Genomic DNA, 55,047 nt, shown 5'->3' on the forward strand with positions numbered 1-55,047 from the left:
CCACCTCTCTTGAAAGAGAGAGGCGGGAAGGAACGTCATGGGCAGGCGCTCCTCCCCGCGAGAGAGTCGATTAGCCCAGCAAGCTCATCGCAGCATTCGGCGCTTGTTTCGCCTGTGCCAATATTGATGTTGACGCTTGTTGTAAGATCTGAGCTTTCGTCATTGAGGTCGTTTCTGAAGCGAAGTCGGTATCTTTGATACGGCTCTTCGAAGCATTCACGTTCTCATTGATGTTATCTAAGTTACTGATTGCGTGACCAAATCGGTTCTGGAAGGCACCCAGCTCTGCTCGGTGGCTGTCTACGTATTTCAGTGCCGCATCCACTATCGCGACCGATTCTTGTGCACCCGCGACTGTTGTCACGTCTATGGTGTCGACTGTTACGCTGTTTGCCGTTCCCATCGCCAGCTCCCCTGCCAGGGCACCACCGAAGGTTACGTCGCCAATCACTTTGTTGTTCCCTGCGAAGACTTGCAGTGTCCCGCCTTCACCTACCGACGCTTTCACTAAGTCGGTTTGACCGTTGATGTACGTCGCCAGCTCTTCAATATCATCGCCGCCTTTGGCATTAATGTTCAGCACTTGAGCGTCGCCAAAACTGTCGGTCAATGAAATGGTCAAATCCGTTGCGGCGTCTGGCACCGTCCAATCTTTATCTTTACCATTCGCGGCTTGGTAGCTGTTGCCCCCCATTAGGGAGTTGTCACTTCGCATGTCTTTTAAAGTAAGCATGACCGCTTCACCGTTATCGGCACCTATCTGGAATGCGGCTGTGCCGTACGTTCCGTTAAGTAGGCGGTTACCACCGAACGAGGTGGTTTCTGCGATACGGTTCAACTCATCGTTCAATGCGGTGACTTCTTCTTGGATCGCCACACGCTCAGATTTTGAGTTCGAGCCGTTGGCTGATTGAAGGGATAAGTCACGCATACGTTGAAGGATGTTCGTGGTTTCATTCATCGCACCTTCGGCGGTTTGAGCAATGGAAATACCGTCGTTGGCATTTCGCACGGCTACGTCTAAGCCTCGGCTTTGCACATTCAAACGGTTTGAGATCTGTAGACCTGCTGCGTCGTCTTTTGCACTGTTGATTTTGAAACCTGAAGACAAGCGCTCCATGGATAGGTTTAGGTCACTTGCTGCGTTGTTTAAGTGACGCTGCGCTGTCATTGCTGATACGTTGGTGTTTACAGTCATGCCCATGATGTATTCTCCAAATTAGTTGATTGTTTGTAATTAAAGAGTCTTGCGTATTTGCTAAGTCTCTTTCCTCTCTCTGTACTTTATGTAACGGCTCAAAGTTAAAATTCTTTAGTTAAAAAACAGACAAAACTTAAAAATATTAACGCTAAAAGCACAAATCAAATTCTAATCACAAAAACAAACAACAAAGTAAGAAAAACACTCAAGATTATCGGCAGAAAGCCGAAAAACACTGCCTTATTCATCATGAGTTCTTAATTTGATAGTAAATGGTGGAAATCTGTCTTCATTTACAGATTCGCTTTGCTGTTTCGACTAAGAAGTCAGAACAGCAAAACGGTCTATGTATTTGTTTCGATTAATGTCCACTGTGATCGTTACACCCATTATTTTCTCCCTGCCTCTCATAAGAAAGAGAGGCGGGAAGGAACGTCATGGGCAGGCGCTCCTCCCCGCGAGAGAGTCGATTAGCCCAGCAAGCTCATCGCAGCATTCGGCGCTTGTTTCGCCTGTGCCAATATCGATGTTGACGCTTGTTGTAAGATCTGAGCTTTCGTCATTGAGGTCGTTTCTGAAGCGAAGTCGGTATCTTTGATACGGCTCTTCGAAGCATTCACGTTCTCATTGATGTTATCTAAGTTGCTGATTGCGTGACCAAATCGGTTCTGGAAGGCACCCAGCTCTGCTCGGTGGCTATCTACGTATTTCAGCGCCGCATCCACTATCGCGACCGATTCTTGTGCACCCGCGACTGTTGTCACGTCTATGGTGTCGACTGTTACGCTGTTTGCCGTTCCCATCGCCAGCTCCCCTGCCAGGGCACCACCGAAGGTTACGTCGCCAACCACTTTGTTGTTCCCTGCAAAGACTTGCAGTGTCCCGCCTTCACCCACCGACGCTTTCACTAAGTCGGTTTGACCGTTGATGTACGTCGCCAGCTCTTCAATATCATCGCCGCCTTTGGCATTGATGTTCAGCACCTGAGCGTCGCCAAAACTGTCGGTCAATGAAATGGTCAGATCCGTTGCGGCGTCTGGCACCGTCCAATCTTTATCTTTACCATTCGCGGCTTGGTAGCTGTTACCTCCCATTAGGGAGTTGTCGCTTCGCATGTCTTTTAGGGTAAGCATGACCGCTTCACCGTTATCGGCACCTATCTGGAACGAGGCTGTGCCGTACGTTCCGTTAAGTAGGCGGTTACCACCAAAGGATGTGGTTTCTGCGATACGGTTCAACTCATCGTTCAATGCGGTGACTTCTTCTTGGATCGCCACACGCTCAGATTTTGAGTTCGAGCCGTTAGCAGATTGAAGGGATAAGTCACGCATACGTTGAAGGATGTTCGTGGTTTCATTCATCGCACCTTCGGCGGTTTGAGCAATGGAAATACCGTCGTTGGCATTTCGCACGGCTACGTCTAAGCCTCGGCTTTGTACATTCAAACGGTTTGAGATCTGTAGACCTGCTGCGTCGTCTTTTGCACTGTTGATTTTGAAACCTGAAGACAGACGCTCCATGGATAGGTTTAGGTCACTTGCTGCGTTGTTTAAGTGACGCTGCGCTGTCATTGCTGATACGTTGGTGTTTACAGTCATGCCCATGATGTATTCTCCAAATTAAGTTGTGTATTTATGGGTTCCCTCTCTAATGGAGCCCATTCCTCTCTCTGTACTTTATTTAACGGCAACAAATTCGATTACTTTAGTAATTTTAATCACTTTATTTAAATTAATTACCCAAACTATAAAAATAACCAATTATTAAAAGTAAAAAACCCATAATATATCGATAAAAACATATATTTTTAATTTTTAGCTCAACAAAAACAAAAAGGAGCCTGAACAGCTCCTTTAAAGTCATATTTTTGGATTTAAATTTGATTAGCCAAGCAAACTCATCGCAGCATTCGGCGCTTGTTTCGCCTGTGCCAATATCGATGTTGACGCTTGTTGTAAGATCTGAGCTTTCGTCATTGAGGTCGTTTCTGACGAGAAGTCGGTATCTTTGATACGGCTCTTCGAAGCATTCACGTTCTCATTGATGTTATCTAAGTTGCTGATTGCGTGACCAAATCGGTTCTGGAAGGCACCCAGCTCTGCTCGGTGGCTGTCTACGTATTTCAGTGCCGCATCCACTATCGCGACCGATTCTTGTGCACCCGCGACTGTTGTCACGTCTATGGTGTCGACTGTTACGCTGTTTGCCGTTCCCATCGCCAGCTCCCCTGCCAGGGCACCACCGAAGGTCACATCGCCAACCACTTTGTTGTTTCCTGCGAAGACTTGCAGTGTCCCGCCTTCACCGACCGACGCTTTCACTAAGTCGGTTTGACCGTTGATGTACGTCGCCAGCTCTTCAATATCATCGCCGCCTTTGGCATTGATGTTCAGCACCTGAGCGTCGCCAAAACTGTCGGTCAATGAAATGGTCAGATCCGTCGCGGCGTCTGGCACCGTCCAATCTTTATCTTTACCATTCGCGGCTTGGTAGCTGTTACCCCCCATTAGGGAGTTGTCGCTTCGCATGTCTTTTAGGGTAAGCATGACCGCTTCACCGTTATCGGCACCTATTTGGAATGCGGCTGTGCCGTACGTTCCGTTAAGTAGGCGGTTACCACCGAACGAGGTGGTTTCTGCGATACGGTTCAACTCATCGTTCAATGCGGTGACTTCTTCTTGGATCGCCACACGCTCAGATTTTGAGTTCGAGCCGTTAGCTGATTGAAGGGATAAGTCACGCATACGTTGAAGGATGTTCGTGGTTTCATTCATCGCACCTTCGGCGGTTTGAGCAATGGAAATACCATCGTTGGCATTTCGCACGGCTACGTCTAAGCCTCGGCTTTGTACATTCAAACGGTTTGAGATCTGTAGACCTGCTGCGTCGTCTTTTGCACTGTTGATTTTGAAACCTGAAGACAAGCGCTCCATGGATAGGTTTAGGTCACCTGTTGCGTTGTTTAAGTGACGCTGCGCTGTCATTGCTGATACGTTGGTGTTTACAGTCATGCCCATGATGTATTCTCCAATTGATTTTCCGATATTACGGTCTCCGCCGTCGCGGAAAACCAAGCGTATTTCTCTCTCGTGCTTTTTATAACGGCTCAGTTGAAAAGATCTTTAGCAAAAATTCATCTGTTAATTGATGAATTTTCAAACTGAAATAAAATCAATACATTGAGAACTAGAAATCACATTGAACGGTGTAAAAATCGAGGACAATAGAGTCGCTATTTGTACTAATCAAATGAAGTAGACAAAAAATCATATCGAAATCGGCTCAGATTCCATTCGTAAGCGCTCTCAAGGTTCGCTTCTTTAAAGACAAATACATCGAATAGACTGTGCATCAGCCAATTATTGAGGTTGAGGTAATAAAAAAGATCAGAGCACGCTCTGATCTTTCGGGTTTGTTAGCCAAGTATCTAATTAACCTAATAGGCTCATCGCAGCGTTAGGTGCTTGCTTAGCTTGTGCAAGAATAGAAGTGGAAGCCTGTTGTAAGATCTGTGACTTCGTCATCATAGTGGTTTCAGATGCGAAATCCGTATCTTTAATTCGGCTCTTCGACGCGTTCACATTCTCATTGATGTTATCTAAGTTGCTGATTGCGTGATCAAAGCGGTTCTGGAATGCCCCTAACTCTGCACGGTGGCTATCCACATACTTAAGCGCAGCATCAATGATGGCAACAGATTCTTGTGAACCAGAAACGGTGGTCACATCAATACTATCAACAGTAACATCTTGCTTCGGTCCCATTGTAAGTTCACCGGCAAGCCCACCACCAAATGTTAGGTCGCTGGATACTTTGTTATTGCCAGCAAAAATTTGCAGATTACCTTCTTCGCCAACCGATGCTTTCACTAAATCCGTTTGACCATTAATGTACGTTGCCAATTCTTCAATGTCATCGCCATCTTTAGCGTTAATGGTCAACGCCTGTGCTTGACCAAAGCTGTCCGTCAAGTTAATCGTTAAATCTGATGCGGCAGCGGATACTGTCCAGTCTTTGTCTTTGCCGTTAGCCGCTTGATAGCTCTGACCGCCCATCAGCGAGTTATCGCTGCGCATGTCTTTTAGTGTCAACATGACAGCTTCACCGTTATCAGCACCGATTTGGAACGATTTAGTGCCGTAAGTACCATTTAGTAATTTGTTACCACCAAAAGATGTTGTCTCTGCTATTCGGTTCAGTTCGTCATTTAATGCCGTTACTTCTTCCTGAATGGCAACGCGTTCAGATTTAGAGTTGGAGCCGTTCGCTGATTGCAAAGACAAATCACGCATACGTTGCAGGATGTTGGTGGTTTCATTCATCGCACCTTCGGCAGTTTGAGCAATAGAAATACCATCATTAGCGTTTCGAACTGCGACATCCAAACCACGGCTTTGAACGTTCAAACGGTTGGAGATTTGCAAACCAGCAGCGTCATCTTTCGCACTGTTGATTTTGAAGCCTGATGATAGGCGCTCCATAGATGTCGTGAGATCGCTTGCCGCGTTATTAAGATGGCGTTGTGCTGTCATCGCCGATACGTTGGTGTTTACTGTCATGCCCATGATTACTGCTCCAAATGATTTTCCGATACTACGCTTTCCGAGCTTCAGCTTCGGAAAACCAAGTTGATTGATACCTAAGTGACCTAATTAATCAGAATCAAAAGTCACTTGGGTATTTTCAAGATGAAACAGTTAACGACACGAAGTTTTTTTCCTTGAGGCGTTTTTTAAGAAAAAATGGATTTTTTAGCTTAAGTGGTTACAAATAAACCAAACGCGATATATTTTGTCATTTCCTTCTAAAGTTAGTATTCCCCTTGCCGATACAAATTTCTTTTTTCCCTTACATCCCTTATATAGAAAGGCTTGAGAAGGAGGTTATTATTTTTACTAAGTGAAGATTCAATAAAAACCAACCTCTCAAATTCAAGACAACTTTGCAGTATGCTTACTAAGTTGCCTTATTGACCCTGTAAAAAACGACGTTCTAGATTACTAACCCAAGTAACATCAATTTAACTAGGTATATGCGCTATTTGTACCAATACGGAGCGTGTCTTTTCTCGTAAAACTCCTCTGCATCATGCCCAATCCAAAGCTCTGCACCTGTTCTTTCTAAAATTTTATCCACCTTTTCAAAGGCAAGTTTGCTTTGGCTTACCTGATTAAAAATAGGGATGGCGCGTAACCTGCGGTTTTCACGGGTATGGTACAGGTCACCAGACAAAATGATGGGACCGTATTCAGGCAGATCAACATACAAAACTTGATGACCTGGCGAATGCCCGTATGCTGAGATAAGAACGACAGACCCGTCACCAAACACTTGATGATCACCCTCTATCACTTTTGCATTGGGTTTTAGGCTAGCGTAATCATCCTGATTGAAGCCGTAGCTTTTAAATTTTTCTTGATCGAAAGCGATGTCATATTCTGGTTTTTGGATTAACCATTGCGCATTTGAAAATTTATAAGCATTACCTGAATGATCCCAATGAAGATGCGACAACGCGAGATGTTCGATGTCATTAGCATCAAGGTTTAACAATTCCAATTGAGATGAAAGAGTTTTCTGCACAGAAAAATGAAATGCGCCATCCATCACTTCAATGCCATCCTTCTGTGCGACAAATTTGTCGTTAATACCCGCATCCCAAAACAACTTGCCTTTCGGGTGAGAGATAACATAGCAACTGTTCACCATTTCTATAGGGTTATCGTTGGATGCTTTCGGGTTAAACATCGTGGGCTTTCGCGCCTCAATTCGACCACAATCAATAATGCTGATAGCAACGTTCACGTTACCCTTCGTCGAAAATTGGGAAAAGTTGATAGGATTTGGCGCGGGATTAGAAGTTTGATTTATCACACTGGCTTGTGCAGGCAAAAATGAAGCACTTAATAGACCGATCAGAATGCAACGTATTGTCATTGTTTGAATCCTCTCATGAATTTCCCGTCATGTTATAGACCCAAAAATGATAATTAAATACGATAAACTGAAAGCAGCATCCCATTTTCGGGATAATAATTCTAATTTCCTTGAATGCACCCATAATGATTAATTTCAATGATTTACAAGTACTTAAAGCTATCGCCGATAAAGGCAGTTTTAGTGCGGCGGCACAAGTACTCAACATGCCCACCAGCACAGTAAGCCGAAGGCTTTCGGAACTGGAAAAAGAATTGGGTGTCGCTTTGGTTCAGCGTACCTCACGTTCCGCGTCCTTAACGGAAGCTGGCAGTATATTGAATCAACAAGCGAGCCCTCATGTACAAGGATTAATTGATAGCGTCTCTTTTTTGCAGGAACAAAGCAGTTCGATAAGTGGAAAGCTCACCGTAGTTTCGCCTATTTTCCTCTCCTATTTTCGCCTTTCATCATGGATTGCCGAATTTCAGGCTTTGCATCCAAAGCTTGATATTGAATATCGTATCAGCAATAAACTTGACGACTTACTCAGCGATCAAATTGACGTCGCAATCCGACCCGGACCACTGAAAGACTCTAGTTTGGTTGCACGTAAACTTTACCAAACCAAAATGAGTATATTTGCGAGCCCTACATGGCTTAAAAAACATAAACTGCCTAAGCATCCATCTCAATTAAATCAAATGGAATCACTCACCATTCCCTATCTAGCTAAAGATTGGCGTGTTTTTAAGGGCAATCATAGTGAGGTTGTCGCAACGCGATATCGTGTTTTCAGTAATGATTTTGGACCGCTGTCTGAAGCGTTAATTCACGGAGATCGACTGGGCGTTTTGCCAGCAACGTTTGGCGAAGAGTTTGTGAAGAAAGGTCAATTGATTAAGTTGTTGCCGGACTATCAAGTGGAAACCCCGGGACCGATTTATGGTGTGTATCCATCTAAGAAATACTTGTCTCAGAAAACACAAGCCTTGCTGCACTTTCTTGAGATGAAGTTTTCTCAATTGTAGCCTAGCGCCTATTTATCGTTTGGTACTGAAATTACCCTAAAAGAGTCAAAGCAATATTTGGTGCTTGCTTGGCTTGAGCAAGAATGGTGGTACTGACTTGTTGCAGCATTTGCTGCTTTATCATCTCGACAGACTCTTTAGCAAAGTCGGTATCTTTGATTCGGCTATTGGAAGACGCGAGGTTTTCATTAATGTTATCTAAATTGCTAATGGCGTGGTCGAATCGATTTTGAAAAGCCCCCAATTGCGCACGGTGGCTATCCACATATTCCAACGCCGTGTCAATCACTGAAACCGCGCGTTGAGCACCACCGACGTTTGTAATATCGAGGTCATCAACCGTTTCTAGAGCAGGTCCAGACATCGCTAATTGAGAAGCTAAGCTGCCACTGAAGGTAATCGGGCTTGCAACGACATCTGCCGAAGCAAAAATTTGTAATTGCCCATCTTCGTTGACAGATGCCGAGACTTGATCGGTTTGCCCGTTAATGTAAGTTGCCAGCTCTTCAATATCATCGCCAACTTTTGCCTGAACATTGATATTAACGAGGTCCCCTGCCTTGTCGGTAAAACTAAGGTTAAACTCGTTTTGCCCTGCACTAACCGTCCAGCTTGAGTCCGCTTTTCCTGCCGCCATGTAACTTGCACCGCCCATAGCAAGGGTATCTGAACGCATATTACTAAGTGACACATTAACAGCTTCACCGGCGCTGGCTCCGATTTGGAAAGCGGAAGTGCCATAGGTTCCATTAAGGAGTTTTTTACCGCCAAACGATGTAGTTTCTGCTATCCGATTAAGCTCATCGTTGAGCGCACTCATTTCTTCTTGAAGAGCGATTCGTTCTGCTCGGCTGTTTGAACCATTTGAAGACTGCAGCGACAAATCACGCATTCGTTGCAGAATATTCGTGGTTTCTTTCATCGCTCCTTCTGCGGTTTGCATGATGGAGATGCCATCGTTAGCATTGCGCACCGCGACATCCAAACCACGCATTTGTGTTTCCAATCGATTGGAAATTTGCAGACCCGCAGCATCGTCTTTTGCGCTGTTAATACGACTCCCTGAAGCAAGCCGCTCCAAAGATTGGTTCAACGCCTGAGTCGCCACCCCGAGATTTCTCTGGGCGACCATCGCTGAAACATTTGTATTAACCGTAACGGCCATAAACCTGCACACTCAAAATAAGGGTATTCAGCCTTATAGCGGCAGCGGAAAAGAAACCTTTAGCAAAAATTTGAATATTTTTTATCCGGAGGGAAATTTCAGTTATCTGGATGATTCACAGATGGGATTGGTATACCCAAGCAAACGTTAGAGGATCGGTGCAACTAACATCGCTTGGGCTAGTTATGATGATACGATCTTATGCTCAATCAGCGTTAATGCCGATCTGCATTTTGACAAGGTAACATCACGACATTTCTAAAGAAGACAGCATGGATTGCGAAGGTGCAAAGAAATACGCTCCTGTCACCGCTGTTGTGAAACGCAAGAGTTGATCTGTTTTGCCATCTGTTTCACCGTACATGCTCTCAAGCATGGCTTTAAAGTTATGAAGCGTATGGCTGTAGGCAATAAACAACAAACCGTGATCGCCAGACACACTGCCATAAGGCAAACTATGGCGAACAATCTTAAGCCCTTTCCCTTCTTCTTTTATATCAACACGTCCAACGTGAGATGCCGCCAGAACGTCATCCAATTCAATTGAATCTGGCTTAGTTCTTCCCACCACCTTTTCTTGCGCTGACACGTTGAGTCGATTCCAAGCAGGCAAGTTATGTACGAAGCGCTGAAGCATCACGTAGCTGCCACCAGAAAACTCCCCTTCAGGGATAATGGCAACCTCATGGCGCTGCTCACCTTCTGGGTTTTCTGTGCCATCAACAAAATCCGTCATATCACGCGAGTCGAGATAGCGATAACCGTAAGTTTCATCGACGAGTTCTACGCATTCAGCTATCGGTGTTAAGAACTTACGCAGAGCAAAAAAGTGCAAGTCGTGACGATCGGAATGGCAATGAATCAGAAAATCGACATCTGTTGACGGTGCAATCACCTTATCTTTGCCCAGTTCGCGAAAGGGTTCTAACTCGCTAGGCATAGGTTGATTCAGCTTCGACCAGAATTGATGCGTGAAAGACACCGTCAGTTTAACATTGGCACCTTGCTGCTGATTGATCTCTTCCACTAAGGCTGGCAGCGTTTGAAGCGAAGACAATACCGTTTGAGGTTCGCTCGTGATTTTAAATAAAGAGTAAAGCGCGAAAGGGCTTCCTTCCGGTACAATCGCAGTTTGCGGATTCGACATATTTATTCTCACATTTAGTTAGCGTTATTGTTCCGTTTCTTGATGAACGGATATACCCAAGTAACCTCAAGATGCTCGGTTCAGCGAGTGTTAACTGGCTTTCAAACAAGGCACCGATACGAAGATCTAGTCATTCTAAATCAAGAATCGGTAACGCAGTATGAAGCCAGTTAAACTCGCCTTTAGGAGCCCATATTCTGTCCCATTTCATCGTCAAAGAACTTGGAAAGGATTCATCATTCCGCTGCGTTCTTTTCCTTGAACTGGAACAGAATATGAGGCTCTGAATCCTGCATCTTGAGGTCACTTGGGTATATGTACATAAAAATATAGTGCCATAAACGTGAGTCAAAAAAGTGCAAGCAATATCAAAGAAGTGTGATCTTTATTTCGTTATTTTCAAACATTCTTTCAATCGACGGCTTTTCCAAACAAACAAAAAAAACCAAATGAGCAAAACAGCCGTTATAGAATGCGACCAGCTAAACACCCCTTTGTCGAGTGTGATTTGATAAATAACCAAACCAAAATGCCCAGCGATCAATAGCAAGGTGAGCCCTCTCCCCCAGCTAATGAAGCGATTTATCCATGTTCTATCTGGGTTTCGAAAGCCAATTAACCACATCAACAAGATTGAAGGAAGACCAATGGCCAACCCAAGGTATAGCGTGTCTTTTACTGGGTAAATGATTTCAAGAAGCTTACTGCCAGACTCTCGGCTGACCCCAGCTACAACAAATACTACCCATGCCTTAGCTAGAAATATCCAACCGAGCCAAAGCCAGATTGGCGCTTTTAGATAACCATGTTTGTCGTAGTCTTCAATTGGATAGCGCACTATCACCTCTGCATTTCATAATGGTAGACTAGGGTTTCACCCTATAGGCCAAACATATCAATCCCCGGTTAGCAATGAAACAGAAAAAAAACACTCCATCTGCAGAAACACAATCTGATGCGCAAAAAATTGCTAAAGCTACGCAAAAGCCTGGTCAAACCAAGGAACAGACCAAGCTAATTGCGCAAGGTATCGAAAAAGGCATTGCGCTGTACAAAAAACAGCAGAAAGAAAGGCAACGTGAAGCCGATAAAGCGAAGAAAAAAGCGCAAAGGAGCAAACAGCAAACAGATTCGGCTGAAGAACATCAACCGGTCGAGCCAACGACAACAGAGAAATCATCCAATCTATTGCCTTGGATTCTTCTTATCGTGAGTTGGATTGGCTTTATTGCGTATGTAATGGGTAACCAATATGTATAAGCTAAGTTGGCGCTGTCTTGCTTTTGCCATCATTCCTTTAATAACGGCGTGCGCCACACCGTCGCAAAAATTGATTTCCGACGCTCAAAGCGTCTCTGTGTATGCTGATTCAGCCATTGTCGCTTCGGGCTGTGTATGGAAAGGTGAAGTCACTGGCAGCGAGGGTCATTGGTACTCATTTTTGTTCTACAACAATGACGCCATGATTCAAGGTGCGGTAAATGACATAAAAAATCAGGCAGCAAGCCTAGGTGCGAACAGGGTTTACCTGAACAGCCCTATTCACTTTAAAACATCTGTTACTTTTCTAGGCAACGCTTACCTTTGCCAGTAACTAATTATTGATTGATTCGCGAATACCAAAAAACCAGCCTACAACGTTGTGGGCTGGCTTACGGATTTTTAGCGATCAAGTGTTACCTGCCTTAAGCTCTGTTCTATCTTAAGATCTGTAGTTCCGAGTAACCTTATTCTGGTTATTTAACCTGAACTCGGGATAAGAGGTTAGCTAACCCATTAAAATAAAAAAACATTTTCTATTGAGGCATTCTAATGAGAAATTTTCACTTAAGACAAGGCGAAGCCACGAACCAATAACAGGTTATTGGGAGAGGATTCAACGCAGTAATAAGTGAAAAGAGCCATTAGAAAGCAAGTTGTTATCCCGAGTTCAGGTTATTTAGGTCTCTAGTCGCCTTATTTGCTCCTAGCCCCTTTCTTTTCCATTAATAACCTTCTTTACCCCTAATAACCTAGGGTCGATGCAATGTCTTTTTGTCGATCTAAAACCCATTGGCTATCAAACGGTCCCCAATCAGATAACTGATAATACCCGTCATTATGGCGACGTCCATCCTGCACAAACATCAGCTCAATGCCCAAGCCTGGTAAGGCTTTCAATACATCTTGAATGGTTCGTCTAGGCCAACCTGTAATTTCAATCAGCTTAGGAACATTGGGTCTTTCTAGACTTTCAACCAACAAAGCCAAATATAGTCGTCTCGCAAATACAGGATTCAATTCCATTGATGCCTCCTACCACTGTATTTTTTTGCTAGAGCTCGTCGCCCTAGAGACCTGCTACTGAGGTCTTGATTATTTCCCCACACCAACTGGGTCTATTCACATTATTGGTTTTCTGGCACGCGGAATGTTGCGCGTGATCAAATTTGATGAGATTGGAGGTGATTAACTTCTCGTTTATCGTACGTGAACCGATTTGATTCTATTGGGAATAGTCGATTTCACTAATAAACACCAATTACTTACTAAAAGCTCAATATGGAACGTCAATTTTACTCCCACACGCGGTTTCCTCTTGCTCCACTTTTTCAACCTGATAGGATTTGGGCTTCAAAAGAAAAAGGACGAGAAAACGCTATGGCAAATACTATGTATGGCATTCCTAACTGCGACACAATTAAGAAAGCAAAAAAGTGGTTAGAAGCTGAAAACATCGCATACGACTTTCACGATTACCGTAAACAAGGTATCGATAAATCCATGGTTGAGACTTTCTGCGAGCAATTGGGGTGGGAGCAAGTTTTAAATAAGCGTGGAACTACATTCCGTCAGCTATCTCAAGAGCAAAAAGATTCGCTCAATGAACAAACTGCGGTTGAATTGCTGGTAGAGCACCCAGCCATGATCAAGCGCCCTATTTTAGTGGTAGAAAATACATACCACATTGGCTTCAAAGCCGATCAGTACCAAACTATTTTTAAGTAAGTAAGGATTCTCAAGGATGACAGACAGCCCTGTATTGGCGCTTGCCAAAGATCTCATTAGCCGCCCATCGGTCACTCCGTTGGATGAAGGCTGCCAAGAACTCATGATCAACCGCTTAAAAGCGCTAGGGTTTGAAATTGAAATCATGGTGTTTGAAGACACCACCAACTTTTGGGCTCGCCGTGGCTCAGAAGCCCCATTGTTTGCATTTGCAGGGCATACCGATGTTGTGCCAGCTGGTCCTCTAGAACAATGGCACACTCCACCTTTTGAGCCAACGGTCATTGATGGGCATTTGCATGGTCGTGGTGCCGCTGATATGAAAGGCTCGCTAGCCTGTATGGTAGTGGCGGTGGAGCGTTTCATTGCTGAAAACCCTGACCACAAAGGCTCTATTGCATTTTTGATTACATCGGATGAAGAAGGTCCATTCATCAATGGTACAACTCGTGTTGTAGATACCCTTGTTGAGAGAAACGAAATCATCGACATGTGTATCGTCGGAGAACCGTCAAGTACGCTGCACGTTGGTGATGTTGTTAAAAATGGTCGTCGTGGTTCAATTACTGGCGATCTTGTTGTTAAAGGCACGCAAGGCCATGTCGCTTACCCTCACTTGGCGAATAACCCAGTGCACCATGCATTGCCTGCGTTAGCAGAATTGACGTCCACAAAATGGGATGAGGGTAATGAATACTTCCCACCGACCAGTTTCCAAATTCCAAATTTGCATTCTGGCACAGGCGCGTCAAACGTTATTCCTGGCGAATTCAATGTTCAGTTCAATTTCCGCTTTAGCACTGAATTAACCGATGAAGAAATCAAACGTCGCGTGCATTCCACGCTAGACTCTTACGGGTTAGATTATGACCTTAACTGGACGTTAAGTGGTCACCCATTCCTAACCGATACAGGTGAGCTTAAAGAAGCCATTGTTCGTGCTGTCGAAAGAGTGAATCACAAGAAACCTGAATTGCTAACAACAGGTGGCACTTCAGACGGTCGCTTCATTGCGACTATGGGCGCGCAAGTTATCGAGCTTGGTCCAGTTAACGCAACTATTCACAAAGTGAACGAATGTGTAAGCGTAGCAGATTTAGAGCTTCTGACTGACATGTACGAAGCAACATTAGAAGAGCTATTGGCAAACAAATGACTCCAGCCCAACTGACCGGACAAACCCAATCCCATCTTATTGAGCACATCGTTGGTGCTCAAAAGATCCAAGCTTCCCCAGAAGCAGGAAAGGCACTAATTGCCCTGCACAAGGAAGCCAAAAACAAAGGGTTTGAACTGGCAGTCGCCAGTGGATTTCGAGACTATGAACGTCAAAAATCCATTTGGAACGCTAAGTATTCCGGTCAAAGGGCTATCTTAGACAGTCAATCCAACCCCATAGATATCTCTACGTTGTCTGATGAAGAGAAGACTGTTGCCATTTTGCGCTGGTCGGCATTGCCAGGTACAAGCCGCCATCATTGGGGAACGGATTTCGATGTCTATGCTAAGAACTGTTTACCGGAAAATACACGGCTGCAACTTGAGCCTTGGGAATACCAAACGGGTCATCAACAAGATTTTTCAGAATGGTTACAAGAAGCGATGCCAGAGTTCGGTTTTTTTCTTCCTTATCGTGAAGATTTGGGCGGCGTCGCAATTGAGCCTTGGCACATAAGCTACCTTAGTGTGGCGAGTAAAAATCTCGCTTCATTAACGACTGAAATAATTCGTGAGGCATTGCACCTTTCCCCTATTGAAGGGCAAACAGCGGTGCTACCTTTACTGGATACCCTGTACAATCGCTTCATAATAAATGTGAGGGACTAAGATGGAATTTCTAACCAACCCTTGGGTCATTATCACCATTGTTTTGGCTGTCGTTATCGGCAACATTGCGGCGCTAAAATACACTGCAAAAATGAAGTTTACACCTTCTGACAAAGAAAAAAGCGACCTAGACAGGCTGAACGAACTGGATAAAGAAAACCAAAAAAGAAAAGACGATGGCAGCCAGCATTAAGCTGGCTTTGTTTTATGATTTCTACCAAGACGAAGTAAGCCAGCTAACAGCAATATGATAAAGACAGGAAGTGAATTACTGCCCGCCACTACACCCTTACTTTCCTCTACATTTTTTCCACCCAATGTATTTTCTGTGACTGCAAATACAAAATGATATCCAGAATCTGGTGAACGCGCCTCTGCCCATTTCATACTGTTGTCTAGTGAGATAGCGATGGCATTAGAAGTCACTTTTCGCCATTCGCTTTTAGGAATGAGAAGGTAAGGTGAGTTTTCTGCCGCTCCTTCTGCATACACTAATAATTTATCAGGCAACGCCTGCCCAAAAATCAGTGTTATTTCTGAAGCACGAATCTCCGCCTCCGAACCATATAGCGTTAATGCGATATTTCCTCTTTCATATTTCAATCCGGGTTGACCTAATGTTGAATCCATAGAAGCGAAGTCATCACTGTCTTTTGGCGTCGTGACTTCTCGTTCCATCGAGCCCGCATGCACTTGCACAATGGTGGAAGCACCATTCACTTTCACGGTCAGCGCCTGTTCATTAACGGTTTTAAGCCCGGAGGCAGTAGTGGAATCGTTAGCGTCTTCATTCGGTTCAAGCGCGTCAATCACAGAGTCGCCATCGCTGTCTCTTGGGCTATCTATATCTGTGCCGATTTCATATCTGTCTTGATACCCATCGTTATCACTGTCAAGGGAATTGGGATCCAGCCCAAGCTTTAATGCCGTGTAGTCATCAATTCCATCCAGATTCGAGTCCTCTCCAAAGGCCACGACATTGCCGTGTAGATCAGGCTCAATAGTCAAAGGAAAGACTCCGGGAATCTGAGTACCGATGATGCCATCCGGCTCTCCGACTTCACGATCTATCGTCTGAATTTTCCACTGCGCCCCATTTTGTTCAACACGAAATGTTGTGGTTGCGTTGGCCATTGGAAACCCCAAACCGGGGTGATAAATCCGCAAGGCGTACGCCAACGTTATCGTATTATCACTATTTCTTGAGAAGTGCACCACATCAGAGGATTTGTCTTTATCGTCGATATCGTGAATGCCGTAATTAAACCCGACAGAGAGCGTTGTACCTTGTAAAGTGGCTGTATCATTGTCAAAATCCCACGTCCACTGTGCTTTGTTCACGCCGTTGCCCAAGATACTTCCTGAAGGTGCGGCTCTCATAATAATTTGGTATTCACCTGTAAACTTGCCCGATGCTGGCAAACTCGCCCAAGAAGCATTGCAAGAAGCAACCCAGACGAAACACGCCCATACCATTTTATTTACCATTGGTATTTCACTCCTATTATGCCGTTAATTCCGGGACCGGGAATAAAGGTTGGCAGCTCAGCTGCTCCGTGACCGCGAATGGCGTAAGCCGTTTGATACGTGGTATTGGTTAGGTTGTTGATGTCCAAAAACACCTCAACACCATTGGACGTTTCATAACCCACTTTGAACCCAAGTAAGAAATAGGGATCTTGAGTGTTTCCACTGTTCAAGTGGTCGGTGTGATTTTCTGTCGGTTGCCAGCTAAAGTTAGGGATAACACGCAGACCATTCGCCATCAAATAATCGACCTGACCTTGGATAAGGTGCACGGGTACGCCCGCGATACGGTTACCTTTATATAGGCCCTCTTTAAAATAGAAATGGCTCCAGTTGTAGAGCAGCCGCGATGACACGACATCGCCTGTTTGCAATGCATCGTGTGTTTGGTGACTGATCGCAGTTTCTACACCATGGTGGATGGTATCGCCGTCGTAGTTGATGGTTTTCCCATTCACGGCAAAATCCCCTACGACCGATATCAATTCATCGCTCACTTGTGAATAGTACCAAGAGGCATTCACAACCCACTCGTCGATTTCAACGTCTGCTCCCACTTCTCCGGTCAGTGCTGTTTGCATGGAAAGATCATTAATGTAGACATGGTTATTGAGGGGATCGGTTGGGTTAGCCGAAACCGTCGCCAGTTGCCAAAAATTGGGGGCTTCTGAGCTTGCACTTACGTTTGCGTATACCCTTTTGTTCTCATTTAAACGGTAGTTGAACCCAACCTTTGGATTAACAACGGTATAGCTGAACTGGCTATCTAGTACGCCCAAGTTGAGCTTGTCTTTGATCGTACGTTGATTATTCACCCATTGAATGGATGCAATCGCACTCAAATCCTGAATCACTTCGTATTGCAGCTGAGCACCAAGAACAACATTGCTTGCAGACAAGTCCATAGACGCGAAGGTAGACATAAGTGTCCCCTTAGAAGGGTGCACAGAAGCGATGTCTCTTGGCATGTCACCGATATTCGCAGAAGTAAAAAACAGAAGCTCTCTAAGCAAGTAATCATCGGAATAAAAGTCCAATTTGGCGCTCGCATCCAGCCCTATATTTTGATTCAGAGTATTTGCTTGAGTCAGTGGGTTTCGAAACTGGTCATCCAGTTTTTCAAAATAAAAACCCGCTTGAAACTCGCTATCATCACCATACCAATGCGTTTTATTGGCCAACCGGATTTGTTCTGTGCGCCGGAAAGGCTCTCGAATTGGAATATTGAGTAACTCATCCATAGGGTCACTGCTTTCACCCATCACTTCGCTCGAACTCTCAACCGCTCTTTGCTTGGTTAACAAGAACGGAATTTGAAAATCATTATTACTGTAAGTGATGTAACTTCTGTTTTGCCACGACGCTGCTGTGTAACCTAAATTCAAAGCCACGCTTTTTCTGCTGGCGCTGCTGTTTGTTCTGTAGCCGTCTCTTTGGCTGGATGCTGCGTTTAACCAAAAATCCCAAGCGTCTTTGCGTTCTGAGAACGTTGCACTGCCCTTGTAAAACCCAAAAGACCCACCTTCTAATTGAACTTCACTTGGGCTGTTCAAACCTGTTTTACTATGAAAGTTGATCGCCCCACCTAGTGTGGTTGCCCCGTAACGCATTCCATTCGCGCCACGATACGCACTGATCAGTCTCGCTTGTTCTGGATCAATAATGCCTATCACAAATGAGCCGTCGGCCTGGTTTAGTGCAAGCCCGTCGTGCAGTAACTGTATGCCTCGGTTAACTGGGTTGTCTTGAATACCCGAACCTCGAATATTGATTCTAGGTTGGTCATTACCGCCAAAAAATTCTTGAACAACGATTCCGGTTTGTTGGCTCAATACTTTTGCTAACGAAGACTGACTGCCTCTTAGCTCCGAAGTATCGATAAGGTTTGTACCGCCTGCGACTTGCTCTAACGAGCTATCAATCACAGACTTGTCCATTTCTGCTTGAATCTGAGATTCAACAGTCATTACTTCGTCAGCCAGTGAAACGAAACTTACCGCGGACATCATTGCCGCGGTAGATAATTGAAATACCTTCATAAATCTAGGCTTTTAGGGTTCGGCGACGAACAAACACACCAGTACTAAGAAGGAGTAAGGACCATAAACCAAAGCTTGCCCCAGAAGTCGCGTTGTTCGAATCTGCGTTTGGCTTGTTATCCGGTTTTACGTCCGGTTTAACTTCTGGTTTTGGCTCGGTAGCCGTATCAGGAATGGTCTCTGATGTACCAAATATCAAGATGATCTCTTGCGGTAATACATGCGATTTATTAACACTTAGCTTTAGATTATTACCACTTTTAATATACTCCAGCTTTTCAAAACCCTGCCCAAACGAAAAATCTGGTTTCATTCCTGCAACATACTGGTAGATAACTAAATCTTCTGGAATCTGATTGAATTCTAAAGCTAAGTTTTCTCTTGAACCTGGCATTGGAAATTCAGACGCTGAACTATGAAATATCCTTAGCTTTCCTAGATCATAATTCAAAGCAACGCCTTGGTTAGTTTCCGTTAAGGGTAAAGAACCATCAAAAGGATAGATGTCCTCCGACTGCTCTAGTTCAAAATCAAATTTTTCTACACGGGGTAAGTTCAACGAGTAAGTTGTATTCGCTCGGATTGATAGTTTTGTATTCCCAGCCAACAGAATTGAATCGAGTACTTGTGCTTCTGTTGCTGTATCCCCTCTTTCAATATGGTTTGGTACACCATCAGCATCTGAATCAAAAGTTATGAATCCCCAGCGAATTTCGGTTGCATCGTCTAAACCATCATTATCAAAATCAACTGTCTTATCATTCAGATTCAATACACTAGAAATGACATCAGAAATACCATCATTGTTTCCATCGGCCCCACTATCTAAATACATGTTTTCTGAGTTGTACTCAATTTGTACAATTGTTGGAAATACATTTTCCAATCTAGTACCTGGAACATTATCTTTATCAACATCAAGCGTATTTATGGCGATACTTCCATCTTCAACGACATTGACCTTAAAAGTTGTAGACGTGTGCCCTATCGGGTATGAAACTTTGTAATCTGGAGTTTCTTTCTCAAAATATTTTTTATGCGCATACTCCACGGTATAGGTATCTGATAGCTCGTCATACTGAAATGGTAATTGTACTTCCGCTAAACTAAACACCTCTCTGCTTGTATTTGATCGCTTGTTTTCCAGCTCATTAATATTGAAAGCTTGAAAGGGGACCACTTCAAATCCCAAGGCTAGTAGGGTCGAGCCGTTAATCGTTACAACTTCGTTATCAAAATCCCAAATCCAAGTGCCTAGCGTTGTTGTATCTCCTAACACTTTGTATTTTTGACCATTCATCTCTGCATTTAATTCTGATTCAGGCCATGGGGTTCGATTTCCATCTGAATCTTTCCCAATACCATGAGCTGCATGGACGTTCATCTTCAAATGATATTCGCCAACATAAGTCCCTGTAAGCTTCTCAGCGAATGCATAAGCTGAGGTCAATGAGCAAGCCAGTGCCCCTGCAAGGCAGGCAATATTTTTGAGTTTCATTTTGTTATTCCATTAAGAAAATGGTGACCTGGAGGTCACCAACCTAGCAAATACGGGTAGTTAGTTCGCTGAACCAGTCCAGTTCAATTCAATATCCCAAGGGAACAGGCCGTAGATTGGCTCGCCAATTACGCCATTGCCATCGCTGTCTAGCGTTTTGAATTCCAAACCAAAGCCTGTGTCTGTAATTTCAAATACCGTTTTTGTTTTCGCTTTAGGGAAGCCATAAAGTGGGTTATAAGCTTGGAAGGTGTAATCTAGCGTGTAAGTACCGTTACCGTTGTCTTTAAAGGAAACTGGCTTATGCACAGCATAACCCACTGGGAAAGGTGCGAACTTACTTCTAATAAAACCGTTATTGATCGAAACCGTTTTCTTATCAAAATCCCACTTCCAATTGTAAGCCTGAGAACTTTTCGCCATTAGAGCGTTACTTGTTGTTCTTACTTCTAAGTTGTATGTACCAGAATAGTTTCCTGAGATATTGGCAGTGCCTGCAAACACGGATGCAGAAACAAGCGATAGGGCTAGTGCGGCAAGTTGAGTTTTCATTACGTTCTCCATACTGTATTGATAATGATTATTATTCGTGTTTAATTCTGATATCGTCAGACTTAATTCCAAATGACATTTGTCAATTTGTGAAAATTTCTATTACCAATGGATGTAGTACATCCCTTTCGCTAGAAAAATGATGGCTAACATATGGAAGAAAACACTGAGATGTGTGTATTTAAAACGCTTTGAAGACATGTTGCCGCAGATGGAATATTTCATCGCTACCAAAAAATGAATCAGCACGCTGATGGCCAATGTAATTTTAATGGTTAGCAGTGTTGAAAATGATGTCGCAAACAATGAAGGTAATGGGCTAAGGTGTTGATATCCCATCATCGCCCCCGTAATAAACAAGGTAGCAACAACAAAAGGCATGATCTTACGCCCACGAAGATGAATACCCTGCTCTACTAGTGACATGGTTTTCGGTGGCAAGTGGGGTCGAATACCCTCTAAGATCAACACTTCGAACGCTACAATACCAATAAAAATAGCCGCACAAAGTAAGTGTAAACCTACTAATACGCCGTAATGCATGACTGAATTCCTAAATATTAAATCTATCAGAATGGATAGTAGTGATAATTGTTATTAATTAGATTAACATTCTCCTAAAATATGCAAATGACATTTGTCAACAGGGACACCGCATGGACAACTTAACCACAAGCTTGATTGAGAACTCATTTATCTTTAGTGGCGTTTCATTGGAAACTAAAGTCGCTTTGTGTAAAGGCATGCAACTGGTGAATATTTCTCAAGGGAAGCACGTCTTCCACGCCGGAGACGAAGCTAAACGATTTTATATCGTGAAGTCGGGCGAGATTGCGTTGTACCGTTTCTCTCCAGAAGGTGATGAAAAAATATTTCAGCAGTTATCTCATGGAGATGCCATTGCGGAAGCCGCCATGTTTATGCAGCCAAGCCTTTACCCTGTAAGTGCAAAGGCAAAAGTGGACTGTCAATTGCTCTCTTTTTCTAGGGAAGTCTTGCTGACCTTTTGTGAAAGTAATTCAGCCTTCTCATTTCAACTGCTTGGAGCTATGGCTTCAAAATTAAACCAAGCGGTGAATCGCGTTGATCAGTTAACGTTGAAGGGTGCCAATCAACGACTCGTTTCGTATCTTTTGGAACTGCATGAACAGCAAGGAACCGATTGGCTAAAACTGCCCGTCGCTCATAGCGTACTCGCAGGGCAGCTAAATATTGCGCCAGAAACGTTATCTCGACTCTTTAAAAAGCTGAAAAATGAAGAATGTATCAGTGGAAAAGGAGGCGTAGTCGTTTTATTGGATATCGATAAGATGTGCCAATCTGTCAACTTACCCAACCCTCTTAAATATCGAGCAGATCTGGAAGGAAAAGAAACATGGTCTGGGTGTTGTAACCTTTCAGGTCATTGGATATAAAAAAACCCACTTCGAAAAATGGGCTTTCTATAGATTTTCGTTTTGCTATTTTATTGATTTCTCAGCGACTTTCGCTAAGATCGGCACCAAATCAGTAAGCAACTGTTCACTAATAGGCTTATCAGAACTATCCGTTACGTTGATAGATGTTCTGTTGTCTAAGTCACCCATCAAGAACGTAAATGAACTGCCACTCAAGTCTAACGGCTTAACACCAATTTCTTGCCAGAATTCATCATCTGGTTTGGCGTACTTCACCTTGATAATACCTTGGGACTGGTTTCGTTCTTCAATATTAAAACCAATTTGCGGCAGAATAGTTGGCATGTGTTGCCACAATGTAGAGTATGGCGCTCGAGCGATAATAACAGGTAATCCGCTGCGGTCTTTACCAAGACTGATAGGAATACGCTTCACTAGCTCCTGTGCCTTTAACGCCGCTTCAGCACGTAAATTCTGATCATAAGTTGACGTAACTAAATTAGTCATCAGAATGTTGTAACGCTCTTTGTCAGTCGCTTTAACAGGCTTAACTTGATTGCCTTCACGCCAATCGATAAGTGAAATTTTGAAGCCGTAGCGACGGTTCGATTCCAACTTTTCTATTGAATAACGGCTGCCAATCTCAGAGTCTTCATCTTCCGATTTCCACGTTACCCATTCCGTTTCGATACGAGTATTTGTGTTTTCTCTCAACCTAATACCTTGGTTTGAGAGCATCTGTAAAGCAGTTCGCCATACTTTCTCTTGTTCCGTTTCTCGAACCAACCACAAGGTTGCTTCACCGTCTTTCACTTCTGAACGTGCACCAGGAATTAAGTCCAAAATTTGTTGCGGCGGACGAATATCGACGTTTTTACCAATTCCACCTGTGTACTCACCCGCTGGAATATCGTAGTTAGGATAAAACTGCGGTGTGGCACCTTGTGGAAGCGACCACTCTTTTAGCGGCGTTGAATCAAGGTACGAAAAATCATCTTTAGCCTGACGGCGAGATGAAGGATCACTTGAACAAGCAGCGAGAACAAAAACAGCCAGTGAACCGATCACTAGCTGACGTGAAAACTTCATTAAAACTCCTAAATACAACCCGAAGCTCTTGGCTTCGGGGTTAACTTTATTGGGTTCGTTGGTTTGACCCTAGCTGATCCCAGCTTCTGCTAGAGACTTTTCAATAACTGGCTGAACCTCTTCAGAAAGCTCTGTCATTGGAAGCCTTAGGCTACCATTTGCGATCAAACCAAGTTTATGCGCAGCCCACTTAACTGGAATAGGGCTAGCTTCAATAAACAGGTTCTTGTGCAATGTCATCAAGCGTGCATTGATGGATTCCGCTTCTTCGAACTCTCCATCTTGAGCTAAGTGCATGATTTTCGCCATATCTGCTGCTGCGATATTGTTCGTTACAGAGATTACGCCATGACCACCTAACTTACAGAATTCGAGCCCTGTAGAGTCATCACCACTTAGTAAGATAAAATCTTCGCCACAAAGTTCACGGTGAATTGCAACTCTTTCTAAATCACCTGTCGCATCTTTCAAAGCAACGATGTTTTCAATTTTGGCTAAACGAGCCACGGTGGCAGGTTGAAGATCAACCGCTGTGCGACCTGGTACGTTGTAAAGAATGATAGGCACATCACTGGCTTCAGAAATGGCTTTGTAGTGCTGGTATAAACCTTCTTGAGTCGGTTTGTTATAGTAAGGCGTAACACTTAGCACACCTACAATACCAGAGCCTTGAAGCAGGCGGCTAAACGTCACTGATTCGTGAGTAGCGTTTGCTCCTGTTCCCGCAACAACAGGAATACGACCATCAGCGTACTCGACTGCTTTGCTCACCACCTTGACATGCTCTTCGATTGTTAGAGTGGCCGACTCACCCGTAGTGCCAACAGCGACGATTCCATCGGTGCCCGCTTCTACGTGGTATTCAACAAGTTGCTTCAGGCTTTCGAAATCCACTTCACCTTCATTATTAAACGGTGTCAAAAGCGCAACCCAGCTTCCAGAAAACATGTCCATCTCCTTAATAAATTCTTATACCAAATGGCGTCACTTCAACGACCCCCAGCAGGTCTACCTCAGCTCAAATGGGCTTCTAGCATGGTACTGTAACACCCTTGAATAAAACAAGGGTTCAGAGCGCCTTAGATGACAATCTCACGTTAATAATTGGAGGTTAAGCATGGATTGGTCGAAAATTTATCGAATTGGGTAAATTTTCAGGTTTGCACACTGAAATTCTCAGTGGGTATCCGAGCGAATAGTTGGAACTGTGCTAACATGCAAATTAACAGTTATTGAAAAATTGCCTCCTCATGTTACAACATTTAGTGATTACCGCTGTTGGTACGGATCGCCCGTGTATCAGTAACCAAATTACCCATTTGGTTACCGAATCGGGATGCAATATTATCGACAGCCGCATTGCACTCTTTGGCAGCGAATTTACGTTGATTATGTTGTTGTCTGGAAATAGCAACAGCTTAGCCCGAGTAGAAACTCGCCTTCCTCTTTTAGGTCAAGAACATGATCTAATTACGATCATGAAACGTACCTCTCCTCATCAGCACCCCGATCATGTCTATCGGATAGAAGTCTTTGTTGAATCTGAAGACAAACTAGGGTTGACTGAGAAATTCACTCAGTTTTTTGCTGACCGACAAATCGGTATGTCTTCACTCAGTGCGCAAACTATCGATAAATCCAAGGTCGAAAAAGAACAGAATCAATTTCATATTGCGTTGACAGCCCACGTCGATGGCGAATGTAACCTGATGCAGTTGGAAGAAGACTTCCAAATACTGTGTTCACAGCTATCGGTTCAAGGCTCACTAAATTTCATAAAAAACAGCCAATAAAAAATAAAGGATCGCTCAATGGAAACTTTGACTGCTGGCGCGCCTGCTCCAGCCTTTTCACTATTAGATCAAGACGGTAACACCGTGACATTATCTGACTTTGAAGGCAAAAAAGTATTGTTCTACTTTTACCCTAAAGCCATGACTCCGGGTTGCACTGTGCAAGCTAAAGGTCTTAGAGATGTCAAAGCCGAACTGGATGCACACAATGTTGTGGTTTTTGGTGTTAGCATCGACCCTGTGAAACGCTTAGGTAAATTCATCGAACGAGATGAACTCAACTTCACCCTACTTTCTGATGAAGATCATGCCGTTGCTGAACAGTTCGGTGTTTGGGGCGAGAAAAAATTCATGGGAAAAGTGTACGACGGTCTGCACCGCATCAGCTTCCTGATTAACGAAGAAGGTGTGATTGAACATGTGTTCAACAAGTTCAAAACTAAGACGCACCATGAAGTTGTATTGGATTATTTCAATAATCAGCGATAAAACACGTTAAAGGTTACATCTAGCGCGCTTAAAATAGGTCAACGTCCTTGAGGTAGATCAGCCTAGTTAGCCTTACTATCACTGGAAATCAAGCCACCTTCACTAAATGTTCCGGTGGCTTGTGTTTTACATGTTAGTAAACCTGTTCTCTTAGCTCCGCCGTTCTCATGCGAGAGGTGTAAAAGTTTTGTTCTGAGTATCCAATGCCATATGACGCATTGACCAAATTGCTACCGTGGCAATCTGTAAACACTTCGGATTGGCTCAAAAAGTAGTTACCAACAAAACCGATTGACAACACTGCACCCATTTCACCCGCACACATGGACACCTGTTCTCTTAATGATTCGTCGTAACTATATAGTCCAATAGATAGGCAGCCAGCCTGAGATGCCAAAGCTTGGATTTCTTTGCCAACATCCAGCTTGGAATCAACTTTAAAAACCAAAATAATTGGACCTGTAGGTGGAATGCTCCGATAGTCCAAAGATTCATCTGCAAGCACTATTACAGGACTCCATACTTCAGCCGTCGGGAAATCAGGATTCACCTGTTTCTCACCCAACCTGAGTACTTTGCCCAGATGCTTAGCATTCGCTTTTTCGATACTGTCAATAACTGATTCGTCATAGACTGCACCTAAAATATCACTTGGGTTGGGGTATTCTTGGATGAGCTCAACCATATCCTGCTTAATCGCGTTAATCACCTCTTCAAAAGAGTAATTTCTCTCTGGCGTTGAAACGCCTTCATTTGGAATAAAAAGTGCTCTTGGAGATGTACACAACTGGGAAGAATAGGAGCAAAATCCAAATGATAGATTCCTAATCATTCCTTGAAAATCAGAGGTTGAATCTAATACGACAGGAGTAACTCCACCACTTTGAATAAAGAGACGCGCATGCTGTGCATTATTCACAAGCCAGTTAGCCATCGTATTACGACCTGTGTAATCGATAATTTTAACTCTGGGGTCTACTGCAAGCTCCCTAGTGATTTTTCCTGACAGATCATCACTTAACATACTGACTAATGATGGATCTAACCCAGCTTCTTCCATGACATATTTTAGTACTTTTACAGTCAAAGCCATCGGCAGCGTGGCCTCAGGATGCGGCTTCACAATAACAGGATTGCCAGCCATGAGAGATGAAAAAACTGCAGCGTAAGAACTCCAAGTTGGACAGATTTTTCCACAAATCACAAGATTGATGCCAACTGGTTGCCTTTCAAACGCTCGATGAAACCCCATTTTAGGTCCATCTCCAATAGAAATATCCCAATCACTCACTCTTGTGTGGTTTGTTATGTCTTCAAACACACGAGTTACTGCCTCTATCCCTCTGTACTGCGCATGCACAGCGTTTGCATGAAACCCCATCAAGTAACTATGACCGCTGGTGTGTATTCCAGCTTCCGCTAGAAGTGAGCTTTGCTCATTGAGTCGCACCAATGCCTCTAGCAAAATACCTGCACGGTACTCCTTTGACACTTGTTTCCATGAGTGCATGGATGTGATTGCATTCTCACACAATTCGTTTGGATCAAAAATTGGGTACTTAATTCCCAATTTCTTACCGTAAGGTGATTTCTCAGGCTCAAACCAACGTTTGATTGTCAGCTCATGTCCCCACCCATGGGAAAAAAAGTACTTCCCAGTCAGCTCTTCCAATTGATCCTTTGCTATTTGTCTGTCCTCAGCAAGTAATTTTTCTAAGGAGTCAGAAAATGGCTGCCAATGCTTACCTTCTCTCATGTGTTCTAACGTATCAGTGACTAAGTGACAATGCGAATTCCACCACTTCTCACCAAGGCTCTTAACCCAAGATGGTACCGAATCGTGTTTATCTCGTATCTTCTTGTTACTTGTCGCGGTTTGCATACGAAAATCCCCTCCTACTCTGGAACAGACACAGCAAATTGTTTGTCGAGTTCAACATCTGTCCACGACTTGGAAAATGAGTAAAAATCAGAGGCATCTTGACCAACATGATAACGAGTTTTAGGGGGTGTATCCGTTATTGCCTGATGTATCGAGTTGGCAAAATCTGCAGGTGTTGTGGGGCTGGACTTCGCGTGCTCTGGGCTAGTAACAATAAACTCACCAAATGACTTTGCATATATCTCTTTCATGTCATTCGATGATTCACTAATTATATCATTCCCTGTCTTGATAAATTTGTCCCAAATAGGTGTATCGATAGCACCTGGCTGAACAACTATCACGTCTACGTTTGAATGATAAAGTTCTCTTCTTAACGCATCACTGAACCCTTCTTTCGCAAACTGTGCAATTGAGTATGCTCCTAAGTAGGGTAAAGCAATGTTACCCAAACCTGACGTCACATTTATAATTCTGCCTTGGCTTCTACGTAAATAAGGTAGAGCCCGCTGTGTAACTTGCAATTGTCCAATCACATTTGTTTCCAATTGTATTCGAAGATCATCAATTGGTAGCATTTCAAGTGGTGAAGGAATACAGATTCCGGCATTATTGACCAAACAAGAAAGCTGCGCGCCATATTTTTGGTGTATATCTTCAAGAGCACTTTCGATGCTATTTGAGCAAGTCACATCCAACTGAACGTAAATTAGATTTTCATTGTCACTTGATTCAACAGCATCCAAGTTTCGAACACCTGCAAACGTTAATATTCCGTTACGTGAAAGATGTTGAGCCGCTTGATTTCCTAAACCTGTAGATGCGCCAGTAATTAGAACTGTTTTTCTAGATTTCATTTTTATCACTTTTGTAGTTTGTATCGTGCAATAGATGCCGAATATCCATTCAGCACCTATCCTTGAACTTAAAAGGTTGACTAATAAGCCTTAAGCAGAAGCGCTGGTTAAAATTCCTTCTGCTTCAAAATCTAAGGAACTCTTTAAATTCTGCTTCAGTTTGCTTTGAGGTAGCCACTTAAGAGAAAAGTCTCTTTTCAGGCGGTGGAAATAACGATCATCTTGCTCAGTTTCACTCAATGCCTTAGAAGCATTAACCAGCATTTGGGCACGAGGGATCCTAATTTCCTCATATTGGCGCAACGCCGCAACAGGATCTTTGCAGTCTCTCAGCGTGTGTGCTAGTACAGCTGCATCCTCTATCGCCATTCCTGCTCCCTGACCTAGACTCGTTAGCATAGGGTGGGCCGCATCACCTAACAACGTAATACGTCCTTTCCCCCACGCTGCAGAGAAGTCTTTGTCTTGAGCGGGCACGCTGATTATTTTGTCATCAGAAGTACTTGAGATTATCTCACTTACAATCGATGGCCACCCTTCATAAAACGCTAAGATATCTGTAGCATTTCCTTTCCACTTTTTAGCGTCTCTGTTTCTCATATTGGCAGTACCCCACCAATAAACTTCTCCACCCCCAACATCTATTAGGCCGATTCGCTTACCTGCTCCCCAATAGTGACCAACATAACCTGGTGTTATTTGAGGGTGCTTGAAACGTGTTATCGCTAACCAGCATATATAGTCAGCCGGGCGAACACTTTGTGGTCCCTGCAGAACTTCCCGAACATACGAATGGATCCCATCAGCCCCAATTAAAATGTCTCCAGATGCCGACGAACCATTAGAAAATTTTACTGTGACACCCGAATCGTTCTCAGCCACCGCCACAACTTTGCTATTAGTCCTGATTTTCGTCGAATCAACTTGAGCCAATAGAGCCTGTTGCAACGCTTTTCTGGAAATACAGACACTATCTGCGCCGTTCTCGTCAGAGATTTCAGGTAGCGGCAAATTTCTGATCAATTTGTCATTTGGACTGCGAATTTCAAAATGTCTGATCGGTGCGCCAAATTTACCTAGTTTTAGGTCGATACCGAGAGTCGACAATGCAACGGCAGCATTAGACATTACTGATAACCCAGAACCCGCTGTTCGTAACTCTGTCGCTTGTTCATACAGCTCTACCTCACAACCTACTTTTTCTAGGGTAACGGCGGTTGATAGCCCTCCGATACCTCCCCCGATAACAATTACTTTTAATGGACGGTTCATACTTCGACTCCCTCTTCATCATATTGAAGTTGCAACTTTTGCTCAGACAGGCTCATTTCTTCTTCTATGACCTTCGCGACATGTTTTACATAAGGCTCTTCCATGATCTCAAGGTGATCTCCCGGTACATCTATTACATTTAGCTTTCCGGTTGTTTTGGCATCCCAGCCGTTTTTGGGATCTTTATACTCACTTCTGATGGCATCGTGCATCGAGCGAAGCACGTCTGGTAATGGACGACTCGCATGTAGCAAAGTCATGTCTATGCCAGCAGTACAGGTCGAATAATCAGTTGCCGATTTCCAATTAGTTCGATATACATCAAATAGCCGTTGCACAACGGCACGGGAACTGCCTTTTGGTATAGCACCGGTCGCAATCGCATGATCAGCTATGTAATCAAATCGGTCTTGAAGCGACTTGATATGGCTTGGAACAAATTGTGCTGGTAATGTTGCACCTTCTTTCTCCCATAGAAGTTCCCAGAAGAACCAACAGAGAAGGGCGTCTTCATTTGCCTTGCCCTTGGACTCTGCATTCAAAGCAACAGTGTCCACAACAAAGAGATCTTTTACGACTTCGCCCTGCTCTTTGAGCTGGCGAGCAATTTCAAAAGAAACGAATCCGCCATAAGACCATCCACCTATACTGTATGGTCCGCTAGGTTGAATTTGTCGAATCGATTCGATGTAGCTTCTTGCTTGCTCTTGAACCGACTTCAGTGGTACTGCACCAGCATCAACACCAAATGCCTGAAGCGCATAGAATGGCTGATCTTTCGGGAGATGCTTAACTAACCTCAAATAAGAAAGGACATTACCTCCCATTGGGTGTACGAAGAAGAGTGGTCTTTTACTCCCTTCCGTTCTCATTGGAACCAATGGACTGAACTTAGGTTGTGCTTCATTATTGCTAAGGTGAACAGCAAGCTGCTCTATCGTTGGTTTACTAACGAACGAAGAAAGAGAAATGTTGACCCCAAAATGCTTCTCAACGAGAACAACCAAACGCATTGCTGTTAAAGACGTCCCACCAAGTTCAAACAGATTTTGGTTGATTGCAATTGTAGGTATCTGCAATAGATCAGCCGCTATGTCACATAGGGTACGCTCAACAAGATCACGAGGTTCTATAAGGTCTTGTTCGCCGAATACCTGCTTAGGTACAATCTTTCTCAACGCAGCGTCATCTCTTTTTCCGCTTGCTGTCTTTGGAAACTCTTCCAACCATTCAATATTATTCGGAATCATGTAACTCGGCAGAATTTTGGATAGATGAGAATTAATCTGTTCCGATATTTCATCTATCCCTTCGCCCACAATAAATGCACTCAGATAGTGATCGTTTTCACCATTAGTTTGCATGACTACTGCTACATCCTTAATGGCATTTTTTGTGCTTGGTGTTGAAGCTATGGCTAATTCAATTTCTGCTAACTCTACTCGGTAACCCCTCACTTTTACCTGCGCGTCTCGGCGCCCCAAACAAATGATATTTCCGTCTTTAAACTGAATGCCAAAATCACCAGTTTTATAGAGTCGCTCATTGTTCTCTATACGTTGAACAAATCGCTCTGACGTCAATTCTTCCTGCTGGTAATACCCATCAGCCAGGGCTTTTCCTCGGACATAAAGCTCTCCGGAAACTCCATTTGGCACTTCCAATAAGTTGTCATCCAAAACAACCACTGATGTGTGGTCAATGTTTTTGCCTATAGGTGGTAACGATGGAAAATTAGAGGTATCTCCTGACATAGCAAACGAAGTAACAACATGAGTTTCTGTTGGTCCATACTGATTCTCTAAAACTCCATCATTTAACTGGGAGATAAGCTGCCTGATCTCGGGAGTAACCCGCAATTGTTCACCGGATGAAGCAACAACGCGAAGAGATTGAGGGTATTCGTTTAACGTAACTGCTGTTTCAGCTAATTGCTGTAAAGCAACATATGGTAAATAAATCCTCTCAACACCGTGGCTATCAATTAAGCGAAGCAATTGAGAGGGATCTCGTCGATTAACCTCACTAATCATGACAAGCTTTCCACCTGAGGTCAGTGTCGAAAATATTTCTTGGAAAGACACATCAAAACTTAACGGAGCATACTGTAAAGTGCTGGTCACACCCTTTCCACTTAGCGTGTTGTTTTGCCAGCTAGTTAGGTTAGAGAGGCTACGGTGAGGCATAGCAACGCCTTTAGGATTACCTGTTGATCCAGAAGTGAATAGCAGGTAAGAAAGATGCTCAGGCTCTATCAACACTTCAGATTGAAATGCATTTTCTTGCGCTAGAATCCCTTCAATACTTTTAACGCTAGATTGACCATATGATTGCAAGCTAAACTTAGAACCTGCATTCATCAATATGACTGATGGCTTAGCCTGCTCAATCATTGAGTCAATTCGGTGTTTGGGGTAGCTCAAGTCAAGAGGAAGGCACCCATAGCCCGCTCTTAGAATACCAACCAATGCAAAAACCATCTTTGGAGAGCGCTCCAATGCTATACCAACTGGTCTGTCATTCGGGTATTTTTCGCATCTAAGAGCTGATGCAACATACCCAGACTCACGCCAAAGCTCCTCATAAGTAACAGACTCTTCCTCGAAACTAATCGCGATCGAACTTGGTGATGTCAAAACCTGATCTTGAATTCTAGAGACCACAGAACTGAATGAACTGATGTCACAACTTACAGTGTGGTTTGGAAGTGACTGACTTAACGTCGCTAATTGGTCACTGTTTTCAGTCATTGCAGCGAGAGTCTTTAGGTACACATCCGTATAGGCTTCAGCGTAGGCATCAGAGAAAACAGATTCTTTGAAATCAAAGCGTAATTGATTTTGCCCAGTTCTAAAGTCAGTCATCACGTTGAGCAAAAGCTCAAAGTTCGTTTCTTCTAATGGCTCAAACTCTAAAAGTTGACAGTCCTCAGTATCAAATACGTCTGAAAGTACGTGGAAATGAATGAAATTAAATGCGGTTGTTATCTTTGCACTATCACCCGCAAATTTCTGAATTTCATTCAGAGGGTATCGACGATATGGAGCATGCTCTTGCTCGGATGCAAAGACAGAATCTATACACTCTTTCCATGAGCAATTTTCTGGGTTAAATCGAACGGGTAAAGTATTAAGGAACAAACCTAGAATTTGCTCAGATTGCGCTACTTCGGGACGACCATGAGTTACCAACCCAGTAACTATTTCTTTCTGGTCGCTGAAAGCAGACATTGCAAAGCAATGAGCTGCAAAGAAAAGTGATTTTAGAGATACTTTTTCTTTCTTAGCTAAAGCTACCAACTCCGCATTTAGAGTTTCTGGTACCCATTTCGTCTGTGTAAATACCTGCTTTTCTGAAACAGAAGTGTTTCCACCCTGACCAATTAACTTGCCCGCGGATACGTTTTCGAGTCTCGAAACCCAAAATGCCTGATTGCCTTTATCATTGATCGCCTGCTTTTCATCATAAACAAAGCGCACGGTGCTCGGCAGATTATCATTAATTATATGCTTCGGATCTTGGCGGTAGAAAGAAAACAGCTCCTTCATCAAGTTAGCAACACTACCTCCGTCAAGAATTGCATGATGGAAACTAAACACTAACTCCAAAGAGTTTTTGAGCTTAAACAGCGCTATCCGATAGAGGGGTCCCGTTTCAAAATCATAATCGAATCGAGTTCTATATTGCATGTAGTCAGCGATAAGACTTTTGGCTTCAGTACAAGAAAACATACTCAAGTCGCTTATATCGAGGACACTATTAATATCAATAGAAGGCTTTACAAGTTGCAACGGCTGACTAAAGTCTTTCAGATCGAAAACCGTGCGCAAGATAGAGTGACGCTCAATTACTTTAGACAAACTTTCCTTGAACGCTTGAGGACTCCATTTTGCCTTAAAACTATAACGGAATACATCTTTATAAGTCGCTGAGTTTCTGTCTTGTTGACTATGGAAGATAAGTCCTAACTGTAACTGAGTAGCAGGATAAGCATCTTCATATTGTGAAAGTTGTGCAGCCTCTTTTTCCTCGATCAATTTGAATGGAGGCAGATCAATACTGATTTGAGCTAGCTCATTAGACTCCACAAATTTTGCGAGTGCAGACACGGTTAAATACTTCGACAAATCAGCTAGCGTTACATTGGTCTCTAGCTTTTCAAGCTCTGATCGAACTTTCAGCATCAATATCGAATCACCGCCTACAGCGTAGAAGCTCTCTGAAGTACTATTTACTGGTGTATTCAGCACTTTTTCCCACACAGCGACTATTGTTCTCTCCATTGGTGTGCTGGCCGTAGTTCCCATTTTTTGTTCAGGTACTAAGCTTTGAAGGGTTCGTCTGTCGGCTTTACCATTCGGCGTTAAAGGAATGTAGGGAACTTGGCTGAATCTCGTTGGAACCATGAATTCAGGCAACTTATTTAGCAGTATATTTCTCAAATCAGCGAGCTCGCATTGCTCGGATTGAACAGAGACAAAGTATGCGTGAAGATAATTATCTCCATTTGCATTAACTTCAGTTAGTACTTCTGCGTGCTTTATTCCAGGGACTTCCTCTAGGTTGTTTTGTATTTCACCCAACTCAATTCGATTGCCTCGAATCTTTACTTGATTATCAATACGCCCCAAGTACTCTATACTTCCATCTGGCAACCATCGACCCAAATCACCAGACTTGTACCAACGCACTCCCTCATCAAAAATAAATCGCTCACGTGTTAGTTGCTCTTTATTGTGGTATCCCCTAGCTAAGCCAATACCACCAATTTGAATCTCCCCGATGTAACCTAATGGTTGTCGAGAGCCATGAGTTGATACAATTCGTATTGAGGTATTGTTTATTGGGAAACCAATTGGGACTCGTTGAACTGGTTCAGAAGTTTCGCGACCAAAGTCGAAATATGTAACATCCACTGTCGCTTCTGTTGGGCCATACAGATTGACGATAATCGGAGCATCATTTCCTAATGCTTTGAAAATTTCATGAAACTGATTTACACGTGCAGGTGGTAATGCTTCTCCACTTGTGAAAACACGACGTAAGGAACGGACTTTATTTATTAATTCTGGATTTTCTTCGAGTAATTCTAGGAATGGCTGAAGCATTGATGGTACAAAATGTAGTGTTGTAACCCCATGCTTCTCGATGGCTTCAACAATTAATAGTGGATCTTTTTGAGCTCCTGGAGGAAGTAGAGCAAGAGATGAGCCAGTGATGGACCACCAGAACAATTCCCAAACAGAAACATCAAAAGATATCGGTGTTTTTTGCAGAATAACGTCGGTTTTGTTTAACGGATACTTTTCTTGCATCCATTCAATTCGATTGACGACAGAAGCATGCTCAACCATAACTCCCTTGGGTTGTCCCGTAGAACCCGAAGTATAAATCGTATAAGCCATTTCCCCCGGTTTTGAGTCATTCTCTTCTACGAGCTGTAGTTGGGGCTCAGCACTACTGATTTCTAGTACATTATCTAAGTTTAGTTTACCCAGATACGCTTTATCGGATACAACAAGATTAACCTGACTATCACTCACCATGTAACTAATTCGGTCTTCAGGATAATTCGGGTCTAGTGGCAAATAAACGCCGCCAATTTTGTGCACAGCAAAGATGGTCGCTAGCATATCACTGCTTCGATCCATCATAATACCTACAACATCACCTGGTTGAACATGGTACTCTTTTAGAACAGTTGCGAATTTATTAACTTTTCTATAAAACCCTTCAAAAGTTAACTCGTCTGCCGGGTTTTCTCCCCTTATAGCGACCACATCACCATGTTGCTGGACCTTTTTCTCAAAGAGTGTTGACACCGAGTTACTATTCGAAAATGGCACTTGGGGACCATTCTCAAACCGATTTAATTTCTCATTTTGCTCCAAGGACAAAATGCAGGTCTTGGATATCTGTTGTTTCGGGTTTGATAAAATAGTGTCGATCAGTAGTTGTAGAGTTTGCGAAAACTGGTAAGTCTCTTCGATATCTCTCTTGAGGTTGATGTCCACGACAACCTCTTGGTAGTTACCGTAAGTATTCATGTGAATAGCAACAGCATCGGAATCGTGAGCATAAGCACAGTTGTCTGTTAACGTCTCAATCTCTTGATTCAAATGATTATATGAGAGAGTAACGTCAAATAGCTGACGATTATCTGATGACATTTCCGATATTAGGTTGCCCAGAGATACGTACTGGTAACCCTTCAGAACATTTGTTGAATCGGCAACACTTTCCATTAGTTGCTTTAAAATGTCTTCTTTGTTAACAGTAATTTCGAGAGGTAATGTGTTCGCCCACTGTCCCGGCATAGACTCTCGACCTTCTCTGTTACCAAAAGGGACACCGATTACAATATTGTCATTATTGTGTATTCTTGAAAGTAAAATGGACAATGCGGATACTACAACTTGGTAAGGCGTTGAGCCCTTATCTTTTATCCTGTAAACGTCATCTTTGCTCAGTATCATTCTCTCGCGCGTAAACTCATTAGTTTTATCATCGCTATGACTAAAAAGAACTGGCGAATAACGCTTCACCATATCAATCAGCTCTAATGGCACTGGCTCACTATTGGATTGCTTGACCGCGTCTACATAACTTTGAGACATAGATTCAAGAGACGCAGATGTATTTGGAGAGCTCAAACAACACTTAAATAACTTGTCGACTAGCATATTTAAGCTCTTTCCATCACAAACGATATGATGAGCTTTAACAAGAAGCCCCAATGAATGACCTTCAATATTTTTTACAACAGCAACGCTTATTAATGGAACTTCGTGTAAAGGAAACGCATCTTTTGTCCAGCTTTCCAACACAGATACCATTGACTGATGGTTTGCATCCAAATGAACAATATCTATTTGGTTATAACCAGTGATTACCTGATAAGGCACTCCGTCCTTTTGAACAATTTGAATTTGACTTGTCAAATCACTCTTTAAGCACTCTTGCACCTCCCTATCAACTTCCTTTGATCCAACCCCCGCAGGCAATGCTTTAAATACAGACACAGTATATTGGGCACTTTCTGGATTTATGAGCGCATCAAAATAGATATCTCGCTGATAAGGGCTAAGTGGAAGTAACTCTTTCTCACTAGTCATTGTCGATCCTTTTATTAGCCATATGAGCATTGTTTATATGAAACTAGTATTTCTTAACATTCAAAAAAATAGCCTCTACAGCCATTTTTCATTTGAGTGAAATATGTCATTCGGTGACACTTTTTGTCAAGATTATTTTTTCATAGTTAACCATATGGCATTTATGTTACAATTTATCACTTATTCGAAAATTAGGTATGATGACAAATCATATAGCATGCTGAGTTGGAAGAAACTAATATGAACGATAAGAAAAACTCATTAACCATTGAAAAAAATAAAGAAAACAACATTTCAGAAGGGCGACGTGAGCGTAAAAAAAGAATGATGAGGGATTCCCTTATCAAAGCAGCTTACGAATTATTTGAAGCAAAAGGATTTGATGAAACCCGAATAGAAGATATTACTGAAGCCGTTGATGTTTCTGTAAGGACATTTTTTAGGTATTTCTCTTCTAAAGAAGACGTGCTTTTGGACTACCAAGAAGCTGAGCACAAAGAATTAATGGAGCAATTGAGAGCACGACCACAAGATGAAGCAATTATTACAGCGCTAAAAAATGCATCTGTCCGCGCAGTGAAAGGCTGTGAAGAATGCTCTTATGGTTTCGACGCAGATCGATTTATGAATCTGCAAAATTTGCTTCGAAACAACCCAGTTATTAGAGCGTTTAATTTATCTAAGGGGCAAGACAGAATCAAAGATATTGCATGCTTCTTCGCAGACAGGATGAATGTAGATGTGTCAAAAGACTTTCGCCCTATGATAGTGGCCAACTTCTTAGATTTAGCTTACCAAAGTGCTCACCAGGCATGGAAAATTCAAGGTCGAGAAAGACCTTACTCAGATATATTAAAGGAGGTGTTTGAAGTATTGGAAGACTCATGCAACTTTCAGCCTAATCACCAAATAGAAGTACAATAACAATGAACACGCAGTACACTTAAGAATATATTTTTATAGATAAATACTTCTACTCTGATCCAAAAAATTCATAATACTACACTCATGTTGACATAACTAAACACACATCCACCCCCTAATTTTTTAGATGGTGGATGTGTAAAACCACATCTTAATTCAATAAGCCTAATAGAAAGACACTATGTATCAATAGGATTTATCCATTTGATGCTTGTAGGTAATACTTTTTACTTAGTAATTGATGGCACATCAAGGCAACAAAAAATACAGCGGCTCCTGCAATCAATGTAATTTGAAATCCACCGTATACTCCATACTCATCTATAATCCAGCCTGATAACGCTGCCCCCATTGAAACACCAATCCCGAGTCCAGTGATCATCCACGTTAAACCCTCGGTAAGCTTCGAAGAGGATACGATGTTCTCTACCAGACCCATGGCAATAATCATAGTCGGAGCAAAGAAGATTCCTGCAAAAAATACCGATAATGACAAGGTGAAAATGCTATTCACAAACAACAAAGGTAGGGTCATCAAAGCAGTAGCAAATGATGCTATTAAGAATTGCTTAGGTAAGGAAATCTTAAACTTAATGGTACCAAATGCGAGACCAGCTAAACACGAACCCACAGCATAAACCGAAAGAACAATACTTGCAGATACCGGCTCACCTTTTGCTTCCGCAAACGCAACACTTATCACATCAATAGCACCAACAATTGTTCCCAATGATACAAGAGCCAATACTAGCATTTTCATTGGGAGTGGTCGTAATGCAGACTCACTGTTCTGAGACTCCTCTAGATGTACTGGAGGTTCCGTGCTTTTTTGCAAAATAAAGATACTTACGCCTACAACAAGAAAAGCAATAGATAGTAAGGGACCCGCTTCTGGGAACAATGCAACACTCAACCCAACAGATAGCGGGGGACCTAAAATAAAGCACACCTCATCAAGAACAGATTCAAAAGAATATGCAGTATGAAGTTTAGGGCTCCCACGATAGATTTCGGTCCAGCGCGCTCTGACCATTGCGGGCATGCTGGGCATTACTCCGGAGCAAACTGCACATGCAAAAAGGGTCCAGTCCGGCAGTTTGTAGTAAGTACAAAATAAAAGCGCAAACAGAGAAACCACACTTATAGCCGTCGCTATTGGTAAAACTCGGCTTTGACCATATCTGTCAACAGCACGCGATATCTGCGGAGCGACCAATGCCATAGTCAACGTGAAAGTAGCTGCGACTGCCCCAGCCAACCAATAAGAATCTCGAAGCTGAGAGAGCATAGTGATGATTCCTATTCCAGTCATTGATATTGGCATTCGAGCAATTAAACCTGAAAAAGAAAAGGCAATTGTTCCCGGAGTACTAAACAACTCCTTATATGGATTAGCCATAAAACCTCCAAAATTTTTGATAACACATTGACATACGCCACGTATGTCAATTACTTTGACATACACTACGTATATCAATTATAAATGCAACTAATTTCTTAATAGAGTTCGAGATTATGAATCGTAAAAGCCGCGAAAAAATGATGGAAGAAACCCGTATTAAGCTGATTACAACAGCTCGTAGACAGTTTGGTACTGTCGGCTATGCCAACACGGTGATGGATGAACTTACATCTCAAGCAGGGCTTACGAGAGGTGCGCTTTATCATCACTTCGGCGATAAAAAGGGTCTATTTAAGGCTGTATTGGAGCAGTTAGATGAAGAATTAGATGCAAGGCTTGCAGAAGTTTCTTCTGTATCTCCCAATTTATGGGACGCTTTCGTAGGTAGATGTCATGCTTATTTAAGAATGGCTATCGAACCCGAAGTTCAGCGGATCATGTTACGAGATGCTCCCTCTGTATTAGATGCTGACCATATACAAAGTATGCGATTACAATGTGTTAATTCGATAGCGTTCATGCTTCGACAATTGATGGAACAAGGTGTAATAAACAAAGCTTCACCAGAATTACTCGCAAGGTTCATCAATGGTGGTTTGATGGATACGGCTTTATGGATTGCGGAAAGTGAAGATAATCAAGAATCGTTAGATGCAGCTATAGCTAGTCTTGATATTTTAATTCAAGGGCTTACCACTTCAAATAACTAGATATTCGTCAGATATAAAAAGACCCCAGAAGTTTTATACAACTGCTGGGGTCATTTAAATTTAGATGCTTTCTATTCCGCTTTGGGTATTGGGGCTTTTGATTCCGTATTGGGCAGCGCGTTAATGACGGCTTTTACCAAGGTCGCCAATGGAATAGCGAAGAAAACGCCCCAAAAACCCCAAAGCCCGCCAAACACCAAAACTGAAACAATGATAGCGACTGGGTGCAAATTCACTGCTTCAGAAAACAACACTGGAACCAGTACGTTGCCATCAAGCGCTTGAATGATGCCATACGCAACAAGAAGCCAGTAAAACTGTGGTGTTAACCCCCACTGGAACAACCCGACAATGGCCACCGGCACAGTAACTGCCGCCGCACCAATATAAGGAATCAGCACAGACAAACCCACCGCCACTGCTAGTAAAACGGAATATCTCAGATCGAGAATGGCAAACGTCACGTAACTGACACCGCCAACAATTAAGATTTCCATCACTTTTCCGCGAATGTAATTCGAAATTTGTTGGTTCATCTCGCGCCAAACTTTGGTCGCTAAACGTCTATTTTCAGGTAGAAAGCCACTCAACATCGACATCATTTCTGCTTTGTCTTTCAACAAAAAGAACACCAATAAGGGCACTAAGATTAGGTAAACCGCAAGTGTTGCAATACTAACGAGTGAAGCCAGTGACCCTTTCACTACGCTTTCACCTAAGCCAAGAACTTTGTTCTTAGCATTTGAAACAATCGATTCGACAATTTGGAGGTTTGCCAACTCTGGATACTGTTCTGGAATAGAAGCGATAAAACCTTGAAGCCCGTTATACATATTCGGGATATCATTAATCAAGTTACCCACTTGGCTCCATATGGTTGGCATTAAACCAAAAACAGCCATCAGCATAAGGCCTAAGAAAGCCAACACCACAATAGGCACAGCCGCCGCACGAGGCAGCCCCAAACGGATCATTTGCATTACCGGCCATTCCAGCAAGTAAGCGATCACTATTGCGACTAGTAGCGGCGCAATTAAGTGTCCGAAAAAGTAGATAGTGGCAAAGCCAAACAGAAGAATAGCAACCAAGCTGACTGCGTGAGGGTCGGAAAAACGTCGCTTATACCAGCGGCTGACCATATCGAACATTATGAATCGCTCTCTCTTACTACGGTTAAAGTGGACACACACTCATTCTCTTCCAAATGGACCGAAAAGAGGGATGAAGAAAAGTATCGTATCATATCTTGTATTGAGCTTTTATCATGCACTTGAATGACTAAGGTCTCTTTCTCTTTTAAGCTTGCTGCGCGACGCTTCGCTAGAAGCAACGCCATTGGGCAGCGTTCTTCACATAAATCAAGCGTGTAGCTGTTCATTCTTAGCACCAATACTTACTATTGTGCCTGTATTGTAATAGCATTTGGACCTATGGTCTCCCACTTCATTCGCAGAAGTGGAGATGATCATACCGAAATGTTTGAGCTCTTTATGTTTTAAACTGCGCCCATTGATGAAATAAATAGCAATCAAAAATTGATAGGCGAACCATATCTGTGTTCAACAGTCCAATTACACGATACGACATAAAAATGACAATGTAGTGGAGCAGAATGTTTAAATTTACTCGTTCAACCCTGTACCTCAGCATGGCAGCTCTTCTGAGTCAGCCAACTCTGGCGCAGAATTCGGGGTATGAATTACCAGATATAGGAACGGCTGCTGCCTCGACACTGACGATCGATCAGGAATCATTGTATGGCGACGCTTACATGCGCATGTTGCGTAGAAGCCAACCCATCGTTAATGACCCAGTATTAAACGAATACATTAGTACCATTGGTCATCAACTCGTTGCTAATGCCAACGACGTAAAAACACAGTTTAACTTCTTCCTTATCCAAGATAGAGACATCAACGCCTTTGCCTTTTTTGGTGGATACGTTGCACTCCATTCTGGTCTGTTCCTACATGCACAAACAGAAAGCGAATTAGCTTCAGTACTTGCACACGAAATCGCACACATCACTCAGCGCCATCTCGCGAGAGCGATGGAAGATCAAGCTCGTCGTTCTCCTGCTACCATCGCTGCATTGGTAGGTTCTTTATTACTAGCTGTTGCCGCACCTCAAGCGGGCATTGCTGCCATTGCTGCCACTCAAGCAGGGATGATTCAAAGCCAAATTAACTACACTCGCTCTAATGAAAAAGAAGCCGATCGCTTTGGTATTGTCACCATGTCTAAAGCGGGTTTCGATCCCCAAGCTATGCCGCAATTCTTTGGTCGATTGGCGGATGAGTTTCGTTACGTGAGTAAGCCACCTCCAATGCTACTGACGCACCCATTACCTGAAGACCGAATTACGGATTCGCGTGCGCGAGCACAGAGCATGCCTCCAAAACGGTTAGGTCCATCTATCGAATACAACTTAGCCAGAGCACGAATCATTGCACGGCACGCTGGCATTGATAGTGAAGCAGCCATAGATTGGATGGACAGAAGGCTTAAGAAAGCTCATCGAGACATCGTACCGACATTAAAATACGGTAAAGCCCTCGCATTGCTCGATATGAAAAAACTGGATGAAGCAGAAACGCTGTTAGTCCAGTTAGACAAACAAGATCCAAACAACAATTTTTATTTAGATGCGCTTTCAGACTTGTATTTATATAAAAAAGAATACGATAAAGGGCTGGCTATGCTAAAAAGAGCGCTGGATAAAAAGCCGAACAACCCTGTACTTGAAATCAACTACGCTAACTTGTTGGTTGAAAGCGAAAGGTACGATGAAGCAACTCGGCTATTACAGCGTTACACACATTCTCACCCAGAAGACGTAAACGGCTGGGCAATGCTTGCAGATTCTACCGCTCAGCAAGGTAAACGAGACGAAGAGGCAGCAGCGCGAGGCGAGATTTTTGCTCTCAAAGCGGATTGGAAGCAAGCCATCAGTTTCTATGCCGAAGCCAGTAAGCTGGTAGAACTTGGAAGCCTAAAACAGGCGCGATATGACGCGAGAATTGACCAACTTGGGCTACAACGCGACCGCTTTTACGCCCTTCAAAATTAGAAAACATAAGCACTTAGAAAACATAGGCACTTAGAAAACATAGGCACTTAGAAAACATAAGCACCACAGCCTGAGAACTCACCGTCTGTAAATTCAAGCTGTGTGCAAGGTAAAAAGTTAATAAGGAATCAACATGTCAGTATCGATTTATCACAACCCTCGCTGCTCAAAAAGCCGACAAACACTTGCTTTACTTGAAGAAAAAGGCATTACACCAGACGTCATAAAGTATCTGGAAACCCCTTTAAGTGTTGATCAACTGAAAACCGTTTACGCGCAGCTGGGTCTGAGTTCCGTACGAGATATGATGCGAACCAAAGAGTCAATATACAAAGAATTAAGTTTAGGCGATGAGTCTCTCACTGATGAGCAACTCTTTGAAGCTATGGTCGAAAATCCTAAATTGATTGAGCGCCCTATTGTCATTAAAGGCGACGCTGCTCGTCTTGGCCGACCACCAGAACAGGTTCTGGAAATTTTATGAGCATAAAGGTTGTTGTCCTTTATTACAGCCGCCACGGAAGCACCAAAAAGCTGGCTCGCCAGATTGCCCGTGGCATTGCCTCTGTTGAACAGTGCGAAGCGCTGCTCCGAACAGTCAACGAAATTTCAGACAATTCCGTTAATTCAGGTGCGCTCGCTGAACCAGACGACCCTATTCTCACGTTTGACGAGTTAAAAGCCTGCGATGGCCTAGCGATGGGTAGCCCTGTTTGGTTTGGAAACATGGCGGCACCACTCAAACATTTCTGGGACACCTCCACCCCTCTTTGGATAGGTGGCGATCTCATCGATAAACCCGCTTGCGTATTTACGTCTTCCTCTTCCATGCACGGCGGTCAAGAGACAACACTTCAAAGTATGATGCTTCCGTTGTTTCATCACGGCATGATGTTATTGGGTATTCCTTATTCTGAGCCCGCTTTGCACACTACATCACAAGGTGGTACTCCTTATGGTGCATCCACTATTGGTAGTCAGATACAATCAAACCAGTCAGATGAAGGGCAGTTAGCTTTTGCTCTTGGAAAACGTCTGGCAGAGTGTGCAAAAAAACTGAAAAGCTAGGGTTCATCGCCCTAAGGACTCTGTATGACGGAATCTCAATCCATTAAGTATCGATACTTAGCGTTAGCTGGAAACATTGGTCTTTTAGGCTGGGTTGCTTTATGGCAGATCAGCCTATCTCCTCATCCTCATATCAATAGCGTAACACTCGCACTTGCATGGTGTGTCCCACTGCTACTGCCCTTACCGGGTATTTTAGCAGGTAAGCCTTACACACACGCATGGGCTAATTTTGTTTTGATGTTGTATTTTCTGCATGCGCTGACCATTTTGTATGTTAATGAAGGCGAGCGATGGCTTGCGGTAGTGGAGCTTTTATTAACCACTATTGCCTTTGTAGGAAACACCCTTTATGCGCGGCAAAGAGGGAAAGAATTAGGCCTAAAACTCACGAAGCTTTCTGAAGTAGAGAAACAAGAAAAAGCACGTTTTGAGCAGTAGAGATTTGAAGAGTTAATGCTTGAGTAGTCAATCAAGCATCAAAAAAAGAAGAGCTCCCCATCGGAAGCTCTTCTTTTTTATGCATGTAATTCTATTGTGTGCGAACTTCTTTTAAAGACCAAGCCACTCATACACCAAGTCCGCTTTTTCTTCAGGAGTCGCTTCTTCGACGACTTCAGCACTAATGCTTGAAACGCCATCAATAGTAGACGACTCATCGGTCGCTGTATCACCTGTTTGTAAAGGGGCTTCTGACGTATCCCCTTCTACTGAAAGCTCATCGCTGACTAGCTGTTCTGTCATTTCACTTATAGCTACGTCTGTTTCCACTGCTCCCTCATCGGCGATTTCGGGTGCGACCAATTCAGGTTCGGCTGTTTGAGGATCGGTCGATTCTACTGGCGTACTTTCAACTAGTTGCTCTTCTTCATTTTCAACATAAGCGTCCAAAGTAAACGCTCTCACTTGTTTAAAGTTTTCTAACTCACGCTGAAAATCTACAACTGGAGCAAGTAAATTGACTTTAAAAGTGACATCGTTGCCTTTGATTTTTAAAATCTCTGTCGATGCAACCGAGTTCAAGCCTTCAAACAAAGACTCCAATTGGAAGAAATCGCGTGAACTTTTAACGTCCAAAAATTGAACTGTCACGCTTTCTGTCGATACATCCGAAACCTGAACCGCACTTTTACTCGCAAAGTAATCGCTGATGCTATCTACCACAGTTTGCAGTGTAGAGTTAAATTCACCTCGCTCCTGCCCCGACATAGGAGATTGCTGAGAACCAAGCATTTGCTCCGGCGATTGGTCAAACAAAGTCCAACGCACAGACGCTCTGCCTGAGCTTAAGTGTTGTACCCGGAGAACCAATACCGCATCCGCAGGATAACGTGAGCTGGCTCTACTGATTGGTTCAACAAAGGCTCCCCAGATCTCCGGTGCAGAGATTCCTGTTACATCATCAAAGTCACCAACTGGTACGGTAATGGGTAAGCCTCGAGAATCGGCATATTGGTTCAACAGTTTAGTAACGTTAGAGCCACTCTGCTCCCACACTATTTGGCGTTCATAGCGATCTTCTTCAATAATCCACATTAAAATGGAAGCGCGATTTTCAGACCAATATGGCAAGCCCGCCTGAGTCAATAACCCCTGAATTTGTCTTGGACTAAAAGCGACTTTTAACGTTTCTTGCCCATCTAATTGTCCGAAGCTAATTTGAAAAAGATAAGGGCCTGTGCTCTTTTTCGCTTTTTCGATAACCGGATTACTGGCAACGGTTTTTTGTCCAGATGCCTTAATAAGAACCTGCTCTAACCCTTGAGCTTTCGCAAGATCCTCTGCATTTTCTTCTTCAGTCAATACAATTTCAGATTGGAATACGTCCACTTTAGTTAAAGCAAAGCCAGGAAAAGCCAGCAAACTTAACAACAAACAAGCTATCCGATTCATAAATTCTCTGTCACAACGTGAATGAACCTCAAATGATAAGCAACTCTCAATGCCGGAGCAAGGAAACATCGCGAATACAGTGACATCCCCCTTCACTGGAATAATTACCCCTGTATACAAGATCTATAGATATTTTTTGACCCGTTTATCAATGCAATCGTTTTCTTAGTGATAAAATCCTGCAAATTTTAAAAATGGAAGAGAATCATGACTCAAATACTCCAAGGTACCCAAATGCTCTTTGTCGCATTTGGCGCACTCGTGCTCGTCCCCTTACTCACTGGGCTCGACCCTAGTGTGGCTCTGTTCGGCGCAGGCGTAGGCACCCTTTTATTCCAATTTATCACTCGCCGCACCGTTCCTATTTTCCTTGCATCCTCTTTCGCGTTTATTGCCCCAATCATGTATGGCGTACAAACGTGGGGGATTGCATCCACCATGGGTGGGCTTATGTGTGCAGGTTTGGTTTACGTCGCACTAGGAGCGGTGATCAAACTGAGGGGCGTTGGAATCGTCCATAAACTGTTACCTCCCGTCGTTGTTGGTCCGGTTATTATGGTGATTGGATTGGGGCTTGCACCAGTCGCGGTCAATATGGCTTTAGGGAAAACGGGCGATGGAGCGGTTCAGCTTATCGATGGTAATACCGCCCTTATTATTGCTTCTGCTTCTCTAGCCACCACCATTGCTATCAGTGTTTTTGCCAAGGGCTTCTTAAAGTTGCTGCCTATTTTTGGAGGCATCGCTGTCGGGTACTCGCTCAGCTTACTGTACGGAGTCGTCGACTTTACGCCTGTTGCTCAAGCAAGCTGGCTTTCCCTTCCCAATTTCACAACGCCAGAGTTCAACATTAATGCGATTCTTTTCATGATCCCGGTCGCCATTGCGCCAGCGGTTGAGCACGTGGGTGACATGCTCGCCATTTCCAATGTGACTGGAAAAGATTACCTCAAGAAGCCAGGGCTTCACCGCACCATTGCTGGGGACGGTGTCGCTACCATGGCGGCTTCTATGGTGGGTGCTCCACCAAACACAACGTACAGTGAAGTGACTGGCGCAGTGATGCTGACTAAAGCTTACAATCCAGTCATCATGACTTGGGCAGCGGTAACCGCGATTGTTCTTGCACTGGTAGGAAAACTAGGCGCTCTGCTACAAACCATCCCCGTTCCAGTGATGGGCGGCATTATGATTCTACTGTTCGGCTCCATCGCCACAGTCGGTTTGAATACGCTGATTAAAAATCACGTTGATCTCCACAAATCCCGAAACCTAGTGATTGTCGCGGTGACGTTAGTCTTTGGTATTGGCGGAATGGCTTTTGGGGTTGGTGAGTTCAGCCTTCAAGGCGTGAGCTTATGCGGTATCGTGGCCATTGCGTTAAACCTAATTTTACCTGAAGACATGGGTGAATCTCATGTCGTAGATAACGCTCAGATGGAAGAAGAAACAAGTAAATAGCCAAGCATCTGATAACAAATAGAGGCAGTAATGAATGACTGCCTCTATTTCCTTCTTAGTGCTGGCAAAGGTAGAAACTCTATAGCCACCCCTGACTTAAACAGTATTTCACTAATCCCGCCGTTGTTTTGATGTTCAGTTTCTTTTTCACTCGCAATCGATGTGTCTCAACCGTTCGGACGCTAATGCACAAGGTATTGGCGACAGATTTGTTGCACTCCCCTTCCGCAATCAACAGCAAAACGTCCTTTTCTCGCGGGGTTAGTTGCGTATTTACGTGGTCGTCATGTTGACTGAATGCTTGAAACAGTTGCTCTGAAATACCTTTGCTAAAGAAGGTCCCGCCACTCGCAATCACCTCCAATGCTTTAATCAGTTCATTCGAAGAAATGTCTTTGCAAATGTAGCCACTCGCTCCACATTTAATGGCCGACATGACGTATTCTTCTTCTTTGTGCATGCTCAAAATGACCACTTTTGAATTTGCACCCTGCTTATTCAAGGTTTCGAGTACTTCGATTCCTGTCATTTTTTCCATTGAAATGTCGGTAATCAAAATATCGGGCTCTTTTTCCAACGTCACTTCAACGGCTTCTACCCCATTCTCAGCGGTGCCGACAATTGAAAACTGTTCCTCACGGCGTAAACGCTCAACTAATGCGTCTTGGAGCAACGTATGATCATCCGCTAATACAATCGTAGTCATACTTCGTTCCTTTCATCGTCCATTGAAATCGCAAAGGTCACCCGAATTTCCGTTCCATCATCTGGGTCGCTGCTCACTTCTAGTTGTCCACCAATCAATTCTATTCGTTTACGGATGTTGGTCAGCCCCATACCTGATTCAATGGTCTTATTTCGATTTTCTACATCTGATAGGTCAAACCCTTTACCGTCATCCGCCACTGTGAAAACAATTTGAGATTTCTCTTCTTGAAGGACGATATCAATCGCGTTCGATTTTGAGTATTTCTCCGCATTGTGAATGGCTTCTTGAGCTACTCGGTAGAGCGCGTGTTCGACATTACGAGAACAAAGGCTTTCATCTATCTGGTGTTCGAAAACCACATCAATACCAGAACGTGTTCGGCATTCCTTTGCTAAATTCTCGATGGCGACCACCAGCCCAAAATCGTCTAATACAGCAGGGCGAAGCGCTTTCGAAATACGACGAATTTCGTCCATCGCAAGATCAACACTTTTCCGACCTAAGTCCGTTTGCATTAAGATTTGATCATTTGGGTTGGCGTTTTCTATATTTTCAAAACGCATTTTGGTGGACACTAAAATCTGATTGATTCCATCGCGTAACTCGCGAGAGACTCGTGCTCGCTCCTCTTCCTGCATGTCGATGAGTTGTTTGTTGAGCAAAACAAGCTGTTTATTGGCCAATTCACTGCGATTGATGTGTACCACACTGACCCACCCAGCAACCAAGACGCAGGCTAAAAAGATGAAGATGGACAGTTCCAATAGAAAGGAATCCAACTCGTGTTTTTGAACTGGTGAAATGGCTTTGAATTCATTATTTATATAAGTGTCTTCAGCCATTTCCTCTTGAACGGCTCTGGCCACTTTATCCGAATACTCTTGCGTGAACAGCGGATCGGTTTCGGTGTAGATGTGCGCCAAAATGTAAATCAACATCAGCAATATCGGTATCTGAGAAAGAACGATCGTTCTCTGCTTAAATCGATTTTCTTCTTCTGTCATTTTTCACGTCCTGTACGTAGTACTGCGTACATTTCATCCATGAATGTACGTCTACAAATTACGCTGTCTTACGAATTTAATAAATATTTACATATTCGTAACATAAAAACCAAGACATGGCATGCAAGGCGAAAAAATCGCCTAATTCAAGGAGTGAAGAATGAAAAAGCACATCGGAAAATCGGCCATTGCATTGGCAGTGACAGCCACGTTTATGGCATTACCTGCCCACGCAGATAAAGTTCTACTGAAAACCCCACTGGCTATTGGTACTCATTTGCCTGCGCTCGGTACGCCCATGAAATGGGTATCCAAGCAATTGCCCATTGCCTCAGGTGGTACCGTAAAAATGAAGATTTACGAACCGGGAAAATTGGTTGCGGCCAATGAAATCTTAGATGCAGTTTCTTCCGGTAAAGTAAATGCAGGCTATACCACCGCGGGTTACTGGAAAGGGAAAATTCCAGCTGCTCCGTTGTTTTCTGCCGTCCCTTTTGGTCCTGAAGCCCCAGAATATATGGCGTGGCTGTATTTCGGTAACGGTAATAAGCTTTACCAAGAAATGTATGACCAAGCTGGCTACAACGTCAAAGTATTGCCTTGTGCAATCAACTCACCAGAAACTTCTGGTTGGTTCGCCAAGCCCATCAATAAACCAGAAGATCTGAAAGGTCTCAATATGCGCTTCTTTGGGCTAGGTGCGCAAATCATGGAGAAGCTAGGTGTCAGCACCGTTCAACTGCCAGGCGGCGAGATTTTTGGGGCACTTGAGAAGGGGGCCATTGACGCCACCGAGTTTTCGCAGCCCGCCATCGATCACCGTTTAGGCTTCCATAAAATCGTGAAATACAACTATTTCCCTGGTTGGCACCAACAGTCGACAGTATGGGAGCTCCTGATCAACAAAGACACATGGAACAAAATGGACAGCGATCAACAATCGTCTGTTGAAACCGTTTGTATGGCATCCATGACCTACTCCATGGCTGAAGGTGAGTCGCTGCAATATGACGCAATGATAAAAGCTCAGGAAAACGGCGTTAAACAACTTTATTGGAACGACGACATGTTGAACCTGTTCGAAAGCACATGGCTCGAAGTGGTTGAAGAACAGAAGAAAGACGCCTTCTTCAACAAAGTATGGACGGATCTGACTCAGTTCCGTGCGAATTACAAAGTCTGGTCTGACAAAGCGTTTTTACCAAGAACGGGAGAGTAATCCCCATCGAAAAGTACACTCAAGCCGCACCCTTGTGGCTTGAGTGATTTCTACCGTTTTTCAAAAAGGTTCGTCGTTTTGAATCGTACTCACATTAACGCACCTGCTCCAATGGTCGACAGAATGGATGCGTTTATAAAAAAAGTAAGCCATGGCATTGCTTGGGTTTACGTAGGTTTAGTCTTGGTCATTTTAACTCAGGTTATTCTTCGAAAAGGGTTTTCCCATGGCTTGATCGCACTAGAGGAATTTCAGTGGCATTTGTACGCCATTGGCGTGTTGTTTGGTCTTGCGTACGCTGAAATCACCAATTCACATGTGCGCGTTGACATTTTTTATCATCGCTTCAGCGTAAAGGCTAAAGCTTGGATAGAGATTGTTAGCATCGTCTTGTTTCTTATGCCATTTATTCTGGTTGTATTCCTACACTCTATCGATTTTGTTTATGAGTCATGGCGGGTAAGCGAACGCTCTAACGCCCCATCTGGGCTGCCCTTCCGTTGGCTCATCAAATCAACCATCCCACTAGCCTTCTCATTACTCGCACTTGCGGGGCTTTCTAAGGTTATTCGCTCATTTGCCACAATTCGAAAAGGAGCCAACCGTGGAAATCAATGAAATTCTCATCATAAGCATGTTCGGCAGCTTTATCCTTTTGCTTTTTTTAGGCATCCCGGTGGCGTGGGTGCTGGGTGGAATTGGCATTATATTTGGCGGTCTGGCGTATTTCTCAGATCTGTACCTAGATACCATCACGGGACTCGACTTTCAAACGCTTGGGCTTTTGGTTAACCGCCTATATAAGATCATGGATAACTGGATCCTAGTCGCCTTGCCCATGTTCATCTTCATGGGAAATATGTTGGACAAGTCTGGGGTAGCTGATCGGCTGATGCTCTCTATGCAAGCGATGTTTGGAAAAGTACATGGTGGCTTAGCAATTACCGTTGTTTCTATTGGCATCATCTTAGCCGCATCAACCGGAATCATTGGCGCTTCCGTGGTGCTACTCGCAATGATGACCCTGCCTTCCATGCTCAAACAAGGCTACAGTAAACCTTTAGCGCTCGGAACCATTGCGTCTTCTGGTTGCCTTGGAATATTACTTCCCCCATCCATCATGTTGGTCATCATGGCGGATCAACTGGGATTATCGGTTGGTGATTTGTTCATGGCGGCGGTTTTCCCGGGGCTTGCACTTGGGGCAATGTACATATTCTATCTCCTCATTTCGGGGGTGCTAAAACCCAATGCACTGCCGTTACCGGATACCGCTGAAAAAGTATCCTTCAAAATTATCTGGCAAGTCGTCAAAGCAATCATCCCCACGTTACTGCTCATTCTTGCAGTGTTAGGGTCCATATTTGCAGGTATCGCCACACCAACTGAAGCATCCGGTGTTGGTGCGGCTGGAGCAACCTTACTGGCTATATACTACAAACGGTTTTCCCTCAAAATACTGAAAGAAGTCACCATTGAAAGCTATAAAACCACGGCTTACATCTTTGCCATTTTCATTGGGGCGACCTGCTTTTCACTAGTATTGCGAGAATTAGGGGGGGATGAGTTCATTGAAAGCATCTTTCAACAGCTCCCTTTAGGTCCCTACGGCATTATCGCTTTCATCCTTTTGATGGTGTTTCTTCTGGGATTTTTTCTTGATTGGATTGAAATCACGCTGATCATTTTACCGCTGTTGGCACCGGTTGTTGCGGGATTGGATCTGAACATTGGTCAATTTGCTGGCATCGATGACCCAACAACGGTTTGGTTTGTCATGCTTGTCGCCATGACGTTGCAAACCAGTTTCCTAACGCCACCGGTTGGATTCGCACTGTTTTACTTGAAAGGAGTGTGTCCACCAGAGATACAACTGTCGGATATATATAAAGGGGTAATACCATTTATTCTGTTGCAACTATTAGCATTGTTATTGATTTTATTCTGGCCGAGTATCGCGTTGTGGTTACCGTCTATCGCTTATAACTAAACGGATTATTTGCTTGATATAACTAGAAAGAAGGGGGACTTCTTCGGCTCGAAGCTCCGATTGGCACTGCATTGATTGGTGCGCTTTGTAGGAAACCCAGGCTAACCATTTAGCCTGGGTATTTTTTCTCTAGAAAAGAGTTAATAAACGGTACAGTTACTTAATTACTTAGTGCCGAAAATCTTATCGCCTGCATCACCAAGCCCAGGAACGATGTAGCCTTTGTCGTTAAGTTTTTCATCAATCGCAGCAGTGTAAAGCTCCACTTCTGGATGTGCTTTTTTCAATGCTTCTACACCTTCAGGCGCAGCAACCAGAACAAGTACCTTGATCGACTTACAGCCTTTTTCTTTTAAAAGATCAATGGTCGCAATCATCGAGCCGCCAGTCGCCAGCATTGGATCGACTACTAAGGCAATACGCTCATCAATATTTGACGCCAGTTTATTGAAGTACGGTACCGGTTCGAGCGTTTCTTCGTCACGGTAGATACCAACAACACTGATGCGTGCACTTGGCATATGTTCGAGTACACCGTCCATCATACCTAGACCTGCACGAAGGATTGGCACAACCGTTACTTTTTTACCTTTGATTTGATCCACTTCTACTGGACCATTCCACCCTTCAATCGTCACACGTTCCATTTCGAAATCCGCGGTGGCTTCATAAGTAAGTAGGCTACCTACTTCAGTCGCAAGCTCACGAAAACGTTTAGTGCTGATGTCACCTTCTCGCATTAAGCCCAGTTTGTGTTTAACTAATGGGTGCTTTACTTCAACAACTTTCATTTCCAACTCCAGCAAATTTTAATAAACTTTCAGATTATACCTAACTGGTCGGAATAGTTACAGAGTTGCAGACCTTTTACTTGCCTAGCTAACTGACTGTAAAAACAATAAGTACCCAGCCTTTACGTGGCTTGATTTGAGAGACAAAAACGCGAAGAAAAAAAACTGCGCAAACGTTTTCCTTTTCTTTTCAACCCCTGTTAGAATAGCGCCGTTTTTCACATCCAACCTATGACGAGGACATCCCCGTGAGTGGTAACAACTCTTCTCTAAGTTATAAAGACGCTGGTGTAGATATTGATGCTGGTAATGCTCTGGTAGACCGAATTAAAGGTGTGGTAAAGCGCACTCGTCGTCCTGAAGTAATGGGCGGTATTGGTGGCTTTGGCGCACTATGCGAATTACCAACTAAATACAATGAACCACTGCTAGTGTCTGGAACAGACGGCGTAGGCACGAAACTTCGCCTAGCATTGGATATGAAAAAACACGACACCATTGGTATCGACTTGGTTGCAATGTGTGTGAACGATCTTATCGTTCAAGGTGCAGAACCTCTTTTCTTCCTTGATTACTACGCAACAGGCAAACTAGATGTTGATACTGCAGCAGACGTAGTTGCGGGTATTGGCGAAGGCTGTATTCAAGCAGGCTGTGCGCTAATCGGTGGCGAAACCGCTGAAATGCCAGGCATGTACGAAGGCGAAGACTACGACGTTGCTGGCTTCTGTGTCGGTGTTGTAGAAAAGTCTGAAGTGATCGACGGTACTAAAGTTGCCGCTGGCGATGCACTGATTGCGGTAGGCTCTAGTGGTCCTCACTCAAACGGCTACTCTCTAGTCCGTAAGATTCTTGAAGTTTCTGAAGCGGATTTAAGCGAAGAGCTAAACGGACGCACGATTGGTGAGCAACTGCTTGAACCAACAAAAATTTACATTAAATCAGCACTTAAGATGATTGCAGAGCACGACATTCACGCGATCTCGCACATCACAGGTGGTGGTTTCTGGGAAAACATCCCACGCGTTCTTCCTGAAGGCACAAAAGCGGTTGTCGATGGCAACAGCTGGGAATGGCCGGCAATTTTCTCTTGGCTACAAGAGAAAGGCAACGTTGAAACTCATGAAATGTACCGTACCTTCAACTGTGGTGTTGGTCTGATTGTTGCTCTACCAAAAGACCAAGCAGCAGCGGCAGTTGAACTGCTTAAAGCAGAAGGCGAAAACGCTTGGGTTATCGGTGAAATCGCATCAGCAGCAGCTGGTGAAGAGCAAGTAGAGATTCGCTAAGCCATGAAAAATATCGTTGTCTTAATTTCCGGAAATGGCAGTAACTTACAGGCAGTGATTGACGCCTGTGAAAATGGAAGCATTGAAGGAAAAGTCAGCGCCGTTTTTTCTAACAAAGCTGACGCTTACGGATTGGAACGAGCAAAACGCAGCGGGATTGATGCCCGCGCTGTCAGCCACAAAGATTTTGAGTCGCGTGAGGCATTCGATTTAGCGCTAATGGGCGAAATCGACCAATACCAACCCGACTTAATCATTCTTGCTGGCTACATGCGTATTCTGAGTGAAGGATTTGTTCGTCACTATATGGGTAAGATGATCAACATCCACCCATCTCTTCTGCCGAAGTACCCTGGTTTAAACACTCATCAACGTGCAATAGATGCTGGCGATGAGGAACATGGAACCAGTGTTCACTTCGTTACAGAAGAGCTCGATGGCGGACCGGTTATTTTACAAGCAAAAGTCCCTGTGTTCGAAAACGATTCAGCGGAAACTTTAGCAGAGCGTATCCAAACTCAGGAACACCGTATCTACCCATTAGTTGCTCAATGGTTTGTAACCAACAGATTAGCGATGCAAGACGGTAAAGCGGTTTTGGATGGTCATATCCTAGGCGAGAATGGCTACGCGGAAGAATAAATTGCTAACATGTTTGTTGGCAGTGTTTATTCGAAAATACTTGATAGAAAAAAGGTGACCACTCGGTCACCTCAGATTGATGACGAACCC

Annotated in this window: 49 protein-coding genes; 22 read left to right on the forward strand and 27 right to left on the reverse strand. The window is 43.6% G+C overall.

Annotated features, from left to right (window positions below; all coding sequences use genetic code 11):
- Positions 1-70: 70 nt before the first annotated feature.
- From CW749_RS14065 to CW749_RS14085, 5 genes are all read right to left on the reverse strand, one after another.
- Positions 71-1,204: a flagellin gene (locus CW749_RS14065; protein WP_101112860.1), complete on the reverse strand. Its 1,134-nt coding sequence runs from the start codon at positions 1,202-1,204 to the stop codon at positions 71-73.
- 467 nt (positions 1,205-1,671) lie between these two features.
- Positions 1,672-2,805, reverse strand: a complete 1,134-nt coding sequence (locus CW749_RS14070; RefSeq protein ID WP_101112862.1) for a flagellin — start codon at positions 2,803-2,805, stop codon at positions 1,672-1,674.
- A 279-nt stretch (positions 2,806-3,084) separates the two neighbouring features.
- Entirely contained in the window at positions 3,085-4,218 is a 1,134-nt protein-coding gene (locus CW749_RS14075) for a flagellin (RefSeq protein ID WP_101112864.1), read from the reverse strand.
- Positions 4,219-4,632: 414 nt separating this feature from the next.
- On the reverse strand, positions 4,633-5,766 hold the full coding sequence (locus tag CW749_RS14080) for a flagellin (protein ID WP_101112866.1): 1,134 nt from the start codon (positions 5,764-5,766) through the stop codon (positions 4,633-4,635).
- 472 nt (positions 5,767-6,238) lie between these two features.
- Positions 6,239-7,138: an N-acyl homoserine lactonase family protein gene (locus CW749_RS14085; protein ID WP_101112868.1), complete on the reverse strand. Its 900-nt coding sequence runs from the start codon at positions 7,136-7,138 to the stop codon at positions 6,239-6,241.
- A gap of 125 nt (positions 7,139-7,263) precedes the next feature.
- On the opposite strand from CW749_RS14085, the gene CW749_RS14090 reads away from it, so the two are divergent.
- Positions 7,264-8,148 carry a LysR family transcriptional regulator gene (locus tag CW749_RS14090; protein WP_101112870.1) on the forward strand — a complete coding sequence of 295 codons (885 nt, stop codon included), beginning with the start codon at positions 7,264-7,266 and terminating at the stop codon, positions 8,146-8,148.
- Positions 8,149-8,179: 31 nt separating this feature from the next.
- Here CW749_RS14090 and CW749_RS14095 read toward each other — a convergent pair whose 3' ends face one another.
- The 3 genes from CW749_RS14095 to CW749_RS14105 form a co-directional block, all read right to left on the reverse strand.
- Positions 8,180-9,313 (reverse strand): flagellin, encoded by a 1,134-nt coding sequence (locus CW749_RS14095; protein WP_101112871.1) that lies wholly within the window; start codon positions 9,311-9,313, stop codon positions 8,180-8,182.
- Between the two features lie 247 nt (positions 9,314-9,560).
- Entirely contained in the window at positions 9,561-10,460 is a 900-nt protein-coding gene (locus tag CW749_RS14100) for a Dyp-type peroxidase (RefSeq protein ID WP_101112873.1), read from the reverse strand.
- A 385-nt stretch (positions 10,461-10,845) separates the two neighbouring features.
- Positions 10,846-11,298 (reverse strand): DUF2919 domain-containing protein, encoded by a 453-nt coding sequence (locus CW749_RS14105; RefSeq protein WP_101112943.1) that lies wholly within the window; start codon positions 11,296-11,298, stop codon positions 10,846-10,848.
- 74 nt (positions 11,299-11,372) lie between these two features.
- Here CW749_RS14105 and CW749_RS14110 point away from each other — a divergent pair, with 74 nt between their 5' ends.
- Positions 11,373-11,720: a DUF2956 domain-containing protein gene (locus CW749_RS14110; protein WP_101112875.1), complete on the forward strand. Its 348-nt coding sequence runs from the start codon at positions 11,373-11,375 to the stop codon at positions 11,718-11,720.
- A complete protein-coding gene (locus tag CW749_RS14115) occupies positions 11,713-12,054 on the forward strand; it encodes a DUF4156 domain-containing protein (protein WP_101112877.1) in 342 nt (113 codons plus the stop codon). Before CW749_RS14110 ends, CW749_RS14115 begins: the two co-directional genes overlap by 8 nt.
- A 410-nt stretch (positions 12,055-12,464) precedes the next feature.
- On the opposite strand, the gene CW749_RS14120 is transcribed toward CW749_RS14115, so the two are convergent.
- Positions 12,465-12,746: a helix-turn-helix domain-containing protein gene (locus CW749_RS14120; RefSeq protein WP_101112879.1), complete on the reverse strand. Its 282-nt coding sequence runs from the start codon at positions 12,744-12,746 to the stop codon at positions 12,465-12,467.
- A 354-nt stretch (positions 12,747-13,100) separates the two neighbouring features.
- Here CW749_RS14120 and CW749_RS14125 point away from each other — a divergent pair, with 354 nt between their 5' ends.
- Genes CW749_RS14125 through CW749_RS14140 form a run of 4 tightly spaced genes read left to right on the forward strand, consistent with a single transcriptional unit; the run spans position 13,101 to position 15,468 of the window.
- Positions 13,101-13,448: an ArsC family reductase gene (locus tag CW749_RS14125; protein WP_101112944.1), complete on the forward strand. Its 348-nt coding sequence runs from the start codon at positions 13,101-13,103 to the stop codon at positions 13,446-13,448.
- 16 nt (positions 13,449-13,464) lie between these two features.
- On the forward strand, positions 13,465-14,604 hold the full coding sequence (dapE, locus tag CW749_RS14130) for a succinyl-diaminopimelate desuccinylase (protein WP_101112881.1): 1,140 nt from the start codon (positions 13,465-13,467) through the stop codon (positions 14,602-14,604).
- Positions 14,601-15,275 (forward strand): M15 family metallopeptidase, encoded by a 675-nt coding sequence (locus tag CW749_RS14135; RefSeq protein WP_101112883.1) that lies wholly within the window; start codon positions 14,601-14,603, stop codon positions 15,273-15,275. The genes dapE and CW749_RS14135 overlap by 4 nt, the downstream gene beginning before the upstream one ends.
- A 1-nt stretch (position 15,276) precedes the next feature.
- The gene (locus tag CW749_RS14140; RefSeq protein ID WP_101112885.1) at positions 15,277-15,468 is read left to right on the forward strand and encodes a DUF2897 family protein; all 192 of its coding nucleotides are present in this window, start codon (positions 15,277-15,279) and stop codon (positions 15,466-15,468) included.
- Here CW749_RS14140 and CW749_RS14145 read toward each other — a convergent pair.
- The 5 genes from CW749_RS14145 to CW749_RS14165 form a co-directional block, all read right to left on the reverse strand.
- The gene (locus CW749_RS14145) at positions 15,465-16,763 is read right to left on the reverse strand and encodes a hypothetical protein (protein ID WP_101112887.1); all 1,299 of its coding nucleotides are present in this window, start codon (positions 16,761-16,763) and stop codon (positions 15,465-15,467) included. The genes CW749_RS14140 and CW749_RS14145 overlap by 4 nt on opposite strands.
- Positions 16,757-18,841, reverse strand: coding sequence for a TonB-dependent receptor (locus tag CW749_RS14150; RefSeq protein ID WP_101112889.1), 2,085 nt, complete (start codon positions 18,839-18,841; stop codon positions 16,757-16,759). The genes CW749_RS14145 and CW749_RS14150 overlap by 7 nt, the downstream gene beginning before the upstream one ends.
- A gap of 4 nt (positions 18,842-18,845) precedes the next feature.
- The gene (locus tag CW749_RS14155; RefSeq protein WP_101112891.1) at positions 18,846-20,339 is read right to left on the reverse strand and encodes a hypothetical protein; all 1,494 of its coding nucleotides are present in this window, start codon (positions 20,337-20,339) and stop codon (positions 18,846-18,848) included.
- 60 nt (positions 20,340-20,399) lie between these two features.
- Complete coding sequence (locus tag CW749_RS14160; RefSeq protein ID WP_101112893.1) at positions 20,400-20,891, reverse strand: hypothetical protein; 492 nt, start codon at positions 20,889-20,891, stop codon at positions 20,400-20,402.
- A 102-nt stretch (positions 20,892-20,993) separates the two neighbouring features.
- On the reverse strand, positions 20,994-21,434 hold the full coding sequence (locus CW749_RS14165; protein ID WP_101112894.1) for a hypothetical protein: 441 nt from the start codon (positions 21,432-21,434) through the stop codon (positions 20,994-20,996).
- Between the two features lie 113 nt (positions 21,435-21,547).
- On the opposite strand from CW749_RS14165, the gene CW749_RS14170 reads away from it, so the two are divergent.
- Positions 21,548-22,306, forward strand: coding sequence for a Crp/Fnr family transcriptional regulator (locus CW749_RS14170; RefSeq protein ID WP_101112896.1), 759 nt, complete (start codon positions 21,548-21,550; stop codon positions 22,304-22,306).
- A 45-nt stretch (positions 22,307-22,351) separates the two neighbouring features.
- Here CW749_RS14170 and bamC read toward each other — a convergent pair whose 3' ends face one another.
- Complete coding sequence (gene bamC / locus CW749_RS14175; protein WP_101112898.1) at positions 22,352-23,377, reverse strand: outer membrane protein assembly factor BamC; 1,026 nt, start codon at positions 23,375-23,377, stop codon at positions 22,352-22,354.
- A 69-nt stretch (positions 23,378-23,446) separates the two neighbouring features.
- Complete coding sequence (gene dapA, locus CW749_RS14180) at positions 23,447-24,325, reverse strand: 4-hydroxy-tetrahydrodipicolinate synthase (RefSeq protein ID WP_101112900.1); 879 nt, start codon at positions 24,323-24,325, stop codon at positions 23,447-23,449.
- A 302-nt stretch (positions 24,326-24,627) separates the two neighbouring features.
- On the opposite strand from dapA, the gene CW749_RS14185 reads away from it, so the two are divergent.
- Both CW749_RS14185 and bcp read left to right on the forward strand, forming a co-directional pair.
- Positions 24,628-25,170: a glycine cleavage system protein R gene (locus CW749_RS14185; protein ID WP_101112902.1), complete on the forward strand. Its 543-nt coding sequence runs from the start codon at positions 24,628-24,630 to the stop codon at positions 25,168-25,170.
- 18 nt (positions 25,171-25,188) lie between these two features.
- Positions 25,189-25,659 carry a thioredoxin-dependent thiol peroxidase gene (bcp, locus tag CW749_RS14190; protein ID WP_101112904.1) on the forward strand — a complete coding sequence of 157 codons (471 nt, stop codon included), beginning with the start codon at positions 25,189-25,191 and terminating at the stop codon, positions 25,657-25,659.
- A gap of 133 nt (positions 25,660-25,792) precedes the next feature.
- On the opposite strand, the gene CW749_RS14195 is transcribed toward bcp, so the two are convergent.
- The 4 genes from CW749_RS14195 to CW749_RS14210 all read right to left on the reverse strand — a co-directional run bounded on the left by CW749_RS14195 (position 25,793) and on the right by CW749_RS14210 (position 36,785).
- Positions 25,793-27,541 carry an aldehyde dehydrogenase family protein gene (locus tag CW749_RS14195; protein WP_101112906.1) on the reverse strand — a complete coding sequence of 583 codons (1,749 nt, stop codon included), beginning with the start codon at positions 27,539-27,541 and terminating at the stop codon, positions 25,793-25,795.
- A 14-nt stretch (positions 27,542-27,555) separates the two neighbouring features.
- A complete protein-coding gene (locus CW749_RS14200; protein WP_101112908.1) occupies positions 27,556-28,398 on the reverse strand; it encodes an SDR family oxidoreductase in 843 nt (280 codons plus the stop codon).
- A gap of 90 nt (positions 28,399-28,488) precedes the next feature.
- Positions 28,489-29,670: an FAD-dependent monooxygenase gene (locus tag CW749_RS14205; protein WP_101112909.1), complete on the reverse strand. Its 1,182-nt coding sequence runs from the start codon at positions 29,668-29,670 to the stop codon at positions 28,489-28,491.
- Positions 29,667-36,785 (reverse strand): non-ribosomal peptide synthetase, encoded by a 7,119-nt coding sequence (locus CW749_RS14210; protein ID WP_180958405.1) that lies wholly within the window; start codon positions 36,783-36,785, stop codon positions 29,667-29,669. The genes CW749_RS14205 and CW749_RS14210 overlap by 4 nt, the downstream gene beginning before the upstream one ends.
- 240 nt (positions 36,786-37,025) lie before the next feature.
- Here CW749_RS14210 and CW749_RS14215 point away from each other — a divergent pair, with 240 nt between their 5' ends.
- Positions 37,026-37,709, forward strand: coding sequence for a TetR family transcriptional regulator (locus CW749_RS14215; protein ID WP_101112911.1), 684 nt, complete (start codon positions 37,026-37,028; stop codon positions 37,707-37,709).
- 196 nt (positions 37,710-37,905) lie between these two features.
- Here CW749_RS14215 and CW749_RS14220 read toward each other — a convergent pair whose 3' ends face one another.
- Positions 37,906-39,108, reverse strand: a complete 1,203-nt coding sequence (locus CW749_RS14220) for an MFS transporter (RefSeq protein ID WP_101112912.1) — start codon at positions 39,106-39,108, stop codon at positions 37,906-37,908.
- A 116-nt stretch (positions 39,109-39,224) separates the two neighbouring features.
- On the opposite strand from CW749_RS14220, the gene CW749_RS28550 reads away from it, so the two are divergent.
- A complete protein-coding gene (locus tag CW749_RS28550; protein WP_101112913.1) occupies positions 39,225-39,821 on the forward strand; it encodes a TetR/AcrR family transcriptional regulator in 597 nt (198 codons plus the stop codon).
- Between the two features lie 71 nt (positions 39,822-39,892).
- Here CW749_RS28550 and CW749_RS14230 read toward each other — a convergent pair whose 3' ends face one another.
- A complete protein-coding gene (locus CW749_RS14230; RefSeq protein WP_101112914.1) occupies positions 39,893-40,969 on the reverse strand; it encodes an AI-2E family transporter in 1,077 nt (358 codons plus the stop codon).
- Positions 40,969-41,199: a sulfurtransferase TusA family protein gene (locus tag CW749_RS14235; protein ID WP_101112915.1), complete on the reverse strand. Its 231-nt coding sequence runs from the start codon at positions 41,197-41,199 to the stop codon at positions 40,969-40,971. Before CW749_RS14235 ends, CW749_RS14230 begins: the two co-directional genes overlap by 1 nt.
- A 234-nt stretch (positions 41,200-41,433) precedes the next feature.
- Here CW749_RS14235 and CW749_RS14240 point away from each other — a divergent pair, with 234 nt between their 5' ends.
- From CW749_RS14240 to CW749_RS14255, 4 genes are all read left to right on the forward strand, one after another.
- On the forward strand, positions 41,434-42,891 hold the full coding sequence (locus tag CW749_RS14240) for a M48 family metallopeptidase (protein ID WP_101112916.1): 1,458 nt from the start codon (positions 41,434-41,436) through the stop codon (positions 42,889-42,891).
- 133 nt (positions 42,892-43,024) lie between these two features.
- On the forward strand, positions 43,025-43,375 hold the full coding sequence (gene arsC, locus CW749_RS14245) for an arsenate reductase (glutaredoxin) (RefSeq protein ID WP_101112917.1): 351 nt from the start codon (positions 43,025-43,027) through the stop codon (positions 43,373-43,375).
- Positions 43,372-43,959 carry an NAD(P)H:quinone oxidoreductase gene (gene wrbA / locus CW749_RS14250; protein WP_101112918.1) on the forward strand — a complete coding sequence of 196 codons (588 nt, stop codon included), beginning with the start codon at positions 43,372-43,374 and terminating at the stop codon, positions 43,957-43,959. The genes arsC and wrbA overlap by 4 nt, the downstream gene beginning before the upstream one ends.
- Before the next feature lie 24 nt (positions 43,960-43,983).
- A complete protein-coding gene (locus tag CW749_RS14255; protein ID WP_101112919.1) occupies positions 43,984-44,400 on the forward strand; it encodes a DUF2069 domain-containing protein in 417 nt (138 codons plus the stop codon).
- 111 nt (positions 44,401-44,511) lie between these two features.
- On the opposite strand, the gene CW749_RS14260 is transcribed toward CW749_RS14255, so the two are convergent.
- The gene (locus CW749_RS14260; RefSeq protein ID WP_180958406.1) at positions 44,512-45,852 is read right to left on the reverse strand and encodes a DUF2066 domain-containing protein; all 1,341 of its coding nucleotides are present in this window, start codon (positions 45,850-45,852) and stop codon (positions 44,512-44,514) included.
- A 207-nt stretch (positions 45,853-46,059) separates the two neighbouring features.
- Between CW749_RS14260 and CW749_RS14265 the strand changes: the two genes are divergently transcribed.
- Complete coding sequence (locus CW749_RS14265) at positions 46,060-47,313, forward strand: uracil-xanthine permease family protein (RefSeq protein WP_101112921.1); 1,254 nt, start codon at positions 46,060-46,062, stop codon at positions 47,311-47,313.
- Positions 47,314-47,392: 79 nt separating this feature from the next.
- Here CW749_RS14265 and CW749_RS14270 read toward each other — a convergent pair whose 3' ends face one another.
- On the reverse strand, positions 47,393-48,019 hold the full coding sequence (locus CW749_RS14270) for a response regulator transcription factor (RefSeq protein WP_101112922.1): 627 nt from the start codon (positions 48,017-48,019) through the stop codon (positions 47,393-47,395).
- The gene (locus CW749_RS14275) at positions 48,016-49,026 is read right to left on the reverse strand and encodes an ATP-binding protein (RefSeq protein ID WP_101112923.1); all 1,011 of its coding nucleotides are present in this window, start codon (positions 49,024-49,026) and stop codon (positions 48,016-48,018) included. Before CW749_RS14275 ends, CW749_RS14270 begins: the two co-directional genes overlap by 4 nt.
- Before the next feature lie 214 nt (positions 49,027-49,240).
- On the opposite strand from CW749_RS14275, the gene CW749_RS14280 reads away from it, so the two are divergent.
- The 3 genes from CW749_RS14280 (at position 49,241) to CW749_RS14290 (ending at position 52,235) form a co-directional block, all read left to right on the forward strand.
- A complete protein-coding gene (locus tag CW749_RS14280) occupies positions 49,241-50,245 on the forward strand; it encodes a TRAP transporter substrate-binding protein (RefSeq protein ID WP_237322445.1) in 1,005 nt (334 codons plus the stop codon).
- 78 nt (positions 50,246-50,323) lie between these two features.
- On the forward strand, positions 50,324-50,863 hold the full coding sequence (locus CW749_RS14285; protein WP_343232613.1) for a TRAP transporter small permease subunit: 540 nt from the start codon (positions 50,324-50,326) through the stop codon (positions 50,861-50,863).
- Complete coding sequence (locus tag CW749_RS14290) at positions 50,850-52,235, forward strand: TRAP transporter large permease subunit (protein WP_101112925.1); 1,386 nt, start codon at positions 50,850-50,852, stop codon at positions 52,233-52,235. The genes CW749_RS14285 and CW749_RS14290 overlap by 14 nt, the downstream gene beginning before the upstream one ends.
- 164 nt (positions 52,236-52,399) lie before the next feature.
- On the opposite strand, the gene upp is transcribed toward CW749_RS14290, so the two are convergent.
- Positions 52,400-53,026: a uracil phosphoribosyltransferase gene (gene upp / locus CW749_RS14295; RefSeq protein ID WP_101112926.1), complete on the reverse strand. Its 627-nt coding sequence runs from the start codon at positions 53,024-53,026 to the stop codon at positions 52,400-52,402.
- 248 nt (positions 53,027-53,274) lie between these two features.
- Here upp and purM point away from each other — a divergent pair, with 248 nt between their 5' ends.
- Positions 53,275-54,315: a phosphoribosylformylglycinamidine cyclo-ligase gene (purM, locus tag CW749_RS14300; RefSeq protein WP_101112927.1), complete on the forward strand. Its 1,041-nt coding sequence runs from the start codon at positions 53,275-53,277 to the stop codon at positions 54,313-54,315.
- A 3-nt stretch (positions 54,316-54,318) separates the two neighbouring features.
- Complete coding sequence (purN, locus tag CW749_RS14305; protein ID WP_101112928.1) at positions 54,319-54,957, forward strand: phosphoribosylglycinamide formyltransferase; 639 nt, start codon at positions 54,319-54,321, stop codon at positions 54,955-54,957.
- Positions 54,958-55,047: the final 90 nt, after the last annotated feature.

The organism is Vibrio sp. vnigr-6D03, from assembly GCF_002835515.1.
Classification (GTDB): domain Bacteria; phylum Pseudomonadota; class Gammaproteobacteria; order Enterobacterales; family Vibrionaceae; genus Vibrio; species Vibrio penaeicida.

Coding starts and splice junctions, on each gene's coding strand:
- CW749_RS14120 (WP_101112879.1), bottom strand. CDS start 12,746: ATGGAATTGAATCCTGTATTTGCGAGACGACTATATTTGGCTTTGTTG.
- CW749_RS14215 (WP_101112911.1), top strand. CDS start 37,026: ATGAACGATAAGAAAAACTCATTAACCATTGAAAAAAATAAAGAAAAC.
- CW749_RS14160 (WP_101112893.1), bottom strand. CDS start 20,891: ATGAAAACTCAACTTGCCGCACTAGCCCTATCGCTTGTTTCTGCATCC.
- CW749_RS14185 (WP_101112902.1), top strand. CDS start 24,628: ATGTTACAACATTTAGTGATTACCGCTGTTGGTACGGATCGCCCGTGT.
- CW749_RS14070 (WP_101112862.1), bottom strand. CDS start 2,805: ATGGGCATGACTGTAAACACCAACGTATCAGCAATGACAGCGCAGCGT.
- CW749_RS14210 (WP_180958405.1), bottom strand. CDS start 36,785: ATGACTAGTGAGAAAGAGTTACTTCCACTTAGCCCTTATCAGCGAGAT.
- CW749_RS14275 (WP_101112923.1), bottom strand. CDS start 49,026: ATGACAGAAGAAGAAAATCGATTTAAGCAGAGAACGATCGTTCTTTCT.
- CW749_RS14110 (WP_101112875.1), top strand. CDS start 11,373: ATGAAACAGAAAAAAAACACTCCATCTGCAGAAACACAATCTGATGCG.
- upp (WP_101112926.1), bottom strand. CDS start 53,026: ATGAAAGTTGTTGAAGTAAAGCACCCATTAGTTAAACACAAACTGGGC.
- bamC (WP_101112898.1), bottom strand. CDS start 23,377: ATGAAGTTTTCACGTCAGCTAGTGATCGGTTCACTGGCTGTTTTTGTT.
- CW749_RS14260 (WP_180958406.1), bottom strand. CDS start 45,852: ATGAATCGGATAGCTTGTTTGTTGTTAAGTTTGCTGGCTTTTCCTGGC.
- bcp (WP_101112904.1), top strand. CDS start 25,189: ATGGAAACTTTGACTGCTGGCGCGCCTGCTCCAGCCTTTTCACTATTA.
- CW749_RS14095 (WP_101112871.1), bottom strand. CDS start 9,313: ATGGCCGTTACGGTTAATACAAATGTTTCAGCGATGGTCGCCCAGAGA.
- dapA (WP_101112900.1), bottom strand. CDS start 24,325: ATGTTTTCTGGAAGCTGGGTTGCGCTTTTGACACCGTTTAATAATGAA.
- CW749_RS14100 (WP_101112873.1), bottom strand. CDS start 10,460: ATGTCGAATCCGCAAACTGCGATTGTACCGGAAGGAAGCCCTTTCGCG.
- CW749_RS14090 (WP_101112870.1), top strand. CDS start 7,264: ATGATTAATTTCAATGATTTACAAGTACTTAAAGCTATCGCCGATAAA.
- CW749_RS14085 (WP_101112868.1), bottom strand. CDS start 7,138: ATGACAATACGTTGCATTCTGATCGGTCTATTAAGTGCTTCATTTTTG.
- CW749_RS14220 (WP_101112912.1), bottom strand. CDS start 39,108: ATGGCTAATCCATATAAGGAGTTGTTTAGTACTCCGGGAACAATTGCC.
- CW749_RS14140 (WP_101112885.1), top strand. CDS start 15,277: ATGGAATTTCTAACCAACCCTTGGGTCATTATCACCATTGTTTTGGCT.
- CW749_RS14195 (WP_101112906.1), bottom strand. CDS start 27,541: ATGCAAACCGCGACAAGTAACAAGAAGATACGAGATAAACACGATTCG.
- CW749_RS14115 (WP_101112877.1), top strand. CDS start 11,713: ATGTATAAGCTAAGTTGGCGCTGTCTTGCTTTTGCCATCATTCCTTTA.
- CW749_RS14065 (WP_101112860.1), bottom strand. CDS start 1,204: ATGGGCATGACTGTAAACACCAACGTATCAGCAATGACAGCGCAGCGT.
- CW749_RS14155 (WP_101112891.1), bottom strand. CDS start 20,339: ATGAAACTCAAAAATATTGCCTGCCTTGCAGGGGCACTGGCTTGCTCA.
- CW749_RS14235 (WP_101112915.1), bottom strand. CDS start 41,199: ATGAACAGCTACACGCTTGATTTATGTGAAGAACGCTGCCCAATGGCG.
- CW749_RS14145 (WP_101112887.1), bottom strand. CDS start 16,763: ATGGTAAATAAAATGGTATGGGCGTGTTTCGTCTGGGTTGCTTCTTGC.
- CW749_RS14240 (WP_101112916.1), top strand. CDS start 41,434: ATGTTTAAATTTACTCGTTCAACCCTGTACCTCAGCATGGCAGCTCTT.
- wrbA (WP_101112918.1), top strand. CDS start 43,372: ATGAGCATAAAGGTTGTTGTCCTTTATTACAGCCGCCACGGAAGCACC.
- CW749_RS14255 (WP_101112919.1), top strand. CDS start 43,984: ATGACGGAATCTCAATCCATTAAGTATCGATACTTAGCGTTAGCTGGA.
- CW749_RS14200 (WP_101112908.1), bottom strand. CDS start 28,398: ATGAAATCTAGAAAAACAGTTCTAATTACTGGCGCATCTACAGGTTTA.
- purN (WP_101112928.1), top strand. CDS start 54,319: ATGAAAAATATCGTTGTCTTAATTTCCGGAAATGGCAGTAACTTACAG.
- CW749_RS14150 (WP_101112889.1), bottom strand. CDS start 18,841: ATGAAGGTATTTCAATTATCTACCGCGGCAATGATGTCCGCGGTAAGT.
- CW749_RS14135 (WP_101112883.1), top strand. CDS start 14,601: ATGACTCCAGCCCAACTGACCGGACAAACCCAATCCCATCTTATTGAG.
- CW749_RS14165 (WP_101112894.1), bottom strand. CDS start 21,434: ATGCATTACGGCGTATTAGTAGGTTTACACTTACTTTGTGCGGCTATT.
- CW749_RS14265 (WP_101112921.1), top strand. CDS start 46,060: ATGACTCAAATACTCCAAGGTACCCAAATGCTCTTTGTCGCATTTGGC.
- CW749_RS14280 (WP_237322445.1), top strand. CDS start 49,241: ATGGCATTACCTGCCCACGCAGATAAAGTTCTACTGAAAACCCCACTG.
- CW749_RS14170 (WP_101112896.1), top strand. CDS start 21,548: ATGGACAACTTAACCACAAGCTTGATTGAGAACTCATTTATCTTTAGT.
- CW749_RS14080 (WP_101112866.1), bottom strand. CDS start 5,766: ATGGGCATGACAGTAAACACCAACGTATCGGCGATGACAGCACAACGC.
- CW749_RS14230 (WP_101112914.1), bottom strand. CDS start 40,969: ATGTTCGATATGGTCAGCCGCTGGTATAAGCGACGTTTTTCCGACCCT.
- dapE (WP_101112881.1), top strand. CDS start 13,465: ATGACAGACAGCCCTGTATTGGCGCTTGCCAAAGATCTCATTAGCCGC.
- CW749_RS14125 (WP_101112944.1), top strand. CDS start 13,101: ATGGCAAATACTATGTATGGCATTCCTAACTGCGACACAATTAAGAAA.
- CW749_RS14075 (WP_101112864.1), bottom strand. CDS start 4,218: ATGGGCATGACTGTAAACACCAACGTATCAGCAATGACAGCGCAGCGT.
- CW749_RS28550 (WP_101112913.1), top strand. CDS start 39,225: ATGAATCGTAAAAGCCGCGAAAAAATGATGGAAGAAACCCGTATTAAG.
- arsC (WP_101112917.1), top strand. CDS start 43,025: ATGTCAGTATCGATTTATCACAACCCTCGCTGCTCAAAAAGCCGACAA.
- CW749_RS14205 (WP_101112909.1), bottom strand. CDS start 29,670: ATGAACCGTCCATTAAAAGTAATTGTTATCGGGGGAGGTATCGGAGGG.
- CW749_RS14270 (WP_101112922.1), bottom strand. CDS start 48,019: ATGACTACGATTGTATTAGCGGATGATCATACGTTGCTCCAAGACGCA.